This window comes from Pseudomonas pharyngis, assembly GCF_021602345.1.
Classification (GTDB): domain Bacteria; phylum Pseudomonadota; class Gammaproteobacteria; order Pseudomonadales; family Pseudomonadaceae; genus Aquipseudomonas; species Aquipseudomonas pharyngis.
In genome coordinates this window covers 1-56,361 of sequence record NZ_BQID01000023.1, presented here as the reverse complement: position 1 = coordinate 56,361, position 56,361 = coordinate 1, and the positions used below count along the sequence as shown (strand labels likewise).

56 protein-coding genes (1 of these 56 only partly in view) are annotated in these 56,361 nt (G+C 60.0%); 35 read left to right on the top strand and 21 right to left on the bottom strand.

Annotated elements, in window-relative coordinates; all coding sequences use genetic code 11:
- The 3 genes from L6D74_RS28245 to pcsA form a co-directional block, all read left to right on the top strand.
- On the top strand, nt 1-281 hold the 3' end of the coding sequence (locus tag L6D74_RS28245; protein ID WP_236191392.1) for a class-II fumarase/aspartase family protein. It extends 1,075 nt beyond the left edge of the window; only the last 281 of its 1,356 coding nucleotides appear in the window; the start codon falls outside the window, past its left edge; its stop codon occupies nt 279-281.
- A 70-nt stretch (nt 282-351) separates the two neighbouring features.
- On the top strand, nt 352-1,653 hold the full coding sequence (locus L6D74_RS28240) for a cation:dicarboxylate symporter family transporter (protein WP_236191390.1): 1,302 nt from the start codon (nt 352-354) through the stop codon (nt 1,651-1,653).
- A 190-nt stretch (nt 1,654-1,843) separates the two neighbouring features.
- On the top strand, nt 1,844-2,566 hold the full coding sequence (pcsA, locus tag L6D74_RS28235) for a phosphatidylcholine synthase (protein WP_236191388.1): 723 nt from the start codon (nt 1,844-1,846) through the stop codon (nt 2,564-2,566).
- A 63-nt stretch (nt 2,567-2,629) separates the two neighbouring features.
- On the opposite strand, the gene L6D74_RS28230 is transcribed toward pcsA, so the two are convergent.
- On the bottom strand, nt 2,630-3,442 hold the full coding sequence (locus tag L6D74_RS28230; RefSeq protein WP_103387128.1) for a class I SAM-dependent methyltransferase: 813 nt from the start codon (nt 3,440-3,442) through the stop codon (nt 2,630-2,632).
- 32 nt (nt 3,443-3,474) lie between these two features.
- Nucleotides 3,475-3,747 carry a DUF4242 domain-containing protein gene (locus L6D74_RS28225; RefSeq protein ID WP_064595343.1) on the bottom strand — a complete coding sequence of 91 codons (273 nt, stop codon included), beginning with the start codon at nt 3,745-3,747 and terminating at the stop codon, nt 3,475-3,477.
- Between the two features lie 230 nt (nt 3,748-3,977).
- Here L6D74_RS28225 and L6D74_RS28220 point away from each other — a divergent pair, with 230 nt between their 5' ends.
- Nucleotides 3,978-4,439: a GNAT family N-acetyltransferase gene (locus tag L6D74_RS28220; RefSeq protein WP_236191387.1), complete on the top strand. Its 462-nt coding sequence runs from the start codon at nt 3,978-3,980 to the stop codon at nt 4,437-4,439.
- Nucleotides 4,440-4,457: 18 nt separating this feature from the next.
- On the opposite strand, the gene L6D74_RS28215 is transcribed toward L6D74_RS28220, so the two are convergent.
- From L6D74_RS28215 to L6D74_RS28205, 3 genes are all read right to left on the bottom strand, one after another.
- Nucleotides 4,458-5,672, bottom strand: coding sequence for a cytochrome c biogenesis protein DipZ (locus L6D74_RS28215; protein WP_236191385.1), 1,215 nt, complete (start codon nt 5,670-5,672; stop codon nt 4,458-4,460).
- A gap of 78 nt (nt 5,673-5,750) precedes the next feature.
- Nucleotides 5,751-6,089: a hypothetical protein gene (locus tag L6D74_RS28210; RefSeq protein WP_236191383.1), complete on the bottom strand. Its 339-nt coding sequence runs from the start codon at nt 6,087-6,089 to the stop codon at nt 5,751-5,753.
- 29 nt (nt 6,090-6,118) lie between these two features.
- A complete protein-coding gene (locus L6D74_RS28205) occupies nt 6,119-6,388 on the bottom strand; it encodes a DUF2790 domain-containing protein (protein WP_007956290.1) in 270 nt (89 codons plus the stop codon).
- A 306-nt stretch (nt 6,389-6,694) separates the two neighbouring features.
- On the opposite strand from L6D74_RS28205, the gene L6D74_RS28200 reads away from it, so the two are divergent.
- The gene (locus L6D74_RS28200) at nt 6,695-7,435 is read left to right on the top strand and encodes a response regulator (RefSeq protein ID WP_011333526.1); all 741 of its coding nucleotides are present in this window, start codon (nt 6,695-6,697) and stop codon (nt 7,433-7,435) included.
- Nucleotides 7,432-8,739: an ATP-binding protein gene (locus L6D74_RS28195; protein ID WP_236191381.1), complete on the top strand. Its 1,308-nt coding sequence runs from the start codon at nt 7,432-7,434 to the stop codon at nt 8,737-8,739. Before L6D74_RS28200 ends, L6D74_RS28195 begins: the two co-directional genes overlap by 4 nt.
- Before the next feature lie 59 nt (nt 8,740-8,798).
- Here the strand turns inward: L6D74_RS28195 and L6D74_RS28190 are convergent, their stop codons facing one another.
- From L6D74_RS28190 to L6D74_RS28180, 3 genes are all read right to left on the bottom strand, one after another.
- Nucleotides 8,799-9,548, bottom strand: a complete 750-nt coding sequence (locus L6D74_RS28190) for an HvfC family RiPP maturation protein (protein ID WP_236191380.1) — start codon at nt 9,546-9,548, stop codon at nt 8,799-8,801.
- Nucleotides 9,541-10,380, bottom strand: coding sequence for an HvfB family MNIO-type RiPP peptide maturase (locus L6D74_RS28185; RefSeq protein ID WP_236191378.1), 840 nt, complete (start codon nt 10,378-10,380; stop codon nt 9,541-9,543). Before L6D74_RS28185 ends, L6D74_RS28190 begins: the two co-directional genes overlap by 8 nt.
- A gap of 171 nt (nt 10,381-10,551) precedes the next feature.
- Nucleotides 10,552-11,868: an acetamidase/formamidase family protein gene (locus tag L6D74_RS28180; protein WP_236191377.1), complete on the bottom strand. Its 1,317-nt coding sequence runs from the start codon at nt 11,866-11,868 to the stop codon at nt 10,552-10,554.
- 308 nt (nt 11,869-12,176) lie between these two features.
- Between L6D74_RS28180 and L6D74_RS28175 the strand changes: the two genes are divergently transcribed.
- Together L6D74_RS28175 and L6D74_RS28170 are read left to right on the top strand one after the other, a co-directional pair.
- Entirely contained in the window at nt 12,177-13,223 is a 1,047-nt protein-coding gene (locus tag L6D74_RS28175; RefSeq protein WP_085648848.1) for a class I SAM-dependent methyltransferase, read from the top strand.
- Nucleotides 13,224-13,305: 82 nt separating this feature from the next.
- A complete protein-coding gene (locus L6D74_RS28170; protein ID WP_236191375.1) occupies nt 13,306-14,160 on the top strand; it encodes an NAD-dependent protein deacetylase in 855 nt (284 codons plus the stop codon).
- Between the two features lie 172 nt (nt 14,161-14,332).
- Here L6D74_RS28170 and L6D74_RS28165 read toward each other — a convergent pair whose 3' ends face one another.
- Nucleotides 14,333-15,223, bottom strand: coding sequence for a LysR family transcriptional regulator (locus L6D74_RS28165; protein WP_236191372.1), 891 nt, complete (start codon nt 15,221-15,223; stop codon nt 14,333-14,335).
- Nucleotides 15,224-15,396: 173 nt separating this feature from the next.
- On the opposite strand from L6D74_RS28165, the gene L6D74_RS28160 reads away from it, so the two are divergent.
- The 3 genes from L6D74_RS28160 to L6D74_RS28150 are packed head-to-tail and all read left to right on the top strand — an operon-like array spanning nt 15,397 to nt 17,978.
- On the top strand, nt 15,397-16,095 hold the full coding sequence (locus tag L6D74_RS28160; RefSeq protein WP_007956274.1) for a CoA transferase subunit A: 699 nt from the start codon (nt 15,397-15,399) through the stop codon (nt 16,093-16,095).
- 24 nt (nt 16,096-16,119) lie between these two features.
- A complete protein-coding gene (locus tag L6D74_RS28155; protein WP_085648845.1) occupies nt 16,120-16,785 on the top strand; it encodes a CoA transferase subunit B in 666 nt (221 codons plus the stop codon).
- An 11-nt stretch (nt 16,786-16,796) separates the two neighbouring features.
- The gene (locus L6D74_RS28150) at nt 16,797-17,978 is read left to right on the top strand and encodes an acetyl-CoA C-acetyltransferase (RefSeq protein ID WP_039767824.1); all 1,182 of its coding nucleotides are present in this window, start codon (nt 16,797-16,799) and stop codon (nt 17,976-17,978) included.
- A gap of 105 nt (nt 17,979-18,083) precedes the next feature.
- On the opposite strand, the gene L6D74_RS28145 is transcribed toward L6D74_RS28150, so the two are convergent.
- Entirely contained in the window at nt 18,084-18,686 is a 603-nt protein-coding gene (locus L6D74_RS28145; protein WP_236191371.1) for an NADPH-dependent F420 reductase, read from the bottom strand.
- A 115-nt stretch (nt 18,687-18,801) separates the two neighbouring features.
- On the opposite strand from L6D74_RS28145, the gene L6D74_RS28140 reads away from it, so the two are divergent.
- Nucleotides 18,802-19,695, top strand: a complete 894-nt coding sequence (locus L6D74_RS28140) for a LysR family transcriptional regulator (protein WP_064595319.1) — start codon at nt 18,802-18,804, stop codon at nt 19,693-19,695.
- Here L6D74_RS28140 and L6D74_RS28135 read toward each other — a convergent pair.
- Together L6D74_RS28135 and L6D74_RS28130 are read right to left on the bottom strand one after the other, a co-directional pair.
- Nucleotides 19,692-21,011, bottom strand: coding sequence for an Nramp family divalent metal transporter (locus tag L6D74_RS28135; protein ID WP_064595317.1), 1,320 nt, complete (start codon nt 21,009-21,011; stop codon nt 19,692-19,694). The genes L6D74_RS28140 and L6D74_RS28135 overlap by 4 nt on opposite strands.
- A 76-nt stretch (nt 21,012-21,087) precedes the next feature.
- A complete protein-coding gene (locus L6D74_RS28130; RefSeq protein ID WP_064595315.1) occupies nt 21,088-21,627 on the bottom strand; it encodes a chalcone isomerase family protein in 540 nt (179 codons plus the stop codon).
- Between the two features lie 147 nt (nt 21,628-21,774).
- On the opposite strand from L6D74_RS28130, the gene L6D74_RS28125 reads away from it, so the two are divergent.
- On the top strand, nt 21,775-22,548 hold the full coding sequence (locus L6D74_RS28125) for a hypothetical protein (protein ID WP_236191370.1): 774 nt from the start codon (nt 21,775-21,777) through the stop codon (nt 22,546-22,548).
- A gap of 87 nt (nt 22,549-22,635) precedes the next feature.
- A complete protein-coding gene (locus tag L6D74_RS28120; RefSeq protein WP_221399352.1) occupies nt 22,636-23,202 on the top strand; it encodes a DcrB/PsbP domain-containing protein in 567 nt (188 codons plus the stop codon).
- 3 nt (nt 23,203-23,205) lie between these two features.
- Here the strand turns inward: L6D74_RS28120 and L6D74_RS28115 are convergent, their stop codons facing one another.
- From L6D74_RS28115 to L6D74_RS28100, 4 genes are all read right to left on the bottom strand, one after another.
- Nucleotides 23,206-23,922 carry an alpha/beta hydrolase gene (locus L6D74_RS28115; RefSeq protein ID WP_236191369.1) on the bottom strand — a complete coding sequence of 239 codons (717 nt, stop codon included), beginning with the start codon at nt 23,920-23,922 and terminating at the stop codon, nt 23,206-23,208.
- Between the two features lie 66 nt (nt 23,923-23,988).
- Nucleotides 23,989-25,101: a succinylglutamate desuccinylase/aspartoacylase family protein gene (locus tag L6D74_RS28110; RefSeq protein ID WP_236191368.1), complete on the bottom strand. Its 1,113-nt coding sequence runs from the start codon at nt 25,099-25,101 to the stop codon at nt 23,989-23,991.
- A 129-nt stretch (nt 25,102-25,230) separates the two neighbouring features.
- Nucleotides 25,231-26,010, bottom strand: coding sequence for an ABC transporter substrate-binding protein (locus L6D74_RS28105; protein WP_085613532.1), 780 nt, complete (start codon nt 26,008-26,010; stop codon nt 25,231-25,233).
- Between the two features lie 254 nt (nt 26,011-26,264).
- Nucleotides 26,265-26,699 (bottom strand): rhodanese-like domain-containing protein, encoded by a 435-nt coding sequence (locus tag L6D74_RS28100; protein WP_236191367.1) that lies wholly within the window; start codon nt 26,697-26,699, stop codon nt 26,265-26,267.
- Between the two features lie 100 nt (nt 26,700-26,799).
- Here L6D74_RS28100 and ftrA point away from each other — a divergent pair, with 100 nt between their 5' ends.
- Complete coding sequence (ftrA, locus tag L6D74_RS28095; protein WP_236191366.1) at nt 26,800-27,789, top strand: transcriptional regulator FtrA; 990 nt, start codon at nt 26,800-26,802, stop codon at nt 27,787-27,789.
- On the opposite strand, the gene cobF is transcribed toward ftrA, so the two are convergent.
- The gene (gene cobF / locus L6D74_RS28090) at nt 27,758-28,513 is read right to left on the bottom strand and encodes a precorrin-6A synthase (deacetylating) (RefSeq protein ID WP_236191365.1); all 756 of its coding nucleotides are present in this window, start codon (nt 28,511-28,513) and stop codon (nt 27,758-27,760) included. The genes ftrA and cobF overlap by 32 nt on opposite strands.
- Entirely contained in the window at nt 28,510-29,082 is a 573-nt protein-coding gene (locus tag L6D74_RS28085) for a histidine phosphatase family protein (RefSeq protein WP_236191363.1), read from the bottom strand. The genes cobF and L6D74_RS28085 overlap by 4 nt, the downstream gene beginning before the upstream one ends.
- Before the next feature lie 320 nt (nt 29,083-29,402).
- Between L6D74_RS28085 and L6D74_RS28080 the strand changes: the two genes are divergently transcribed.
- From L6D74_RS28080 to L6D74_RS28045, 8 genes are all read left to right on the top strand, one after another.
- Entirely contained in the window at nt 29,403-30,257 is an 855-nt protein-coding gene (locus L6D74_RS28080; protein WP_007956246.1) for a MurR/RpiR family transcriptional regulator, read from the top strand.
- A 2-nt stretch (nt 30,258-30,259) separates the two neighbouring features.
- Nucleotides 30,260-30,904, top strand: a complete 645-nt coding sequence (locus L6D74_RS28075) for a cysteine hydrolase family protein (RefSeq protein ID WP_064595287.1) — start codon at nt 30,260-30,262, stop codon at nt 30,902-30,904.
- Nucleotides 30,901-32,232, top strand: a complete 1,332-nt coding sequence (locus L6D74_RS28070; RefSeq protein ID WP_236191362.1) for a type I glutamate--ammonia ligase — start codon at nt 30,901-30,903, stop codon at nt 32,230-32,232. Before L6D74_RS28075 ends, L6D74_RS28070 begins: the two co-directional genes overlap by 4 nt.
- Nucleotides 32,216-32,968, top strand: a complete 753-nt coding sequence (locus L6D74_RS28065) for an N-formylglutamate amidohydrolase (RefSeq protein WP_064595283.1) — start codon at nt 32,216-32,218, stop codon at nt 32,966-32,968. The genes L6D74_RS28070 and L6D74_RS28065 overlap by 17 nt, the downstream gene beginning before the upstream one ends.
- 87 nt (nt 32,969-33,055) lie before the next feature.
- Complete coding sequence (locus L6D74_RS28060) at nt 33,056-34,405, top strand: APC family permease (protein ID WP_085686274.1); 1,350 nt, start codon at nt 33,056-33,058, stop codon at nt 34,403-34,405.
- Between the two features lie 118 nt (nt 34,406-34,523).
- A complete protein-coding gene (locus tag L6D74_RS28055) occupies nt 34,524-35,540 on the top strand; it encodes an arginine N-succinyltransferase (protein ID WP_236191360.1) in 1,017 nt (338 codons plus the stop codon).
- A gap of 55 nt (nt 35,541-35,595) precedes the next feature.
- Nucleotides 35,596-36,630 (top strand): arginine N-succinyltransferase, encoded by a 1,035-nt coding sequence (astA, locus tag L6D74_RS28050; RefSeq protein WP_236191358.1) that lies wholly within the window; start codon nt 35,596-35,598, stop codon nt 36,628-36,630.
- Between the two features lie 160 nt (nt 36,631-36,790).
- Nucleotides 36,791-37,660 (top strand): isocitrate lyase/PEP mutase family protein, encoded by an 870-nt coding sequence (locus L6D74_RS28045; protein WP_007956238.1) that lies wholly within the window; start codon nt 36,791-36,793, stop codon nt 37,658-37,660.
- A 78-nt stretch (nt 37,661-37,738) separates the two neighbouring features.
- On the opposite strand, the gene L6D74_RS28040 is transcribed toward L6D74_RS28045, so the two are convergent.
- From L6D74_RS28040 to L6D74_RS28030, 3 genes are all read right to left on the bottom strand, one after another.
- Entirely contained in the window at nt 37,739-38,041 is a 303-nt protein-coding gene (locus L6D74_RS28040; RefSeq protein ID WP_236191356.1) for a hypothetical protein, read from the bottom strand.
- 437 nt (nt 38,042-38,478) lie between these two features.
- Entirely contained in the window at nt 38,479-39,708 is a 1,230-nt protein-coding gene (locus tag L6D74_RS28035) for a M20/M25/M40 family metallo-hydrolase (protein ID WP_064595273.1), read from the bottom strand.
- An 84-nt stretch (nt 39,709-39,792) separates the two neighbouring features.
- Complete coding sequence (locus L6D74_RS28030; RefSeq protein ID WP_064595271.1) at nt 39,793-40,866, bottom strand: diguanylate cyclase; 1,074 nt, start codon at nt 40,864-40,866, stop codon at nt 39,793-39,795.
- A 190-nt stretch (nt 40,867-41,056) separates the two neighbouring features.
- Between L6D74_RS28030 and L6D74_RS28025 the strand changes: the two genes are divergently transcribed.
- From L6D74_RS28025 to L6D74_RS27955, 12 genes are all read left to right on the top strand, one after another.
- Entirely contained in the window at nt 41,057-42,511 is a 1,455-nt protein-coding gene (locus L6D74_RS28025) for a flavin-containing monooxygenase (protein WP_236191355.1), read from the top strand.
- 16 nt (nt 42,512-42,527) lie between these two features.
- Entirely contained in the window at nt 42,528-43,466 is a 939-nt protein-coding gene (locus tag L6D74_RS28020) for an alpha/beta fold hydrolase (RefSeq protein ID WP_039767801.1), read from the top strand.
- Nucleotides 43,467-43,577: 111 nt separating this feature from the next.
- Nucleotides 43,578-44,963, top strand: a complete 1,386-nt coding sequence (hglS, locus tag L6D74_RS28015) for a 2-oxoadipate dioxygenase/decarboxylase HglS (protein ID WP_236191354.1) — start codon at nt 43,578-43,580, stop codon at nt 44,961-44,963.
- Between the two features lie 314 nt (nt 44,964-45,277).
- Complete coding sequence (locus L6D74_RS28010) at nt 45,278-45,793, top strand: Hcp family type VI secretion system effector (RefSeq protein WP_039767797.1); 516 nt, start codon at nt 45,278-45,280, stop codon at nt 45,791-45,793.
- Between the two features lie 126 nt (nt 45,794-45,919).
- Nucleotides 45,920-47,962 (top strand): type VI secretion system Vgr family protein, encoded by a 2,043-nt coding sequence (locus tag L6D74_RS28005; RefSeq protein WP_236191353.1) that lies wholly within the window; start codon nt 45,920-45,922, stop codon nt 47,960-47,962.
- A complete protein-coding gene (locus L6D74_RS28000) occupies nt 47,952-48,695 on the top strand; it encodes a DUF4123 domain-containing protein (RefSeq protein ID WP_236191352.1) in 744 nt (247 codons plus the stop codon). The genes L6D74_RS28005 and L6D74_RS28000 overlap by 11 nt, the downstream gene beginning before the upstream one ends.
- Complete coding sequence (locus L6D74_RS30265; protein WP_373874500.1) at nt 48,692-53,503, top strand: RHS repeat-associated core domain-containing protein; 4,812 nt, start codon at nt 48,692-48,694, stop codon at nt 53,501-53,503. Before L6D74_RS28000 ends, L6D74_RS30265 begins: the two co-directional genes overlap by 4 nt.
- The gene (locus L6D74_RS27975) at nt 53,500-53,886 is read left to right on the top strand and encodes a hypothetical protein (RefSeq protein ID WP_236191351.1); all 387 of its coding nucleotides are present in this window, start codon (nt 53,500-53,502) and stop codon (nt 53,884-53,886) included. Before L6D74_RS30265 ends, L6D74_RS27975 begins: the two co-directional genes overlap by 4 nt.
- 597 nt (nt 53,887-54,483) lie before the next feature.
- Complete coding sequence (locus L6D74_RS27970; protein ID WP_236191350.1) at nt 54,484-54,828, top strand: hypothetical protein; 345 nt, start codon at nt 54,484-54,486, stop codon at nt 54,826-54,828.
- 245 nt (nt 54,829-55,073) lie between these two features.
- Nucleotides 55,074-55,364 (top strand): hypothetical protein, encoded by a 291-nt coding sequence (locus tag L6D74_RS27965; protein ID WP_236191349.1) that lies wholly within the window; start codon nt 55,074-55,076, stop codon nt 55,362-55,364.
- A 115-nt stretch (nt 55,365-55,479) separates the two neighbouring features.
- Complete coding sequence (locus L6D74_RS27960) at nt 55,480-55,872, top strand: hypothetical protein (protein ID WP_236191348.1); 393 nt, start codon at nt 55,480-55,482, stop codon at nt 55,870-55,872.
- Between the two features lie 45 nt (nt 55,873-55,917).
- On the top strand, nt 55,918-56,223 hold the full coding sequence (locus tag L6D74_RS27955) for a hypothetical protein (protein WP_236191346.1): 306 nt from the start codon (nt 55,918-55,920) through the stop codon (nt 56,221-56,223).
- The last annotated feature ends 138 nt before the right edge of the window (nt 56,224-56,361 follow it).

Genomic DNA, 56,361 nt, shown 5'->3' with positions numbered 1-56,361 from the left:
ACCTCGACATGACCCAGGGCCTGATCGTCGCCGAAGCCGTAATGATGGGGCTGGCGCCGGCACTCGGTCGTCAGGTTGCGCATGACGTGGTCTACGCCGCCTGCCGCATGGCCAACGATCAGGGCACCAGCCTGCTCGACGCGCTGCTGGCCCAGGGTGAGGCCACCGCGCAACTGGATGTCGAGGAACTCAAGCGCCTGACCGATCCGGCCAACTACATCGGCCTTGCACCGCAGATGGTCGACATCGCCCTGGCGCGTGAGGGTTCGGTCAAACGCTGATCCTCACCGGGCTCGCCGCGCGCGAGCCCTCTGCCCATCGCTCGCCAATAACAACAACGAGACCGCAGACATGACCACCCCCGACAAGAAACCGCTGTACAAAGACCTGACCTTTCAGGTGATCGCCGCCATGCTGCTGGGGATTGCCTTCGGCTTCCTCGCACCGGAACTGGCGGCCAGCTTCAAGATTCTCGGCGACATCTTCCTCAAGCTGATCAAGACCGCTGTCGCCCCGCTGGTGTTTTTCACCGTGGTCCACGGCATCGCCTCGGCCGGCGACATCAAACGCGTGGGCAAAGTCGGCCTGCGTGCGTTGATCTACTTTGAAGTGGTATCGACCATCGCTCTGGCCATCGGCCTGCTCTGGGGCAACCTGCTGAATATCGGCTCCGGCATGCACGACGCTCACCCGAGCAGCGCCACTGCCGCAGCCGCCAGTGCCGCCGTCGCCAAGGGCAATGCCCCGGCGTCGACCATGGACTTCATCTACGGGATTTTCCCGGACAACTTCGTCGGCGCCTTTGCCGGCGGCCAATTGCTGCAAGTGCTGGTGATTTCGGTGCTGTTCGGCTTCGCCCTGTTGGCGCTGAAACCGGAACGCCGCAGCGTGATCGAGGATGGTCTGAGCCGGGTCTCGGAGTGCTTCTTCGAGTTCATCAACCTGATCATGAAGTTCGCCCCGCTCGGTGCGTTCGGTTCGGTGGCGTACGCGGTTGGCAGCAACGGCTCGGCGGTGCTGATGTCACTGGCCAATCTGGTGCTGATGTTTTACGTCGGCGTGGCGTTTTTCATCTTTGTCGTACTGGGTGCGGTCTGCCGTATTTCCGGGTTCAGCCTGTGGCGGTTCCTCAAGTACATCAAGGATGAGATTTTCATCGTACTCGGCACCGCTTCATCGGAAAGCGCCCTGCCGCGTCTGCTGCAAAAACTCGAGAAGTTCGGCTGCTCGAAACAGAGCGTCGGCCTGGTACTGCCCACCGGTTATGCCTTCAACCTCGACGGCACGTCCATTTACATGTCGTTGTGCGTACTGTTCATCGCCAATGCCTACGGTGTGCCGATGAGCTGGGAGCAACAACTGGGAACCATCGCGATCATGCTGGTGACCTCCAAAGGCGCGGCGGCGGTATCCGGTGGCAGCTTCGTGGTGTTTGCCGCGACCGTCACAGCGATTGGCGTCCTGCCGGTGGAAGGTCTGGCGCTGTTGTTCGGCGTCTACCGCTTCATGTCGATGGCCATCGCCACCTGCAACACCATCGGCAACAGCGTGGCCACAGTGGTGGTGTCGAAGTGGTCAGGCGAGTTCACCGAGCAGACCGCCAAGGCTGAATACAACCGGGTGTTCGGCCGCAACCCGGAAGCCGCGCTCTGACGGTTACCGATGTCACATAAAAATGCCCCGGCCCTGTCGGGGTATTTTTTTCAGGGCCAGCTAATCTTCAAGAATGGGTGAACCTTGACCCGGCCCGACCGGTCGATAGCTGCAACCCCGACCCGGTTGGTCGCCACCCTTGCTGCCCAAGGGTTTACGCGGCTTGCTGCACTTTCTGGAGAACGCCTTCGTGATATCGACCGTCCACATCGCCAGGCTCAAGGCCTGGGGCGCCCATGGTTTCACCGCGACCGGCGTGGTCACCGCTTTTCTGGCCACCCTTGCCCTGTTGGAAAACCAGCCGATCCACTGCCTGATGTGGCTGGGCGTGGCGCTGATCGTCGACGGCCTCGACGGAGCGCTGGCGCGCAAGGTCAACGTGCAGTCGGTGCTGCCGAGTTTCGACGGATCGATCCTCGATCTGGTGATCGATTACCTGACCTACGTGTTCATCCCGGCGCTGTTCATCTATCGCTACATTCCCCTGCCCGACTACACCCTGCTGCTGACCGTGTCGCTGATTCTGGTGTCGTCGCTGTTCTGCTTCTGCAACGTCAACATGAAGAGCAAGGACAACTATTTCGTCGGCTTCCCTGCTGCCTGGAACGTGGTTGCCTTGTGTCTGTACATCATCGATCCGGGGCCGTGGATCACCTTCCTGACAGTGATTGGCCTGGCGCTGCTGACGGTGACCCGGATGAAGTTTTTGCACCCTTTCCGGGTACGCCGGTTCATGCCGATCAACATTGCGGTGACGGCGATCTGGTTGCTGTGCAGCCTGTCGCTGGTGCTGAACCACCCGGTGATCAACCCGCTGGTGATGGGCTTGTGGTTGCTGGCGTCGGCATACTTCCTCGGCATCTGCATCTGGCGCACCGCGCTGGAGTGGTTTGACAGTGCGCATCTGAAATAGAAGCCCTGTCGCAATCCCTGCGGGAGCGAGCAGGCTCGCTCCCGCAGTTGTTTTGCATGACGCTCAGCGTTTAGTGATGACCACCTCCAGATACTCGCTCGGCACCACCATCGATTCCGCCCCCGCCCGGTTCAGCCCGTCGATCAGTAGCGTCAGATCCGTCTCCAGCGCCTGCCCGCTCTCCGGCGGCAACGCCGCGAACGCCTTGTGTACCGGGCCGTACCAGTGGCGAAACACATCAATGAAATGCGCCGCCGAGCGATAGCGGAAGTTGAAGTGGCGCCGAGTCACCTGCAACTGAAACTGGCGATCGTCGAAATGCGAATGCAGCCAGGCTTCCGCGCCCCAGTTCGAGGGCGGTTGCGCAACGGGTGGCGGTGGCAGGTAGCGACCGAGGGTCTTGAACATCTGGCCGACGAAGCCTTCCGGCGTCCAGTTGGCCAGGCCGATCCGTCCGCCCCGGCGACAGACCCGCGCCAGCTCCTTGGCCGCTTTCGCCTGATCCGGGGCGAACATCACGCCGAACGTCGACAGCACTGCGTCAAAACTGGAATCGGCAAACGGCAGCGCTTCGGCATCGGCGACCTGAAAGGTCACCTCCAGATGCTCGGCGCGCGCCCGGTCCTGGCCGCGCTCCAGCAATGCCGCGACATAGTCGGTGGACGTCACCAGACAACCACGGCGTGCCGCCGCGAGCGTGGCATTGCCGTTGCCGGCGGCGACATCCAGCACTTCTTCATCGCAGCGCAGGTCGCAGGCTTCGGCGAGGGTTTCGCCGACGATTTGCAGCGTGGTGCCGATCACGGCGTAGTCGCCACTGGCCCAGGCGACTTTCTGGCGTTCCTTCAGGGCAGTGAGATCAATGGGGGTACTCATGAATGGGTGCTCCACGGCAGAAGGGTCAAGCGTCACTCGGCGGTCGTCGGGTCGATGATGCTCGTCACCCGGGACACGCTGTTGGCCGGAAATCCCCCTTGCCTTGCGTGTTCGCGCACCAGTTCCTCGTTGGGTGCGATGTACACGCAATAGATCTTGTCGGCAGTCACATAACTCTGCAGCCACTGCACCTCTGGCCCGAGTTCACGCAGCACGTTGCAGGACGTTTGCGATACGGCCTTGAGTTCTTGCTCCGATAGCTTTCCGGCTCCTGGAATCTCGCGTTCAATCACGAACTTCGGCATGGCAACCTCGCATTCTTTTTATGGATGTCAGAGCCGTTGGCGGCCCTGCTCGCCCACTATCGCGCGGGCGCTGGCCGGCGTCCCTGCCAATCGTCCGGAGAGCCCGTAAAACCGGGCATTGGCCGATGAATGGCGGGATTTTGTAAAGGCCCCGAAACACTGTCGGGGGGTTGCCAACGCTCCGGCTGATCGGCTCTCATGCAGGCCCTCACCGGAACGGAATTCAAATCATGTCCTTGCGCTTCGAATGGCTCGCCGATCACCTGCAGCACAGCGACACTTACGCGGCGTGGATCCACCGCCAGTTTCACTACGAATATGCCGAGCAACCTTTGGCCGAATGGCAGCGCGAATTTGCCGAGGGCCAGACCAATGGCGACTGGCGTTGCCTGATTGCGCTGGACGGGGATCGACTGCTGGGCGGTGCGGCACTGGCCCGGGCGGATCTGGCCCTTCGACCGGATCTGGGGCCGTGGCTGGCCTGTGTGCTGGTCAGCCCCGAATCACGCGGTCAGGGTCTGGCAGCAAGGCTGATCGAGGGGATTGCTGAGGAGGCGAAAAAACGGGGCCTGCCGCGTTTCTATCTGCACACCCAGAGCAAACAGGACTATTACGCCAAACGCGGCTGGACGGTGCTGGAGCGTTTTCACGCCTGGGGTAATGAACAATGGCTCATGGTGCGCGACCTGTGAGCCATTGAGTTTCGCGGTTTACGCAGCAGGTGCCTTGGCCTCTTTGAGCAGTTGCTGAATCATCTGCTCCTGCGCCTGGTAACTGCCTTCACCAAAGTGGGTGTAACGCACCTGCCCCTTGGCGTCGACCAGATAATGCGCCGGCCAGTACTGGTTATCGAAGTTGCGCCAGATCGCGTAGTTGTTGTCGATGGCTACCGGGTAGGTGATGCCAAGCTTCTTCACCTGATCCTTGACGTTGTCGATGATCCGCTCATAGCCGTATTCCGGGGTGTGCACACCGATCACCACCAGGCCGTCCTTGCCGTACTTCTTCTCCCACTCTTTGACGTACGGCAGGGTGTGCTGGCAGTTGATGCAGTCATACGTCCAGAAGTCCACCAGCACCACTTTGCCGCGCAGGGACTCGGCTGTCAGTTCCGGCGAGTTCAGCCATTGCACCGCACCGGACAGCGACGGCATCGCGCCTTTGCCCGCCTCGTCTTCAGTCGAGTCTGCACGGACTTTGCTGACGAAGTAGTCCACCACTTTCGGCACGTTCTCCAGCACGCTTTTCTCGACCGATGCCACGCCTTGGGACGAGGTATTGGCCAGCAGCACGTTGTCAGCACCGGTGGCGATCACCGCCGCCGTCGCCAGCACCGCAACACCCGCGCCGCGGCGGAACCAGCCAGTGAAAGGAATCGACGGTTTCAGTCGGTTGACCAGACCGCGACCGGCGAAGATCAGCGTTCCCAGCGACAGCGCGCTGCCCGCGCCGTAAGCCAGCAGCAACAGGCTGGTTTGGGCGTTGGCGCCTTGCAGCATGGCACCGGTGAGGATCACGCCGAGGATCGGACCGGCGCACGGCGCCCACAGCAGACCGGTGGCGACACCGATCATGATCGACGCCATGGGCCCGGTCTTTTTCCGGGCGTCGGGGTCGAGGCGATTGCCCAGCAGCACAAAGGGCCGCGCCAGCCAGTCACCGATGCGCGCGGAAATCAGCGACAGCGCAAACAGCACCATTACCGCCAGCGCAATGTGGCGACCGGTGTTGCTGGCCTCGATCACCCACTCGCTGCTGACCACCGCCAGGCTGGAGATCAGGGCAAAGGTCAGGGCCATGCCGCCGAGGGTCAGCAGGATCGAAGAACGGGTGCGGTCGGCACCGGCGAACAGAAACGGCACCACCGGCAGGATGCACGGGCTGAGGACAGTCAACAGACCGCCCAGGAAAGCGATGAGAAACATGAGGTTCACCTTTTGAATGAGGGGTGGTCTGTCGACTGGATCGGGGGCTGATCGTTACGGGCAGCCCCCCTTCAATCCTCAAGCCGTCTGGTTATCCAGCCATTGGCTTTGCGGCGTACGGCTGGCACCGTTCTCGGCCAGCGTCTGGCCTTGCGGCGTACGGCTGGAGCCGTCGGCGGCCAGTGTCTGGCCCTGTGGCGTACGGCTGGAGCCGTCGGCAGCCAGTGTTTGGCCTTGTGGTGTGCGGCTGGCGCCGTCGGCGGCGATCAAACCTTCGCTGCCCGGCTTGGCCACCGGAGCCAGTTGGAAGCAGGTGCTGTTGCCACAGCTGTTCTGTTCGACGGCAGCGTTGGCGTGGGCCGCGACACCGGCGAGGGAGAAGGCAACAGCGGTCAGATAGCGCGATACGTTGTTCATGGCGATGTTCCTTTTATAGAGGTGGGTAATCAGTTGTCTTCGTTGCAGCCGTCGGCGAATTTGCGGTAGTCGAGTACCTGGGTCTTGCCGGCCGAGTCGAGGTAGGTCAGGCGGGCGTCGACGATGCCGCAGGTCATCGAGTTGTCCTGTTTCAGCGACACCACTTTCTGGATGTCCAGGTGGCTGCCGTAGGAGTAGGTTTGCGGAGTGACATCGGCTTCGGCGCGGGCCGACAGGGTGCAGATGTTCAGAGCGGCAAACAGGCAAGCGGCAGCGATCGATTTGGTCTTGGTGTTCATGGCGTTTTCCTCGGGGCTTCAATGGTTGAATCGTTGAGTGGGCCGAGGCGTTCTGTGTGTGCCTCGATGGAGCTCATTTAAAGCTCGCGAGGTATCGCGCATGTGTCGGCAAATGCCGTGTATAAATCGCTACGTATCCGCGCGCGCCCGGGATACACAGCGATACAAAACCCTGTAAAAATCCGCTTTTTGCGTCGGCGTGTATCCGTCACAGCGCTGGATACACTGCAATACAAAGGCAGGCAGGCGGCCTCGCGCAGGCTCGATAGACTGCCCGGCAATCCCCTTTGATTGAGGTTTGGCCCCATGGAACATGTCGATCACATCCTGATCGTCGACGACGACCGCGAGATTCGCGAACTGGTCGGCAATTACCTGAAGAAAAACGGCCTGCGCACCACGGTGGTTGCCGATGGCCGGCAGATGCGCAGTTTTCTGGAAGCCAACACCGTCGACCTGATCGTGCTCGACATCATGATGCCCGGCGACGATGGCCTGCTGCTGTGCCGCGAATTGCGCTCGGGCAAACACAAGGCCACGCCGATCCTGATGCTCACCGCGCGCAATGATGAAACCGACCGCATCCTCGGTCTGGAAATGGGCGCCGACGACTACCTGACCAAACCATTCGCCGCCCGCGAGCTGCTGGCGCGGATCAATGCCGTGCTGCGGCGCACCCGGATGCTGCCGCCGAACCTGGTGGTGACCGAAAGCGGCCGGCTGCTGGCGTTCGGTCGCTGGCAGCTCGACACCTCCGCCCGGCATCTGCTGGACAAGGACGGCACTATGGTCGCGCTCAGTGGCGCGGAGTACCGTTTGTTGCGGGTTTTCCTCGACCATCCGCAACGGGTGCTGAGCCGTGACCAATTGCTCAACCTGACCCAGGGTCGCGACGCCGATCTGTTCGACCGATCCATCGATCTGCTGGTCAGCCGTCTGCGCCAGCGCCTGCTGGATGACGCCCGTGAACCGGCCTACATCAAGACCGTGCGCAGCGAAGGCTATGTGTTCTCGCTGCCGGTCGAAGTCCTCGGAGCCCCCGCATGAATGTCGCCCTGCGCTGGCCGCGCACCCTTGCCTCCCGTTTGTCGCTGATTTTCCTGATCGGGTTGATCCTCGCTCAGGCGCTGTCGTTCGGCGCGCAATATTACGAGCGCTACGAAAGCGCGAAGAACACCATGCTCGGCAACCTCGAAACCGACGTCTCGACCTCGATTGCCATCCTCGACCGCCTGCCCGCCGAAGAGCGCCCGATGTGGCTCAAGCGCCTGGCCCGCAAGAATTACGGCTATCTGCTGAGCGAGGGCGAACCGGGCACACCGCTGGACCCACAGGACGTACCGATTGCCGTCACCTCGATTACCGATGCAATTGGCGAGGCCTATCCGCTGACGTTCACCGACATTCCCGGCCCGAAAAAACACTTTCAGGGCCACCTGCGCCTGAGCGACGGCAGCCCGGTGACCATCGATGTGCGCCCGTCGATGGTGCCGCTGTCGCCATGGCTGCCGGTGGTATTGCTCGGGCAACTGGCGCTGATGCTCGCCTGCACCTGGCTGGCGGTGCGCATCGCCATCCGCCCCCTCACCCGCCTCGCCAACGCCGTGGAAACCCTCGACCCCAACGCCCACCCGATCAACCTCGACGAAAAAGGCCCGAACGAAGTGGCCTACGCCGCCCGCGCCTTCAACTCGATGCAGGCGCGCATCGCCGCGTACCTGAAAGAGCGCATGCAACTGCTCGCGGCAATCTCCCACGACCTGCAAACCCCGATCACCCGCATGAAACTGCGGGCGGAGTTCATGGACGATTCGGCCGAGAAAGACAAACTGTGGAACGACCTCGGCGAGATGGAACATCTGGTGCGCGAAGGTGTGGCCTATGCCCGCAGCATCCACGGCTCGACCGAGGAAAGCCGACGCACCAATCTGGATTCGTTCCTCGACAGCCTGGTGTTCGACTATCAGGACATGGGCAAGGAAGTGCAATTGAGCGGCAAGAGTGAGGCGGTCATCGACACCCGCCCCCACGCCTTGCGCCGGGTGCTGGTCAACCTGACCGACAACGCGCTGAAGTTCGCCGGCGCTGCCGAGCTGCTGATTCAACGCGACAAGAGCAGCCTCTCGATCAAGGTCATGGATCGCGGCCCGGGCATCGCTGAAGAAGAACTGGCCCAGGTGATGGAGCCCTTCTACCGCGTGGAAAACTCGCGCAACCGCAGCACCGGTGGCACCGGGCTGGGGCTGGCGATTGCCCAGCAACTGGCGCTGGCGCTGGGCGGTTCGCTGACGCTGAGCAATCGTGACGGTGGCGGGTTGTGTGCGGAGCTGAAATTGCCGCTACAGGCCTGAACCAACAAAAAGCCCTGTGGGAGCCAATGCTCTCACAGGGCTTTTTGTTGTCGGTGAGATCAGTTGATGCCGATCACCCCGTCCTCATGCAGTTGCTGCAACAACGCCAGACCGCTGTCCATGAATGACACTGTTTCCGGCAACCCCGCCTCCAAAGCCAACCCTTGTAGTTGCTCACGACCATTGAGCAACGGGAACTCCTCGATCCGCTGCAACAACCGCCACGCCAGCGGACTCAGCTCGGAAAACTTCACGTTCCAGTCCGTCGTGCGCCGTACCAACAAAAGCGTCGGCTGGGCTGGTGGCGTCGCCGGTTGATGATCCGGCCCGAGCATCTGCACCGGCCAGGTGTACGCCAACGGCCAGGCCAGTGCCGAAACCTGCAACGGCCGCTCCAGCAACTGCGCCGGATCGCTCGCAGGCAAAGGTTCGGCGTCGGACAGCTGCAACACCATTTCGACCCATTCGTAATGCGCCAGCTCCACCAGGAACGCCGGCCAGTCACCCTCGCTCAACACGGCCGGTTCCGAGGCGAGGTAACCGACAAACTCCTCGGCGATCTCGCCGAATTTCGGCGTCTGCGCGCGATAGTCCCGCAGGAAGCCACGAATCAATGTGCGCCAGCGTTCCTGGCCGATGATCCGGATCAGTACCGGAAACGTGCTGCCCAGCAGTTGCGAGACGTTGTTGAACACCAGGTCGCGATAGACATTGACCCGCGCCGCGTTCATGTCGGCCGGTGGCGCTTCATGTTCTGGATCGCGCAGGTAGCGGGTCAACGCCTGTTGTTGCAGCAGAAGATTATCCACGCGGGCCTCCTTCGGTTTGCAGGCGGCGGATGGTTTGCAGTTCGGCCACCAGTTCAGAAAACGCCGGGAAATTGAAATCCCGCTCCAGCAACGTCGGCTGCGCGCCGAATCGGGCATAAGCGTCGGCCAGCAACGACCAGACCACCGGTTTGACCGAGGCGCCATGGGTGTCGATCTTCAGCGTGTCGGACTCGTCAAAGTGCCCAGCCACGTGCATCCCGACTACCCGGCCCGGCTCGATGGCGGCCAGGAAAGTCTGCGGGTCGAAACCGTGGTTGATCGAGTTGACGTAGACGTTGTTGACGTCCAGCAACAGGTCGCAATCGGCCTCGCGCAGCACGGCGTTGGTGAAGGTCACTTCATCCATGTCCTGCCGGGGCGCGGCGTAGTAGGAAACGTTTTCCACCGCCAGTCGCCGGCCGAGAATGTCCTGGGCCTGGCGGATCCGTGCGGCGACGTGGTGCACCGCTTCTTCGGTGAACGGCAACGGCAGCAGGTCATAGAGATGACCGTCGTCGCTGCAATAGCTCAGGTGTTCGCTATACAGCGGCACTTTGTGATGATCGAGAAAGGTTCGCACTTCCCGGAGAAAGCCCACGTCCAGCGGCGTCGAGCCACCGAGCGACAACGACAATCCGTGGCAGGACAACGGATATCGCTCGGCCAGCTCGCGCAACGCGGCGCCATGGGCACCGCCGACGCCGATCCAGTTTTCCGGCGCCACTTCGAGAAAGTCGAAATCGCCGGTGCGCGCGGCTTGCAGGTCTTTCATCAGGCCGCGACGCAAGCCGAGCCCGACGCTGGCCTGCAAGGTGGGGTGGGGAATCTGCATGGGCAAGATCTCTGCTGAGGAGTCGCCGGGCGTGGCGACTGACAGGCTCAGTTAAACCGCAGGGTGTATCGCGGCTGTGTGGGCAATGCGCGGGAAGTGGCGGGTTTTGTATCGGCGGCGGGTCTGTACACAGTGGGATACAGACCCGCTGCCGTCTTGGTGAGCGGCGAGTTACGCGAGGTCGTACTTCTCGCGGACCAGGTCGCCAATGCCGAGGCGATCGAGCACGTCCATCGGGCACAGGAACGTTACCCGCACCGTGCCAGGCAAACGGCTGATGTCGATCGAACCGTTGATGGTCGCGCGGTTGAGCACTTCATCGTATGGCAGGCCGGTGACGGCGGCGGCCCGTTGCAGGCCGTTCTCCACCGCGACGTTGAGGTTTTCGCCGCTGCCGATGAAGGTGATCGGCCCGGTGGCCTGAATGTCGTGCTGACCCCAACGGGCGCCGAGCTCGCGGACATGGCGCAGTTGCTCGGCGTTCATCGGCCGGGCCATCGGCGGCAGATCATCGAGGTTCTGCAACAGGATCGGCCCTTCCAGGCTCAGGCCCTTGACCACGTGCACCTGCACTTCGGTTTCCCCCGAGCAATCGGTGGCGTGGCCGGCGATTTCGCCGTTGCCCTGCTGCGCGTGCATGTCGCCCATGTACACCCCGGCGCCCGGCACCTTGACCGGACAGATCAGCACGCAACCCTCGCGGATCGAGTTGGTGTCCATGTGGCCGTCGGTCTTGGCCGCGTGCAGTTCTTCGCGGGTCATGCCGAAGCGGTGCGGGGCGCCAATCAGGTACTGGCCGAAATCGGCGCAGTTATGCGAGTCCGGCAGATCCCGCGACGGAGTGGTGCCGATGTTGCCGAGAAACGGCCGCATGTGCGCCGCCACGCCGGGCATGTCGGCGCGGGCCAGGGACAGTATCGAGTGCTGCGCCGCCATTTCCGGCAATGCGGACATTTGCGACGCCTTGCCGGCAAGTCGATCCGCCACCTCCTGATTGACCGTCAGGCTGACCTGGTGCTCGGCGTCGAACACGATCACGTAACCGTGGCTGAAGCGAAACGCACTGACTTCGGCGCCGCAATGGTTGCAGCGAATCGCCTCCTCGCCGATCCCCTCCACATGGCTCGCCGGGTGTTCGGTGCCGCACTGGCTGCAGTATTTGGCGACGAACGGATCGCCGTGATATCGCCCTTCAACAAAACTCATCACTCCTGACGACGTGGCGTGGGACGTGACCTGCATGCGTTTGATCTTGATCGCTACCGCATCGCCGACCTCGGCGCCTTCGATGTACACCGGTTGCGTCACTTCATGGCCGCCCTCGAATGACGGCGTGATCATCGGCCCCCAGCACCCCGGCGGCGTCCCCGTGACCAGCGTGCCGCCGTCGGCCAGCGGGCCGCGCATCGTCTGGCCTGGGCCGATCAGGCCGTTGGTGTACTGGTTGACGTGCAGCCGTTCGACGGACAGCTGAATGGGAGCGCTCATGGAAATCACCTCGTTGGCAGGCTGGGCGGCTCAGTTCAACGCAGGTTTGTATCGGCGCTGTGTCCGGCCAACGCTGCAATGGTCGGTCTGTGTATCCACGCACCGTCGCGATACACAACGATACAAGCCTCGAAATCCACGCAGCCCGCTCCCACCGGTGCCAACAGCGGCTAGACTCAATCAGTACCCAGTCGAGGGGGACGCAGGACAGCAGTGTCGCCCTGCCCGTTTCCACGACCACCGCCCGGTGGTGAATGCCTCGACCCCCAACGCCACCGGACTGTGATCCTGTCAATGGAGCACATGAAATGGACGAGGCCAGACTCAACGAATTCATGGGCAAACTGGTCAACGACATGGGCGGCGCGGCGATGCTGGCCAATGTCATTGTCGGCGAAGAACTCGGCCTCTATCGGGCAATGGCCGACAGTCAGCCGATCAGCCCTGAATCCCTCGCTGCAAAAACCACCTGCAACCCGCGACTGGTGCGCGAATGGCTGAGCGCCCATGCGGCGTCCGGGTACATGGAACACCTCGACGGCAAATTTCGTCTGCCGGAAGAACAGGCGCTGGCCTTGGCCAAGGAAGACTCGCCGGTGTACGTGGCCGGCGGGCTTGGCGTGGTGGCGTCGTTTTTCCATGACAAGGACAAACTGGTCAAAGCCATGCGCGGCAACGGCGCCCTGCCCTGGGGCGATCACCATCCGTGCATGTTCACCGGCACCGAGCGCTTCTTCCGCCCCGGCTACAAGGGGCATTTGATCGCCGAGTGGCTGCCGGCGCTGGACGGCGTGGTGGCCAAACTCGAAGCAGGCGCCAAAGTCGCCGACATCGGCTGCGGTCACGGTGCATCCACGGTAATCATGGCCCAGGCCTATCCCAACTCGCGATTCGTCGGCTACGACTATCACGCGCCTTCGATCACCGTCGCCACCCAACGGGCCGAAGAAGGCGGCGTCAGCAGTCGCGCGCGGTTCTTCCAGGGCACGGCGAAAAGCTACCCCGGCGATGACTATGACCTGATCTGCTATTTCGACTGCCTGCACGACATGGGCGATCCGGTCGGCGCTGCCAAACACGCCTTTGAATCCCTGAAAGACGACGGCACGGTGCTGCTGGTCGAGCCATTTGCCAACGACACCCTGGACGAAAACATCACACCGGTCGGGCGCTTGTTTTATGCAGCGTCAACGTTCATCTGCACACCAAATTCGCTGTCCCAGGAAGTGGGCCTCGGCCTCGGTGCGCAGGCCGGCGAGTTGCGCCTGCGCAAGGTATTTACCGAAGCGGGCTTCAAACACTTCCGACGGGCGACGCAGACGCCGTTCAACCTGATCCTGGAGGCACGCAAGTAACCGCCAGGCAGCGGACGCCTCTGAAAAGAGGCGTCTGTCGGTGCTGACCTGCAAGGCACTTACAGCCTGCGGAGCGCTGATCATGCTCGACCGTCCCCTCCCCGACCCGCTCGACTCTCTGCAACAAATCATGGCCGATGGCGACTTTATTGTGCTGACCGGCGCCGGCATCAGTACGCCGTCGGGCATTCCGGATTACCGCGACAGCGACGGTGTGCGCCGTGGCCGGCAGCCAATGATGTACCAGGAATTCCTCGCCGCCCCGGAGTCGCGTCGGCGCTATTGGGCCCGGGCCATGCTCGGCTGGCCGCGTGTACGTCAGGCGCAGCCGAACGCCGCCCATGAGGCGCTGGCCAGTCTGCAAAGCCACGGCCGGATCGGCGGTTTGATTACCCAAAATGTCGACACCCTGCATGATCAGGCCGGCAGTCACGACGTCATCGAACTGCACGGCAGCCTGCACCGGGTGCTGTGCCTGGATTGCGGTCAGCGCAGCGAGCGGGATTCGATTCAGCAACTTATGGAAACGCAGAACCCGTATTTGGCGGGCGTCGATGCTGTGCAGGCACCGGACAGAGACACCCTGCTCGACCCGGCTTTCGAGGCGCGCTTTCAGGTGCCGCATTGCCCGCATTGCGCAGGCGAGCGGATGAAACCGGACGTGGTGTTTTTTGGGGAGAACGTGGCACAGCCGACGGCGGCGCGGGCCATGGCGCTGGCGGAAAATGCCGCCGGGATGCTGGTGGTCGGTTCGTCGCTGATGGCGTATTCGGCGTTTCGCCTGTGCCGGGTGATTGCGGATCGGGGCAAGCCGCTGATTGCGATCAATCTGGGGAAAACGCGGGCGGATGAGTTGCTGGATTTGAAGATTGAGGGCTCTTGTGAGGCGTTGTTGCCGCTGTTGGCGGCAGGCTTGAGATCCTCGCCCTCACCCTAGCCCTCTCCCGGAGGGAGAGGGAACTGACCGAGTTGAATATTCGAGTTACACCGACCTGAAATATCGAGTCGAACTCAGGTTTCGGAAAGCATGAAGATCGGCTCCCTTTCCCCCTCGCCCCCTTGGGGGCGGTCCGACGTTTCGGGAGCGCTGGGGTGAGGGGGTAGCGGACTCACTGACACTCAAAGTCCTCAGCCCTGAGAATGTCAAAAAGCGCCTGCGCCGCCGCCGACAATTCATTCCCCGGATCCGTCAGCACGCCAATCGCCCGCTCCACCACCGGCTCTTGCAAGGTCAGGCAATGCGCGCCCAGTTCGCGCATCTGCCCGGCACACAAGGCCGGCACCGCACTGACGCCCAGCCCGCTCGCCACCATCCGCCCGACCGTCGCCAGTTGATGGCTTTCAAATTCCACCGGCAGTTTCATCCCTCGAGCCTGCAAGTGTTCTTCCAGCATCACACGCACCGTGGACGGTCGTTGCAGGGTGATGAACGGCTCCTGCAGCAAGGTCTGCCAATCAATGTCACTGCGATCAGCCAGCGGCGAATCCTGCGGCACCACGGCGACGAAACGATCACGGTAAAGCGGCGTGAACGTCAGCGAGGTGTTCTGCATCGGCTCGAAGGCCACGCCGAGTTCGACCTGACGATCACGGACCATTTCCAGCACTTGCTCGTTGATCACGTCGTTGACCGTGACGTTGACGTTCGGATAACGCGCGCGGAAGGTCTTGAGGATCGGCGGCAGCAGGTTGCCGGCAAACGACGGCATCGCCGCCAGCGTCACCCGCCCACGCTGCAGGCTGAAGCGCTGGCGCATTTCGTCTTCGGCGTTGTCCCAATCGGCGATCAGGCGCCGGGCCAGCGGCAGCAGCGATTCGCCTTCCGGGGTCAGCGCCACGTTGCGCGTGTTGCGACTGAACAGGCGCCCGCCCAGGCCTTCTTCCAGCGCCTTGATGGTCAGGCTCAGTGCCGACTGCGACAGGTGCAGACGCTCGCAGGCCACGGCGAAGCTCAGGCTCTGGGCCACGGCGAGAAAGGCGCGGATCTGCTTGATGGTCATGGTTGTGTTACTCGACGGACTAAGCTGAACATCCGTCCGCCGACCGAGGCGGACATTTAATGAGCTTTATCAATCAATCAACCTTAAAAATCAACTTAACAAATATATCCTCCAGCGCGACACTCCAGTCACTCGGCTAGCCAGCCGCCCGACAAACAATAAAAGAGGTGCATATGGCAGGTTTCGACAAGCGCGTGTATTCCTACGAGGAAGCCATGGCAGGTCTTGAAGACGGCATGACCGTGATCGCCGGCGGCTTCGGCCTGTGCGGCATTCCGGAAAACCTGATCGCCGAGATCAAGCGCAAGGGCACCCGCGACCTCACCGTCGTCTCCAACAACTGCGGCGTCGATGGCTTCGGCCTCGGCGTGCTGCTGACCGACCGCCAGATCAGCAAGGTGGTCGCCTCCTACGTCGGCGAAAACAAACTGTTCGAAGAGCAACTGCTCAAAGGCGACATCGAAGTCGTCCTGACCCCGCAAGGCACCCTCGCCGAGAAAATGCGCGCAGGCGGTGCAGGCATTCCGGCCTTCTTCACCGCCACTGGCGTCGGCACCCCGGTCGCCGAAGGCAAGGAAGTGCGTGAATTCCACGGTCGCAAGTACCTGATGGAAGAATCCATCACCGGCGACTTCGCCATCGTCAAAGGCTGGAAGGCTGACCACTTCGGCAACGTCATCTACCGCCACACCGCGCAGAACTTCAACCCGCTGGCCGCCACCGCCGGCAAGATCACCGTGGTCGAAGTCGAAGAAATCGTCGAACCCGGCGAGCTGGATCCGGCACACATCCACACGCCCGGCATCTACGTCGACCGGGTCATTTGCGGCACGTTCGAAAAACGCATCGAACAACGCACCATCCGCAAATAATCCAGGCTGACGGAGAACAAGAACATGGCACTTTCCCGCGAACAAATGGCTCAACGCGTCGCCCGCGAAATGCAGGACGGCTACTACGTGAACCTCGGCATCGGCATTCCGACCCTGGTCGCCAACTACATCCCCGAAGGCATGGAAGTCATGCTGCAATCGGAAAACGGCCTGCTCGGCATGGGCCCTTTCCCGACTGAAGACACCATCGACGCCGACATGATCAACGCCGGCAAACAAACCGTGACCGCACGGATCGGCGCTTCGATCTTTTCCTCGGCCGAATCCTTCGCGATGATCCGCGGCGGCCACGTCGACCTGACCGTGCTGGGCGCCTTCGAAGTGGACGTGCAAGGCAACATCGCCTCGTGGATGATCCCCGGCAAACTGGTCAAGGGCATGGGCGGCGCGATGGACCTGGTGGCCGGCGCCGACAACATCATCGTTATCATGACCCACGCGTCCAAGGACGGTGAGTCCAAGTTACTGAGCCAGTGCAGCCTGCCGCTGACCGGCGCCGGTTGCATCAAGCGCGTGCTGACCGACCTCGCCTACCTGGAAATCGAAAATGGCGCTTTTGTCCTCAAGGAACGCGCACCTGGCGTCAGCGTCGAGGAAATCGTCGCCAAAACCGCTGGTAAGCTGATCGTCCCGGATCACGTACCAGAAATGCAGTTCGCTGCCGAGTGAGGAATTCGAAAATGCAAGACGTCGTCATTGTTGCCGCCACGCGCACCGCGATCGGCAGTTTCCAGGGTTCGCTGGCCAGCGTCTCCGCCGTGGATCTGGGCGCAGCGGTCATCCGCCAGTTGCTTGAGCAGACCGGCCTGGACGGTGCTCAGGTCGATGAAGTGATCATGGGCCAGGTGCTGACCGCCGGTGCCGGCCAGAACCCGGCGCGCCAGTCGGCGATCAAGGCCGGCCTGCCCCACGCCGTACCGGCCATGACCCTGAACAAGGTCTGCGGCTCGGGCCTCAAGGCCCTGCACCTCGGCGCCCAGGCGATCCGTTGCGGCGACGCGGACGTGATCATCGCCGGTGGCCAGGAAAACATGAGCCTGGCCAACTATGTAATGCCGGGCGCGCGCACCGGTCTGCGCATGGGTCACGCACAAATCGTCGACACCATGATCAGCGATGGCCTGTGGGATGCGTTCAACGATTACCACATGGGCATCACCGCCGAGAATCTGGTCGAGAAATACGAGATCAGCCGCGAACAGCAAGACGCCTTCGCCGCTGCGTCGCAACAGAAAGCCGCCGCAGCCATCGAGGCCGGTCGTTTTGTCGATGAAATCACCCCGATCCTGATCCCGCAGCGCAAAGGCGATCCGGTGGCGTTCAAGGTCGACGAGCAACCACGCGGCGACACCACCGCCGAATCCCTGGCCAAACTGCGTCCGGCCTTCAAGAAGGACGGCAGCGTCACCGCCGGCAACGCTTCGTCGCTGAACGACGGCGCAGCTGCGGTCATTTTGATGAGCGCCGAAAAAGCCAAGGCCCTGGGCCTGCCGGTCCTGGCGAAAATCGCCGCCTACGCCAACGCCGGCGTCGACCCGGCGATCATGGGCATCGGCCCGGTTTCCGCCACTCGCCGCTGCCTGGACAAGGCTGGCTGGAGCATCGGCCAACTCGACCTGATCGAAGCCAACGAAGCCTTCGCCGCGCAATCGCTGGCGGTGGCCAAGGATCTGCAATGGGATCTGGACAAGGTCAACGTCAACGGCGGCGCCATCGCCCTCGGTCACCCGATCGGTGCGTCGGGCTGCCGTGTGCTGGTGACGTTGCTGCACGAAATGATCAAGCGTGATGCGAAAAAGGGTCTCGCGACCCTGTGCATCGGCGGCGGCCAAGGCGTGGCCCTGGCGCTGGAACGCGCGTAAGCGCAAAGAGGTTCAACAGCGGGCAGTGGATCCACGACATCCATGGCCCGTTGGCAACAAACCCGGTACGACTCACGTCGCACCGGGTATTTTTTTGCCCGGCCGTCAGCCAAATTTCACCAGATTCAGCACCGGCAACGGCCCGCCCGGGAACTGCGCCAGTCGTGCACCCACGCTCAACTCACCCAGATCGATACCGAAGAAGCCGAGCTGATCGATCAGCGCACCCACTTCCGCCTTGGCCTGTGCATCATCCCCGGACAGGAACAACACGCGCTTGCCACCCTCCGACGCCGGATCCGCTTCCAGCAAACGCGCCAGCAAGTGGTTGAACGCCTTGACCACCCGCGCACCCGGTACCCATTCGGCGAACACTTCGCTGGACGGCCGCCCCTGCAAATCCACCGGTTTGAACGACGGTGCTTCAATCGAGTTGTTGGCGTCGATGACGATCCGCCCGCCGAAGTCCGGCAGCCCGGCCAGTGCCGTCGGCAGTTTCGACCAGTTCACCGCGACCAGCACGATGTCTTGGGCCGCCGCTTCTTCACGGGTAACGGCACGGGCAGTCGGGCCGAGTTCTGCGACCAGTTCAGCCAGGGTCTCCGGCCCGCGACTGTTGGCGATGACCAACGGGATGCCCTGACGCGACAAGGCTTTGGCAAACGCTGAACCGATGGCGCCAGCGCCGATGATTCCGATAGTGCTCATGGGGTTCTCCTCAAAGTGGGGTAAGACTCGAAACGAATCTTGCGCTTGCCATTCCCACTTGATTAGCCGGTAATGCCTTGAATGATCTTCAAGTATCACTATCAGGTCGAAATCCATGGAAACCCTCGCCAATCTCGAATCCTTCGTTCGCAGCGCCGAGACCGGCAGCTTCTCCGCCGCCGCTCGGTTACTGGCGCTGACTCCGGCGGCGGTCAGTCGCAACGTGGCGATCCTTGAGCGCAACCTCGGCGTGCGGCTGTTTCAGCGCTCGACCCGCAAGCTGTCGCTGACTGAGGCCGGTGAAGGTTTTCTGGCGAGCATCGGCGGCAACCTCGACGCCTTGCAGGCAGCGATTGCGACGGTGGCGACCGAGCGCGGCGAGCCGGCGGGCGTGCTCAAGATCAGCCTGCCGCCGACGTTCGGCATCGATCACATGCTGCCGCTGCTGCCGGAGTTTCTGGCGCGCTATCCACTGATCCGCCCGGAATGGCATTTCGAGAACCGCCAAGTGGACTTGATCGCCGAGGGCTACGACGTGGCGATTGGTGGCGGCTTCGAACTGACGCCCGGCGTGGTCGCCCGGCCATTGTCGTCCGCCGAAGTGCTGGCGGTGGCGTCGCCGGCGTATCTGGCGGGCCGCACACTGCCGCGGCATCCGGCCGATCTCGCCGATCACCACGGCATCGTCATGCGCGGCCTGCGCACCGGGCGCCTGCGCCAATGGCAGATGCACAACGAGGCCGGCGAACAGGCCAGCGCCCTGCTCAACCCGAACATCGTGCTGAATGATCCGATGGCCATGCGCAAGGCTGCGCTGCTGGGCTTGGGCGTGACGATGCTGGTGCTGCCGGATGTCAGCGCGCAGATCGAACGCGGTGAACTGGTGCGGCTGTTGCCCGACTGGCAATGCGATGCCGGCGCGATTTCGCTGTACTACCCGAGCCGTACCTTGCTGCCGGCCAAGACCCGGGTGTTCATTGATTTTGTAGTCGAAGCGTTTGGCCGCTAGGCCGCTAGCTGCAGAATCAGCCACGCATTCGCGCCGCTGATCACCACAAACAATCCCCACGCGAGAACCTTGGTTGGCAACCGATTCACAAACGGCCCCATCAGCCGTTTGTCGTTGGTCATGCGAATCAGCGGATACAGCGCAAACGGCAATTGCAGGCTCAGCACCACCTGGCTCAACACCAGCAGCTTGCCCACCGCGCCGTCGCCCATCAGCCACACGCCGATGAACGCCGGGATCAGCGCCAGCCCACGAGTGATCAGACGTCGCTGCCAGCAAGGGATCCGCAGGTTCAGATAGCCTTCCATGATCACTTGCCCGGCGATGGTGCCGGTGAAGGTCGAACTCTGCCCCGAAGCCAGCAGCGCCACGCCGAACAGCACACTGGCCAGCGCGCCGCCCACCAGCGGATCGAGCAAGTGATAGGCGTCCTGGATGTCGACCACGTCGGTGTGTCCGGACTGATGAAAGGCGGCCGCCGCGAGAATCAGGATCGCCGCGTTGACCAACAACGCCAGCGCCAGCGAACCGATGGTGTCGATACGCGCCAGTTTTACCGCGTCCTGCTTGCTGGCCAGATCCTTGCCGATCAGCCGTGTCTGCACGATCGAGGTGTGCAGGTACAGGTTGTGCGGCATCACCGTGGCGCCAAGGATGCCGATGGCCAAGTACAACGGCGCGGCATCGCTGATCGCCGACAGTGAGGGTTTGAAGCCTTGGGCGACGTCCGGCCAGTACGGTTTGATCAACAGCAATTCAACGAAGAAACACGCGCCGATAGTGCCCACCAGCACCAGCATGATCGCTTCCAGCCGGCGGAAACCGCGGTTTTGCAGGGCCAACACCAGCAACGTATCGAATGCGGTCAGGGCGATGCCGAACGTCAGCGAACAGCCGAGCAACAGGTGAAATGCCAGCGCACAGCCGAGTACTTCCGCAAGGTCAGTGGCGATGATCGAGATTTCCGCCAGCACCCATTGCAGCCGCGCCGTCGGAGTGCTGTAGCGTTCGCGGGAAAGCTGCGCCAGATCGCGCCCGGTGGCGATGCCCAGCCGCGAGCACAGGCATTGCACAACCATGCCCGCCAGACTCGCCAGCAACACCACGAACAGCAAGCTGTAACCGAAACGCGAACCGGCCTCGATGGCGGTGGCCCAGTTGCCCGGATCCATGTAGCCGATCGACACCAGCAAACCGGGGCCGGCAAAGCGCAGCACGCGCTTGAAGAACGAGGCGTTGGGATCGACCGGGACACTTCCGGCCACTTCCGGCGGGCAGAACGGCGCCGTGGCGATTTTGGGCAAGCTGAACTTCACAAACACATCCAGAAACAAGTCGAAAGGCGCAGCTTAGACGTTTCAGTCGGCAGGCCCAAGCGCCGATGTGCTGCGTTCAGGGTTGGGCAGTACCCAGCAATTGCCGGCGCAGTTCGGGATTGCGTGTGCGTGGATCCAGCCAGATGTTGAAAAAAGCCTGGGCGAACAACGGGTCGTTGATTTCGTGCTGCAACTGTTGGCCAACAAAGAACCGCGCGCCCTGCCCCGGCAGATACACCCCGGTGATCCGCGTGCCGGCCTGCACGTCGACGAACGATTGCTGCATCTGGGCCTGCCACACCGCCAGTTGCGCAGAACTGATGGAGGAGCCTGCCAGGCGTTTGATCTCGTCGACGCTGGCTTTGACCAAATCTTCGCGGGACACGCTGCGCCGGTAGATCAGCTCCAGGGCGAAGGGCTGACCATCGGCCAATGGACGCGCGGCGCTCCACAACCGGGCGTTGTAAACGTCGAAACCGAAAATGCTGAAATCGCCGGTGCCAATGATTTGCGCACCGGGCACCACGTCTTGCCAACTGGCCCAGGTGGGGGTCAGCAACAACGCCCACAAGCCTATCCCGCAGCATCCACGCAACACCTTCGGTGTACTGCTCATCGCGGCATCGACTCCGGTAAACCCTGATACTCAGAGCATAGTCGGCAATCACACCCATGATTTTGTATACATTTATTGCATGCATATGCAGCAATCCGCTAATGACAATGCTAACGTGGCCCTCATTGACCCGACGGAGACACCTGCGTGCTGATCCTCAAACTGCTGCTGATTCCCGGTTTCCTGCTGCTGATTTCCCTCGCGGGCAAGCGTTGGGGCCCCAGCGTCGCCGGGTGGCTGTCGGGGTTGCCGGTGGTGGTCGGGCCGATTCTGTTTTTCCTCGCCATCGAGCAAGGGCCGGCGTTTGCCGCGCAATCGGCGGTCGCGGCGCTGTCGGCCATGTTTGCGATGATCGCGTTTTGTGTCACTTATGCGCAGGTGGCGCAGCGGGCGAACTGGCCGCTGGCATTGATAGTTTCTTTATCGGTCTGGGCCGTGCTGGCGCTGATTCTGTCGCTGACTCCGGCGTCGTTACCCTTCTCGGTCGCCGCTGCTGCGACCGCCCTACTTTCCGCGCCGTACCTGTTTCCCAAGGTGCAACCGGTGGCCAGGGGTCCGGCGCCGAAATCGGACAAACTGGTCTGGCGGATGATCGCCGGCGCGGCGCTGACGCTGGTGGTGACCATGCTGGCCAGCACCGTCGGCGAACGCTGGAGCGGTTTGCTCGCCGTGTTTCCGGTGCTCGGCAGCGTGATGGCGGTGTTTTCCCAACAGACCCGTGGCCCAGCGTTTACCGCTGCGTTGTTGCGGGCGACGGCGACGGGGATGTATTCGTTTTCGGCGTTTTGTCTGGTGTTGGCGCTGACCGTTCCGAACCTGGGCTTCGGCGGTTTCGTGGTGGCGGTGGCCGTTTCGGTGGCGATGCTCGGCGTCACTCGGCAGCTGTTGGCCAAACCGGCGCCGGCGCCATCGCCGAACTGAACCCGACCGGACAAACCGCGCTGGAGTGCCAGGCACCCTCCATGGGATGATCGCCGCCCAAGCGCGACCCATCCCTCGGAGATTCGAATGTCATTGCTTTGCAAGAAAGCCGCCGTCCTGTTGTTGGCGGCGGTGGCCGGTTTCGGCGCCATCAATGCTCAAGCGGCCAAGGCCAAAGAGAAGGCTGTCACCGAGAAGGTCTCGATGCTCGACGGCAAATTCAGTTTTGTCCTTCCCAAGGGCTTTGTCGCCGACCCTCTGCCCGCCGGCCCGACCGGTGCCAAGGGCACGATGTACACCAACCAAACGACAAAGACCGTGGTCATCACCGCCGAAAACCAGATTCCCGAAGGCAACAACGTCAAGGACAACGACAGTGCGTTCCTCGACGGCACGGTGTCCGACTTCATCGACGCCCAGCGCAAAGCCCTGCCGGACTTCAACAAGCTCAGCGAAAAGAGCCTGACCCAGAAAGGCAACGGCCTCGGTCTGCGCCAAGTCGACAGCACCGCCACCCAGGGCGGCGGCCAGACCCTCAACACCACGTTGCTGGCCGGTTCCGGCACGCGCATGGCGCTGGTCCAGGTGATTTCCCGGGCCAGCGACAAGAGCGGTCACGAGGCGCTGGTGAAAACCATCCTCAAGGAAAAGTGATGCTCAGGGATTGAGTCGCTGCAACCAGTCGTTCAAATCCCGAAGCTCGGCCGCACTGATGCTGTGGCCGACGCCGGGATAGGCATGAAATTGCGGTTTGTACGACAGCTTCTGCAACAACGCATCGGCCTCGGTGGCACCGCTGTAAGGCACACGGTCATCCGCCGTGCCGTGGCCGATGAAGATGTCCAGCGGCGGATGCTGTTGCTCTGACTTCAGCTCGCTCTTGAGCACCGGCAACAACCGCCCGCTCAACGCCGCAATACCACCCACCGCCGCTGGCTGCCGCAGCCCGACCTCGTAGGTCATCATCGCGCCCTGGCTGAAACCGATCAGGTACACCTGCTCCGGTTGGGCGTGATATTTCTGCGCCGCAGCGGCGATAAAGGCCCGCAGTTTCTGGCTGCTGGCCTTCAGATCATCGGTCTCGCCGTTGTAGGCACCTTCGCCTTTCTTGCGAAACCACTGGAAACGCCCTTCTCCCAACGCCATCGGTGCCTGCACCGACAGGTAGTTGTACTGCTGGGGCAGTTGAAATTTCATACCGATCAAGTCTGCTTCGTTGCTGCCATAGCCATGCAGGAAAATCACCAGCGGACGCGGTTCGGCGTCCGGGTGCACCTGGGCCAGGTAGTTGAGCGGCAGATCGTTTTGCAGCGAGGTCTGAGCCTGGACGGCGGTGGACGCCAGCAGCGTCAACAGCGCAAACACCTTCAACATAAGCCTTCCTTCACACAGTGCAGGGTTCGGGGCAGAGCCTAACACTGTGATCGGGAGGACGGGATATCAGTCGTTGCTCAGCTTGCCCACCCGAATCGGCTCGCGCCCCGCCACTTTCGCCTGCCAGATTCCCGGCTGGGTGTAGCGCCCGCGATCGATGGCGAACAACAAGCCGCTGGTGCCGGCGCGCACGGTGGTCACGCGGTCGTTCAGCGGATCGACCACTTCAAACAGCGCATCGCCGCGCTCGACCCATTCCCCGGCATTGCGCAGGAAACTCACCACGCCATGGTGCGGGGCGAACAGATACTCGGTGCCTTCGAACGGCATGCCTTCGCAGCATTCGTCCGGCGCTTTCGGCCATTCGCCGCTGATGAAGCCCTGCTCGGCCAAGAAGCCGAGGATCGCCTCGCAATTGGCCTGAGCCTGATCGACGCGGGTGTCGCCCATACTGCCCAGTTCCAGGGTGGTGGCGAGGTTGGCCGGTGGAATCGCCGCGCCCGGGAACATCCGTGCCAGGCGCAGCCACGGTGTGGAGCAGGACTCATCGAACGAGTTGCCACCGGAATCTTCACACAACAGCGCAACGCCAGCTTTCAGTCGAGCGGCCAGGGATTGCCACTGCGGCCAGTGTTGCGGCAAGGCGTAAATATGAATCGCCGCGTCGAAATCGCAATGCAGATCGAGAGTGATGTCGGCCTCACAGGCGTGGCGCAGCAACAGTCGGTGCAGCGCTTCCAGTTGCGATGCCGGGGCCGGCAGTTCGTCGAGTACCTGACCCATGGTCTGGCGGATCAGCGTGATGTTGGCTTCGGCATCGCTGCTCAACTGATCGCCGATCCGCTCGGCCACCGGCGCACTGAGTTCAACGAAGGAGCGGTTGAAGTTCTTGCCGCTGCCCAGCTCGAAACGCCCCATGTGGCTGCCTTGCAGGTGCTGATCGAGACCGATCGGGTTGGCCACCGGCACCAGTTCGATCACGCCTTGCAACTGACCGTTGCTTTCCAGCTCGGCCAGGCGTTTTTTCAGTTCCCATGCGGTGCGCATGCCCGGTAGTTCATCGGCGTGCAGGCTGGCCTGGATGTAAACCTTGCGCGGGCCGGCGCCGTAACGGAACACGCTCAGGGAACGTTCGCTGCCCAGGTGGCTCCAGGGCAGAAGATGATCGATGCGTTGCATGGGAAACTCCGGAAATTCTGTGGTCGCTGCCGGGGCAATGACCGCAATGAAAATGTGCTGACAGGATAAATCACGGGCGAAAAAAAAGTGGCCACCGCGCAAACGGGGCCACTTTCTTCTTACTGCGTATTAATGGCCGTATACGTCAAAGTCGAAGTACTTGTCCTGCACTTGCTTGTACTTGCCGTTGGCGCGGATTTCGTTGATGGCGGCGTTGAATTTCTCCGCCAGCGCGGTATCGCCTTTACGCACTGCGATACCGGCGCCGCCGCCGAAGTACTTGGCGTCTTCGTAGGTCGGGCCGACGAATTCGAAGCCTTTGCCGGCGTCGGTTTTCAGGAAGCCGTCGCTCAGGTTGACCGAGTCGGCCAGCATTGCGTCGATACGACCGGAGACCATGTCCAGGTTGGCTTCCTGCTGCGAGCCGTAACGCACCAGCTCGATACCGGCCGGCACCAGCACTTCGGTGGCGTAGCGGTCGTGGGTACTGGCACGCAACACGCCGACTTTCTTGCCTTTGAGCTCGACCAGCGGGTCTTTCACGCCGGAACCGGCCTTCATCACGAAGCGCGCCGGGGTGTGGTAGTACTTGATGGTGAAATCGACGTTTTTCTTGCGGTCGTCAGTGATGGTCATCGAGGACAGGATCGCGTCGATCTTCTTCACTTTCAGCGCCGGGATCAGGCCGTCGAACTCTTGCTCGACCCAGGTGCATTTGACTTTCATCTGCTCACACAGCGCGTCGCCGATGTCCACGTCGAAACCGGCCAGTTTGCCGTCAGGGGTTTTCATCGAGAATGGCGGGTAACCGGCTTCGATACCGATACGGATCGGCTTGGCGTCTTCGGCCACGGCGGTCAGGGACAACATCGACAGTGCCAGGGCACCGAACATAACCAGCTTTTTCATTTATTACTCCCGTGTGCGGAGGCTTTTATTGGCAGCTTTCGATTGTCAGGTTCGGCCTTGGGCTGTGCAGCACAAAGAAACCGACGTGGCCGGCAGTCTATGGCGGCGCGCACGGGGCAAATTGGTTTTAAGCGACAAATACTTACAGAAAATCGGCGAGTGCCATCACGTGGGAAAAGTGTGCGCCGGAGCGGTGCAAGGGTTGTAGGACAAAGCCGACAAAAGCTGCCGCCGAAGCGGCAACCCTCTGGCTATCAGCAGTCGCAAGCGATCGGTGCGGCGGTGACGCGCGGTGTCGCGACACTCAACTGAAAGCCTTCATCCAGCCACCCGGTCACTCCACCGATCATCTCCTTGACCGAATAGCCCAACGCCGCCAGCTTCACCGCGGCCTTGTTGGCGCCATTGCAGTGAGGGCCGGCGCAATAAACCACGAACAGTGTGTTCTTCGAGTAGTCCGCCAGCCCTTCCGCTGTAAGCAAACGCCCCGGAATATTGATCGCTCCCGGCACATGCCCACGCTCAAAGGCCAGCGGCCCGCGCACGTCCACCAGCACAAAGTCGACTTCGCCGGCTTCCTGGCTGCTGAAGACGTCGGAACAATCGGTTTCGAAGGTCAGACGGTTGCTGAAATGCATCAGGGCAATGGCCGAAGGCGCTGCAGGAATTTCGCGAACCAGGCTGGGCATGTTGAATCACTCCTTTGTCTGTGGGGATGAACGGACTTTATCGAGCCGCCGCTGGCCGCTACAGTGGCGCACAAGACACTCACCGGGAATTTTCCGCCAAATGCCTGATTCACCTGGATTGGTCGCGATCCTGGCCTACGACGGCCTCTGCACCTTCGAATTCGGCATCGCCGTGGAGATCTTCGGCCTGGCCCGGCCGGAGTTCGATTTCCCGTGGTACGCGCACTGCATTGCGGCGGTCGATCAAGGGCCGATGCGCGCGATGGGCGGGATTCAGGTGCTGGCGGACGGAGGTCTGGAATTGTTGGCGGATGCGCGGACCATCATCATTCCCGGCTGGCGCGACCGAAATGCGCCGGTGCCGGAAGCCTTGCTCGAAGCATTGCGTGATGCCCATTTACGCGGCGCCCGGTTGCTGTCGATCTGCTCCGGAGTGTTTGTTCTGGCGGCCAGCGGCCTGCTCGACGGGCACGGCGCCACCACCCACTGGCGCTACACATCGGAGCTGGCCGAGCGCTTTCCGGCCATCGATGTCGACCCGGACGTGCTTTACGTCGATTCCGGCCAATTGATTACCTCGGCCGGCAGTGCAGCGGGGATCGACGCCTGCCTGCATCTGGTGGCGCGCGACTTCGGCACCCAGATCGCCAACTCGGTGGCGCGACGGCTGGTGATGTCGCCGCAACGTACCGGCGGTCAGGCGCAATTCATTCCGACGCCGGTCAGCCCGACCCCGCGCAGCGATCTGTCGCGTGTGATGCAGTGGGCCCGCGAGCGCCTGCACGAACCGCTGGAGGTGCGCGATCTGGCCAGCGAAGCGGCGATGAGCGAACGCACCTTCCTGCGCAAATTCAGCGAAGCCAGCGGCCAGTCACCCAAGGCCTGGTTGCAACACGAACGTCTGGCCCGAGCCCGGGAATTACTGGAAAGCACGCCGCAGAACACCGAGCAGATCGCCCTGCGCTGTGGCTATCGCTCGGTGGAAAGCTTCCGTGTGGCATTTCGCAGCGTGGTCGGGGTGCCGCCGTCGGTGTATCGCGAGCGCTTTGGTCGTGAGATCAAGGCTTGCGCAACAGATAGGTGTCCATGATCCAGCCATGCTCGACCCGCGCAGCTTTGCGCACCCGCTCGATCTCATCGGCAACGTCGTTGAGCTTGCCATGGATGAGGATTTCGTCCGGCGTGCCGAGGTAGGCGCCCCAGTAAATCTCTGTCTCCTGATCTGCCACTTGGTGGTAGGAATCTTCAGCATCAAGCATCACCACCAGGCTGTCGGTGTCACTCACCTGCCCCGCTGCCAGGCGTCGACCGGTGGTGATCTCAATCGAGCGGCCGATGGTGTTCAACGGCACCTTGTGTTGCGCCGCCAAGGCCTGAACGCTGGTGATGCCGGGAATCACCTCGAATTCAAACGCACATCGCCCCGAGGCCAGAATCGCCTGCAGGATCCGAATCGTGCTGTCGTACAACGCAGGATCGCCCCACACCAGAAAACCGCCGCACTGCCCGTCAGACAATTCGTCATTGATCAGCCGCTCGAAGGTTTGTTGCTTGGCGCGGTTCAGATCATCGACGCTGACGTTGTAGTCCACATCGCCGCGCTCGCGTTCCGGGCTGTGGGCTTCGGCGAAACGGTACGTACGATCGGTGATGTAGCGTTCGCAGATTTCTCGCCGCAGGTCGATCAGCTTGTCCTTGCTCTGGCCCTTGTCCATCAGGAAAAACACGTCCACCCGATTCAGCGCCTTCACCGCCTGCATCGTGATGTAGTCCGGGTTGCCGGCACCGATGCCGATCACCAGCAATCGCTTCATTGCTCTGCTCCTTCCAGATTCATGCCGGACAAGCGTAGCCGCCAGCGCCCGGTAAACCGCAGATCAACCGCCGCCAGCGGCTCGACATCAAGGCTGTGAAACGCCTCGCCCTGCACGACCTGCATCAATGCAGCACGAATCACGAACGGATGGGTAACCGCCACCACGTGCCCTGGGGTGGCTTGCAGTGAAACCAGCCACGCGGCCACTCGCTCGCGCAGTTGCGCCACCGACTCGCCACCATGGGGGGCGGCGTGCGGATCGTCAAGCAAGGCTTGCAAGGCCTCGGGTTCGTTCCGTTGCAAATCCTTGATCGACTGACCTTGCCAGCGTCCCCAATCGCAATCACGCAGGGCCTGATGAATGTGCGCTTCACGGCCAAACCACGACGCCGTCTGGCGAGTGCGCAGTTCCGGGCCGCAAATCAGGCGCGAAGCTGAGTCGAAGCGCGAAGCCAGCGAGCAGGACGCCAGCGCCGTTTCTTCAACAGGTTCGTTCGTAGGAAAACACGCCAATTTTTGTGCGACGGTTCTGGCATGGCAGATCAATGTCAAACGGGTGGTCTGCACGGGGAATCACTCGGCTGGAAGACAGGACGGTCATCGGCGCAATCGCGGATAGAGCGGCAATTGTGCCGTAAACCGGGAGGCCTCGGGCAAGTCGATTGGGCGACTCGAGCGTATGAAAGCGGCAATGTCTGACACCACCATGGGCAATGGACTACAAGACTGATCGACATCCATGTAACCCTTACGTTACGGGCTTCCCGCCCCATTTTGGGGCTTGGTTTAAACGGCGAAAAATTCGCTAGACATGTAGCGTCAGTTACATAAATACTGTTTTAACGGATTGTGAAGCGAATTCAACACCCCATCCAGCAGGAGCCCGGATGCCCCCTCTCAGAGACCTGATCACCGACCCCGGCCTTGACCTGACGCCGTCGGAGCGCAAAGTCGTTCGCGCCTTGCTCGATCAGTATCCACGCAACGGGCTTGGCCCGATGGCGCGCCTGGCCGAACATGCCGGCGTCAGCGATCCGACCATCGTGCGGCTGGTGAAAAAACTCGGCTTCGGTGGTTACGCCGAATTCCAGGACGCCCTGCTCAGCGACATGGACCATCGCCTGCGCTCGCCGCGTACCCTGTTGCAGCCGCGCTCGCATCAGAACAAGGACGACGCCTGGAGTCACTATCTGGCTCACAGCCACAATTTACTGGCCGAAACCCAGGCCCTGACCCAACCGGAAGATGTGCGCATTCTCGCCGACTGGCTGCTCGACACCCGGCACCAGGTGTACTGCTTCGGCGGACGCTTCAGCAGTCTGATGGCGACTTACCTGCTCAATCATTTGCGCTTGCTGCGCCCCGGTTGCTTTGCACTGGAAGACAACGCGCAACTGCCGGACCGCCTGTTCGACCTGCAACGTCAGGACGTGGTGCTGGTGTTCGACTATCGCCGTTACCAGACCCAGGCCTTGCGCGTGGCCAGCGCCGCGAAAAACAACAATGCTCGCGTCGTGCTGTTCACCGACATCTATGCCTCGCCGCTGCGCGAACTGGCCGACATGATCATCAGCGCCCCGGTAGAGTCGGCCTCGCCGTTCGACACCATGGTCCCGGCGCTGGCTCAGGTTGAAGCACTGATCGCTTGCCTGACCTTGCGCTGCCCGGACCTGGCCGATCGCCTGGAAGGCATCGATGCCCTGCGCAACGACTTCGACACCCACTTGCTGGAGGATAAATAAGGATGTTCAGCCTTCCCCATCGCTCGCCACGGGACCTGCCGTTTGTCACCGACCACACCGCCCTGTTGCTGGTCGACATGCAGCGTGCCTGGCTCGAGCCGCAGTTCGACCCGCACCTCGAAGGCCCGGACGCCGCGTACTTCCTCAACCGCACGCGCTCGCAAGTGGTGCCCAATCAAGTCCGCCTGCTCAAGGCCTTCCGCGACGCTCGACAGAACGTGCTGCACACCCTGATCGAAAGCCTGACCGCCGACGGCCGCGACCGCTCGCTGGATCACAAGCTGTCGGACATGCACCTGCCCAAGGGCAGCCCGCAGGCACAGGTCATCGCTGAACTGACCCCGGCAGAAAACGAAATCGTGCTGCCGAAGACTTCGTCCGGGGTCTTTAACTCGACCAACATCGACTACGTGCTGCGCAATCTGGAAACCCGTCACCTGATCATCGCCGGCATCGTCACCGACCAGTGCGTGGACATGGCCGTGCGCGATGCCGCCGACCGTGGCTACCTCGTCACACTGGTGGCGGACGCCTGCGCAACCTGGACCGAAGCACGCCACGACGCCTGCCTGAACGCGATCAAGGGCTACTGCTGGATCACCGACACCGACACCGTGCTTGGCCGGTTGCAGGAGATGCAGCCATGAGCGAACGCCTGTCGCCGTTGCCGATGACCACCATCGTCACCACCGACCTGATCGGCGTCACCCGTGGCCGCTCGTTTCCCACCGATGAGCTGGAGCACTATCAGGCCGCCGGTTGTGGCTGGGTGCCGGCCAACAGCGCGTTGACGCCGCAGGACATCATTGCCTCGACCAGTCCGTGGGGCGCCTACGGCGATCTGCGGCTGATTCCCGATCTGGCCAGCCGCGTCACCGTCGGCAACGGCCCGGACGCCGCAGCGCCGGCGCTGGATTTCATTCATGGCGACATCCGCGAGACCGATGGCCGGCCATGGGCGGCCTGCCCGCGCACCCTGATGCGCAACGAGGTCGAGCGCTACCGCGATGAGCTCGGCTTGCAGGTCAACGCCGCGTTCGAACACGAATTCAACCTGCACGCCGGGTTTGCCGAACATCTGGCGTTCTCGCTCGAAGCCCAGCGCCAGGGCGCCGAATTCGGCGGCTGGCTGCTCAGCGCGTTGCGCGCCGGTGGCGTCGAGCCGGAAATGTTCCTGCCCGAATACGGCAAGCACCAATACGAAATCACCTGCCGCCCGACCCTCGGCGTGGCGGCAGCCGATCGCGCGGTCAACGTGCGCGAGATCACCCGCGAAATCGCCCGGCAGATGGGCCTGGATCTGAGCTTTGCGCCGAAGACCGCTGCCGACGCGGTGTGCAATGGCGTGCACCTGCACGTCAGCCTGCTCGATCTGGCCGGTCAGCCGATGTTCTACGACGCCGGCACCAGCAATGGCCTGTCGACCCTCGGCCAGCACTGGGCGGCGGGCGTGCTGCATTACTTGCCGGCACTGTGCGCGTTCACTGCACCGACGCCGGTGTCCTATGAACGCTTGCAGCCGCACCACTGGAGCGCGTCCTACGCCTGCCTCGGCCAGCAGAATCGCGAAGCGGCGCTGCGCATCTGCCCGACCGTGAGCCTGGGCGACAAACCTGTGGCGAAGCAATACAACCTGGAATTCCGCGCCATGGACGCCACCGCCTCACCGCATCTGGCAATGGCTGCGCTGCTGATCGCCGGACGCCTGGGCATCGAGCAGCGTCTGGCGCTGAACGCGATCACCGATGAAATCCCCGATTCACTCAACGACGAACAACGCAAGGCCCGGGGCATCGTTGCCCTGCCCGCCTCCCTGGCCCAGGCACTGGATTGCCTGCGTCGCAGTGAAGCGCTGGTCGAAGCGCTGCCAAGCGCGTTGCTCGATACTTTTTTCGCCCTTAAAACCGAGGAACTGGCGCTGACGGAACAGCTCTCGCCCGCTGATCTTTGTGAGCACTATGCACGCCTGTACTGAATCCGTTGAGCTTGGGTTGTACACCCGACCGGTCTACAACCTGAGCCGTGAAGATTCGACGCACCCGCTGATTCTGGTGTGCGAACACGCCAGCCGCTACATCCCCGAGGCCCTGAACAATCTGGGCCTGGCTGATACGGCGGCGCGCGAACACATTGCCTGGGACATCGGCGCCCTGGCGCTGGCCGAGCAACTGTCGGAGCAATTGGGGGCCACGCTGTTGAGCGCCAACTATTCGCGCCTGCTGATCGACCTCAATCGCCCCCGGCATGCGCCCGACAGCATCCCGGCGCAGAGCGAGATCTACCAGGTGCCGGGCAACCGCGAGCTCGACGAGGCCACCCGCGAATACCGTCGCCAGTGCCTGTTCAAGCCGTTTCACACGCGCCTGCAACAACTGATTGATGCACGTCTGGCCGAAGGTCGACCGGTGCGGGTGGTAGGGATTCACAGTTTCACCCCGGTGTATTACGGCCAGCCGCGGGAGCTGGAAGTCGGCGTGCTGTTCGGTCAGGCCAGGGCCTATGCCCAACGGATGCTCGACGGTCTGGAGCGACATCCGCTGAAAGTCGCCGGCAACCAGCCGTACAGGATCGACCCGCTGGGCGACATGACCGTGCCGGTGCATGGCGATGCCCGGGGCCTCGATTCGGTGTTGATCGAAGTGCGCAACGACCTTCTGCGCAGCCCGGAAGCGGTTTCTCGCTGGGCGAATTATCTGGCACCACTGCTGTAAAAAATGTTGTAACCACTGCTGATGCTGTAAACGACGGACCGATATAACAACTAAAACGACCGATTGGCTGACAAGGAGTTGCGCTTCATGGAAATAGAAGAGTTCGGCTACAAACAGGAGTTGAAACGTAGCCTGACACTGACCGATCTGGTGGTGTACGGGATGATCTTCATGATCCCCATCGCCCCGTTCGGCGTGTATGGCTACGTCAACGCCGAGGCACCGGGGATGGTGCCTCTGGCGTACATCATCGGCATGGTGGCGATGGTCTTCACCGCGCTCAGCTACGGCAGCATGGCCCGAGCCTTTCCGATTGCCGGATCGGTGTATTCCTACGCGCAACGGGGCCTGAATCAACACGTCGGTTTCATCGCCGGCTGGCTGATGCTGCTCGATTACCTGCTGATTCCGCCGCTGCTTTACGTCTACGCGGCGATGGCGCTCAACCACCTCTACCCGGACATCCCGAAAGTCGGTTTCATTCTGGCGTTCCTGGTCAGCGCAACCTTCGTCAACCTGCGTGGCATCACCTTCACCGCTCGCATGAACATCCTGTTCCTGCTGGCGCAACTGGTGGTGCTGGGGATTTTCCTGTTCTACGCCTGGAACGCCCTGCACAACGGTGGCGGCAACGGCCAGTTGACCCTCGCGCCGCTGTATCACCCGGAAACCTTCAACTTCGCCCTGCTGATGCAAGCGGTGTCGATTGCGGTGCTGTCGTTCCTCGGCTTCGATGCGATCTCCACCCTCGCCGAAGAGATCAAGGGCGATCCGGGCCGCAGCGTCGGCAAAGCGGCGCTGATCACCCTGGTGGTGATGGGTGTGATTTTCGTTGCGCAAACCTGGATCGCTACCGATCTGGCAGCCGGCATGGGCTTCAAGTCCGCCGACACTGCGTTCTATGAAATCGCCGAAATCGCCGCTGGCAGCTGGCTCGCAACCTTGACCGGCGTGGCCACGGCCCTGGCCTGGGGCGTGGCGGTGGCGATCACCTCACAAGCAGCAGTCTCGCGCCTGCTGTTCGGCATGGCCCGCGACGGCAAGTTGCCGAAAGTGCTGGCCAAGGTGCACCCGAAACACAACACGCCGTACCTGAGCATTTATCTGGTGGCCGTGCTGTCGCTGGTGATCTGCTACCTGTTCATCAATTCGGTGGACACCCTGACTTCGCTGGTCAACTTCGGCGCACTGAGCGGCTTCATGCTGCTGCACCTGACGGTGATCAACTACTACTGGCGCCGGCAGAAATCCGGCCAGGTGATCCGTCACCTGATCTGCCCGGTGATCGGCTTCATCATCGTCGCGGCCATCATGTACAACATGGGCGTCGATGCCCAGAAACTCGGCCTGATCTGGATCGCACTGGGTCTGGTGTACCTGTTCTTCCTGAACAAGCTCGGCGCCAGTACCGCGCTGCCTGACCCGAGCAATGGCTGACAAGAAAAAGAGCGGCGTCTGACAACAAATCAGGCGACCGCCGCTTTAACGCGTGGAAACCGACAGTGATAGTCAGGTTCGGCGAATGGGCCGAACCTTTTGATACAGGAGTGCATCCATGCTGGTCTTACGTCCAGTCGAGCCAAACGACCTGCCTCAATTGCAACAATTGGCGCGCGACAGCCTGGTAGGCGTCACATCCCTGCCGGACGACAGCGAACGCCTGGGCGAAAAAATCGCCGCGTCCTGCGCCTCGTTCGACAGCGATGCGGCCGCTCAGGGCCCGGAGAACTACTTCTTCGTGCTGGAAGACATCGACAGCCATCGACTGGTCGGCTGTTCGGAAATTCTCGCCACCGCAGGTTTCAACGAGCCGTTCTACAGCCTGCGCAACCGCCACTTCACCAGTGCCTCGCGGGAGCTGAATATCGAGCACGGCGTGCCGGCATTGTCGTTGTGCCACGACCTGAGCGGGCATACGCTGTTGCGCGGTTTTCACATCGATGAAGCGCTGGTGCGCACGCCGTTTTCCGAATTGCTGTCGCGGGCACGGCTGCTGTTCATCGCCGCCCACGCGCCACGTTTTGCCGAAGCGGTGATCACCGAAATCGTCGGTTACAGCGACGAGCAAGGGCATTCACCGTTCTGGGATGCGCTGGGCAAACATTTCTTCGACCTGCCCTACGTCGAGGCCGAACGCCTGTGCGGCTTGCAGAGCCGTACGTTTCTCGCCGAGCTGATGCCGCAATACCCGATCTACGTGCCAATGCTGCCGCAAGCGGCGCAGGACTGCATCGGCCGCATTCACCCGGACGGCCAGGAAGCCTTCGACATCCTCGAGCGCGAAGGTTTTGAAACCAACAGCTACATCGACCTGTTCGATGCCGGCCCGACCTTGTATGCACGCACCGCCAACATCCGTTCGATCGCGCAGAGCCAGACCACCACGGTTCAGGAGCAATCCCTGATTGATGCCCGCGGTCGCTATCTGGTGAGCAATGAGGCGCTGCATGGCTTTCGGGCAGTGGTCGCCGAGCTGGACTACCAGCCCGGTCAGCCCCTGGCGCTTGACCCGGCCCTGTGCGCGGCGCTCAACGTCCGCACTGGCGGTACGATCCGGGTAATCGCCCTATGAATCGCGCCCCTACCCAACGACAGTGCCCGAGCAGGCGCGCAAAAGGAGTTGCAGCATGATTGTCCGTCCGGTTCAAGTCAGCGACCTGCCAGCGTTGATGACGCTGGTGCAACAGGCCGGGCCGGGGTTCACCACCCTGCCCGCCAACGAAGATCGCCTGGCCCACCGGGTACGCTGGGCACAGCGCGCCTTCGCCGAACAGGTCGAGCGGGCCGATGCCGATTACCTGTTCGTGCTTGAAGACGACGAACAGCGCGTGGTCGGCGTCAGTGCCCTGGCCGGGGCCGTCGGCCTGCGTGAGCCCTGGTACAACTATCGGGTCGGGCTGACCGTCAGCTCGGCGCCGGACCTGGGTATTCAGCGGCAGATTCCGACGCTGTTCCTCAACAATGAACTGACCGGCCAATCGGAATTGTGCTCGCTGTTCCTACGCCACGACCAGCGCCACGGCAGCAATGGACGTCTGCTGTCGCTGGGGCGTTTGCTGTTTGTTGCCGAATTCCCGCACCTGTTCGGCGAGAAGATGATCGCCGAACTGCGCGGCAGTGCCGACGAGCAAGGCTGTTCGCCGTTCTGGGACAGTCTGGGCCGGCACTTCTTCCAGATGGATTTCAGCCATGCCGACCACCTGTCCGGGCTCGGCAATAAAGCCTTCATCGCCGAACTGATGCCGCGTCAGCCGCTGTACACCTGCCTGCTCACCGAACAGGCCCAGGCCGTGATCGGCCAGGCCCACCCCAACACCGAGCCGGCGCTGAAAATCCTCCAGGCCGAGGGTTTTGCCCATAAAGGCTATATCGACATATTTGACGGCGGCCCGGTCATCGAGGCGCCGATCCGCAATATCCGCACGGTGCGCGACAGCCTGGAACTGACCCTGAGCATCGGCACACCGGACGATAAGGCGCCGCTCTGGCTGATCCACAACCGCCGCCTGGAAAACTGCCGCATCACCGTCGCGCCGGGCCGCCGGGTCGGCAGCAGTCTGGTGATCGACCGCCTGACCGCCAAACGCCTGCAATTGCAGCCGGGCAACTCGGTGCGGGCAGTGCCGTTGCCCAATCGACAGCAGCAGGCGGTGGCGGCCTGAGCTCAGATTCCTGGAGAGAAAGCGCCTGAACAGGTTTTTCCTGGTTAACTTCCTCGTTAATTCGTCATGATCCTTGACCCATTGGCGTGATAGCCTTTTCACCTTCGGCGTTGACACCTTTGCTCAAGCCTTTCCATTCCTTTGTATTGGTGGAACTCGTATGACCAGGCTTTCTCATCAAGATTTGCGCCGTAACTTCCGTCAGCTGCTGGCTTCCGACACCTGCTATCACACCGCCTCGGTGTTCGATCCGATGTCTGCCCGCATCGCCGCTGACCTGGGTTTTGAAGTAGGGATTCTCGGCGGCTCGGTCGCCTCGTTGCAGGTGCTGGGCGCTCCGGACTTTGCCCTGATCACCCTCAGCGAATTCGCTGAACAGGCCACCCGCATCGGCCGCGTCGCCCAATTACCGGTGATCGCCGACGCCGACCACGGCTACGGCAACGCCCTCAACGTGATGCGCACCATCGTTGAACTGGAACGCGCCGGCGTCGCCGCGCTGACCATCGAAGACACCCTGCTGCCAGCACAATTCGGCCGCAAATCCACCGACCTGATCACCGTCGCCGAAGGCGTCGGCAAGATCCGCGCCGCACTGGAAGCCCGGGTCGATTCGGAAATGGCAATCATCGCCCGGACCAACGCCGGCATCCTGCCGAACCAGGAAATCATCAGCCGCACCAAGCAGTACCAGGCTGCCGGTGCCGACGGTATCTGCATGGTGGGTATTCAGGACTTCGATCAGCTCGAGCAGATCGCCGAACACCTGACCGTCCCGCTGATGCTGGTGACCTACGGCAACCCGGCGCTGCGCGACGACAAACGCCTGGCCGAACTGGGTGTGCGCGTGACCATCGACGGCCACGGTGCCTACTTCGCAGCGATCAAGGCGACCTACGACAGCCTGCGCGAACAACGCCAGATCTTCACCCAGGCTTCCGACCTGAGCGCCACCGAACTGACCCACACCTACACCCAGCCTGAGGAATACATCCTCTGGGCCAAGGAATACATGAGCGTCAAAGAGTAACCTCGCACCACGCTACAAAGAGGCAGAGCGGCCCGACGCCATCACGAGTCCACTCGCATGGCGCCCGCCGCGAAACCGCTAGACCGCTGTCTTGAAGCCTTCTTCCCGCTGTAATGCCCGCGTCTGAATCACGTTCAGAATGGCGCAGCCCTCCCGCATCAGAAGATGCACTGCGCTGGTAATGCGCGTCAGATCACAATCCGAGATGCCCTTGAGGTCGAGACTGGAAAAGGTGTCCGCCAGATCGCGCACGACCACGAAACGGTGCATCGCACACGCGGCCATGTCGCTCAGTTCTTTTTGGGTATTGATGAAGAGCACCGGGGATTCGGCGTCGTAGGTGTCGATGGGGAGGTAGCGGGAGATTACTTGATCGGTCATAGCAGTTGCTCTTGATTAGGGAATATTCCTGTCTGCTCGACCGGCCAAGATCGTCGCGTTTTTGTCGCGAGCCGAGACTATAAAGTCAGTACTGGATGCCGGCAACGAGAACGACTATCAGAAATTTCCGCAAATTTTGTACGTTTCTTGCCCCCCGATCTCGAGCGGCTTTGATCGCGGTGTTCGGCTTGATATCTGGCCCTCACCCTAGCCCTCTCCCAGAGGTAGAGGGGACCGATTGGGGGATATTGGTGAGATACACCGACGTGAAAGATTTGCGCTGAATCCATAATCGACTCGGTGTTTCAGGTCGATGTATAGCGCAAGACACCTCGGTCAGCTCCCTCTCCCTCCGGGCGGTCCGACGTTTCGGGAGGGCTGGGGTGAGGGAGAAATCTGCCTGACACCCCGCCAACTCCGCTACTCCACCGACCGGCTCACCGCCCCTTCGCCAACTCCATAATCATCCGCGACAACAGATAAATCCGCGGCGCCACACTCTCCACCTCCGCGTATTCCTCCGGCGTATGAATGTTGCCGCCGACAATCCCGAACCCGTCCAGCGTCGGTGTCCCCACCCCGGCCGACAGGCTCGCATCCGCCGCCCCGCCGCTGCCTTCTTCGGTCAACTTACGGCCGATTTCACCGTAAATCCCTTGCGCCATCGCCATCAAACGATCCGACTCCGCCGTCTGCGGCATCGGTGGCAAGCCGCGTTGCAATGAAGTCTTCACTTCGGTGTCAGGAATCAGTTTGTCCTGGGACACCCGCGCCAGATCCTTCTCGATCCGGTCGAACTCTTCCGGCACCGCCGCCCGCACGTCAGCCTTGGCCGTGGCCTGATCCGGGATTACGTTGGTGCGGTCGCCGGCCTTGAGCACGGTGAAGTTGATGGTGGTTTTCCTGGCTTCGTCGCCCAGCTTGCCCAGTTGCAGGATCTGATGCGCCGCCTCCATCGCCGCGTTGCGCCCCAGTTCCGGCGCGACGCCGGCGTGGGCGGCCTTGCCCTTGACCTCGACCAGCGCGGTGGCGCTGCCCTTGCGCCACACCACCAGTCCATCCGCCGGACGGCCCGGTTCGAGGTTGAGGGTGACGTCGTGAAGTTTGGCGGTTTTCTTGATCAGGTCGGTGGCGACGTCCGAGCCGGTTTCTTCGCTGGCATCGAGCAGGAAGGTGATTTGCGCGTAGTCCTTGAAGTCGAGATTCTTCAGAATTTTCAGCGCGTAGATGCCGGCGACGATCCCGCCCTTGTCGTCCATCACGCCCGGCCCGTAGGCGCGGCCGTCCTTGATGTGGAATGGTCGCTCGGCGGCGGAGCCTTCCTTGAACACCGTGTCCATATGCGCCATCAGCAGGATTTTCGCCTTGCCGGTGCCTTTGAGCGTGGCGAGCACGTGGTTGGTTTTTTCCGGCGTATTGGGCACCAGCTCGATGGTGGCGCCGAGCTTTTTCAGCTCGTCGATGGCGATGTCGCTGACTTGCTTGAGCCCCGGCTCATACCCTGAACCGGAGTCGATATTGACCAGGCGCTCGAGCAACTTCAGGGCTTCGGGCTTGTATTGCTCGGCATCGGCCAGCACTTGTTTGTGCGGTTCGGCAAAGACACCGGAGGCTGCAAAAGTGAGGGACAGACCGGCCAGCAGAGAACGACGGAATTTGAACGTCATGAATCAATCCTTGTTTCGTGTCGGGTACTGAACCGTACCTGACATCGCCCCGAGGCTCCATCCCGGATGCGACACCCGATCCGTTCAAACCGAATCGAATACCTCGCGCCGCGGCTTGTCGTCGCTGCAGCAAATCACCCGGTTACGCCCGCCAGCCTTGGCTTCGTACAGCGCCTGGTCGGCGTCATCGAGCCAGCGTGTCGCGTCGCCTTGGGCCGGATCGAGTGCCGCCAGACCGATGCTCAGGCTGACTTTCAGCGCCGGGTTCTGTTCGTACACCAGAAAGGAAAAACGCTCACGCAAGGCTTCCATCGCCTGCACCGCATTGAACAGCGGCAAGTCCGGCAGGATCACGCAAAATTCGTCACCGCCGTAGCGCCCCGCCACATCGGCCATGCGCAGGTTCTGCTTGAGCATCTTGCTCAGCTGGCGCAGGACGATATCGCCGGCCACATGGCCGTAGGTGTCGTTGATCGCCTTGAAATGGTCGATGTCGATCAGCGCAATCGCCGCACCGCTCTGCTGGCGTTTGCAGCGTTGAAACTCGACTTCCAGTTGATCCTTCCAGGCGCCGTGATTGAGCAGACCGGTGAGGCTGTCGGTGCGGCTCAGCGCCAGCAATTCGCGTTTATGCAAGCCGAGAGTGTAGGCCTGGCGAAAGCAGATCCAGCCCAGCGCCAGCGGATACAGCATCAACAGCGGCAGACAGGCATAGAGCTGTGCCGACGTGGTCATCGGGACGAACGCGGGGGCAAATACCACCAGCCCGACGCCGACGCCAAGCAACTGCGCCGCCGCGCCGGCCAGCAGAAAACGCAGGCCGCCGATGGCGACGTTGTTCATCGCCATCATCGAAATGGTCGTGGCACTGGGCAAGGGATTGAAGTGCATGGCGGCGACCCAGAAGCCACCGAGAAAGGCGTCGATCAACAAATTACGGTGTTCGGCGTGGTACGGAACCTTCGCCCGGCGCGCCCATTGATACGCGAGGTGCGGCCAGACCAGGCCGTTGAACAGCATCACCGCCCAGACCCAGGCCGGCGGATCGAGTGGATACATCGCGACGCTCACGCACAAAAGCCCCAGAACCAGCCCGAGGATTCGCGATGTATAGAGCCTCCTGGCCAGTGAAAGTCCCTTTCCTCCCGTTCTTCCCATAGGGGCCTCGACCACTCGACGGCACTGCGCAGACCGCAGACCCGATGTATTGGGAGTCTATCAGGGCAACGTCAAATAGCCATCACCGGCCAGCGGGCCGAATACCCCGTCATCAGCACCACACGGCGAGCAAATGATTGGCTATACATGAAAGGAAGAAAATGGAAAAAAGACTCTAAGAAGGAGGCCCATGCAGACCTATCAAGTGTTGATCATCGGCAGCGGTTTTGGCGGCCAGTGCGCGGCGGTCAACCTGCTCAAGGCCGGTATCGACGACTTTCGCTTGCTGGAGCGCCGCGACTTCTTCGGCGGCACCTGGTGCCAGAACACCTACCCCGGCGCGGCGGTGGATGTGCCGTCGCCGCTGTATTCCCTATCGTTTGCGCCCTATCGCTGGACGCAGATGTTCGCCGAACAGGCGGAACTGCACCGCTACACGGACCATGTGGTCGAGCGGTTTGGCCTGCGCGACCGAGTGGAACTGCAGGCCAACGTCGAGCGCGTCGAATGGGACGACGCAGAAAAACGCTGGGCCGTACACACCGGCACCAAAGGCACTTTTTATGCGCAGTTCCTGATCAATGCCACCGGGCCGCTGAGCCAACCGGTTATCCCACACTTTCCCGGCCAGGATCGCTTTCAGGGCAAGACCTTTCATACAAACAATTGGGATCACAGCTACGACTATCACGGTAAACGCGTGGCGATTGTCGGCAGCGGTGCCAGTGCGGCTCAGGTGATTCCGGCCATTGCACCGAAGGTCGCCCAATTGCATGTGTTTCAGCGCACAGCGCATTGGGTGCTGCCCCGGGCCGATCGTACGTTCGGGCGATTCCAGCGCTGGCTGCTGGGTCTGAAACCGGCCTACAAGCTGCTGCGCTGGATGATCTACTGGCAGTTCGAAACCCGGGTTATCGCCTTCAAATATTCGAAACCGGCGATTCACATGGTGCAGAGCCAGGCCCTGAAGTTTCTCAAACGCCAAGTGACTGACCCCGAGTTGCGGAAAAAACTGACACCGGACTTCACCATCGGCTGCAAACGGGTGCTGCTCTCCAGCACCTACTACCCGGCACTGACCCGGCCCAACGTCATGTTGCACAGCCGCGAGCAAGGCATCGCCAGCCTAGACGAAACCGGCATCGTCACCACGGACGGCCAGCACATCGACGTCGATCTGATCGTCTGGTCGACCGGTTACGACGCCACCGACGGCGTGATTTCCTACCCGGTCAGCGGAAAAAACGCTGTGCAACTGCGCGATGTCTGGGCGCAGTACCCGCGCGCCTACCTCGGCACCAGCCTGCCGGACTTTCCCAACCTGTTTATCGTCACCGGGCCGAACACCGGCATCGGCCACACCTCGGCGCTGTTCATCATCGAATCGCAGATGAACTACATCCTCGACTGCATCCGCACCTTGCAGGCCAAAGGTCTGCGCAGCATCGAGGTTCGCCCCGAAGCAGAACGTACCTACACTCAGATGATTCACCGGGAGATGGAGCGCACGGTCTGGAAAACCGGCGGCTGCCACAGTTGGTATCAAAGCAAAAGCGGTCATGTGATCGCGATGTTCCCCGGCTTCAGTTTCAGCTACCACCGGTTGACCCGGGCGCTGAAACCGGCCGACCACATTCTGTCTTGAACAAGGAAGACCCACGATGCTTTTGCTGTTTGTCGCCCTCGCGGTTTTCGTGGCCTGGAGCTGGTTGAGTTACCCGGCGGTCGGCCACTGGCTCTACGATCTGAGCGCGGCCCTGGAGGCCAGGCTGTACCGGTTGCACAAGATTGAAGTGCCGATTGCCGAAATGACCGTGTCGACCTGGCAAGGCGGGCCTTATGAAGCGTCGAGCAGCATTTTGATGCTGCACGGCTACAGCGCTGAAAAAAACCTGTGGCTGCGCTTCGCCCGGCATTTTGTCGGGCAGTACCGGGTAATCATCCCGGACCTGGCCGGCCACGGCGAAACCGGCTTCAAGGCCGGCGGTGGCTACGATATTCCGGTGCAGGCCAAGCGCATGATCCAGTTGCTCGACGTTTGCGGCGTCGAGAAAGTCCATGTGATCGGCAACTCCATGGGCGGCTACATCGCCGCGTGGCTGGCAGCGACCTACCCGGATCGCATTGCTTCGGTGGCGCTGATCGACCCGGCGGGTGTCACAGCGCCCGAGCCCAGCGACATGGAGCGCCACCTCGCCCGTGGGCACAATCCGTTTCTGATCAATTCCCGGGAAGAATTCCGACGTTTCTATGCCATGACCATGGCCTCGCCACCGTGGGTGCCCGGTCTGGTGCTCGACGCGATCGCCCAGCGCTACGAACAATGCCGCGACGAACTGGAAGAGATCTTCCGGGATTTTCGCGCCAGCCCGCCGATGGAACCGAAACTGCCGGACATCAAATGCCCGGCGCTGTTGCTCTGGGGCCGCAAGGACCGGTTGATCGACGTCAGCAGCGTACCGGTGTGGAGCAAAGGCATCAGCAATCTGCGGGTCGATGTCTGGGACGGCGTCGGCCATATGCCGATGGTCGAACAGCCGTCGAACACGGCACGTCTGTATCGGGAGTTTCTGGGGGAAAACTCGCGCCAGGACAGGTAAATGGTCAGTCGTTGGCAGAATGAAGTTCGTAGGATTCTTCGTTTGCCCGCGTCGGCGAAGGCTGCGATCTTTTCCGACATCCTTTACGTGACCGTGCCAGGAATTTTTTTCATGACCGTGCAGCCTTTCGTCAGCCCCGACCTGATCCGCCAACGCTTCTCCAAAGCGATGTCCGACATGTACCGCGAAGAAGTGCCACTGTACGGCGCGTTGATGGAACTGGTGGAACAGACCAACCGCGACGTGCTGGCACGCGAGCCGCAAGTCGCCAGACAACTGCACAGCACCGGCGAAATCGAACGGCTGGACATGGAGCGCCACGGCGCCATCCGCGTCGGCACCGCCACCGAACTCGCCACCCTCGCCCGTTTGTTCGCAGTGATGGGCATGCAACCGGTGGGCTATTACGACCTGACCCCTGCCGGGGTGCCGGTGCATTCCACGGCGTTCCGGGCGGTGCATGAAGATGCGCTGCAGGTCAGCCCGTTCCGGGTGTTCACTTCGTTGTTGCGACTGGAGTTGATTGAAGATCCTGAGCTGCGGGCCTTTGCTGAATCGGTGCTGGATAAGCGTTCGATCTTTACGCCTTCGGCGTTAAGGCTGATCGAACAGGCTGAATCTGCTGGCGGCCTGAATGATTCCGAGGCCGGGGAATTTGTCCTGCAAGCGCTGGAGACTTTTCGCTGGCACCATAGCGCCACCGTCACTGCCGCTCAGTACCAGACCCTCAGCACCCAGCATCGCCTGATCGCCGATGTCGTCGCGTTCAAGGGCCCGCACATCAACCACCTGACCCCGCGCACGCTGGACATTGACATCGTCCAGGCGCAGATGCCACTGCACGGCATCACGCCCAAAGCGGTGATCGAAGGCCCTCCGCGCCGGCAGCACCCGATCCTGTTGCGTCAGACCAGTTTCAAGGCGCTGGACGAGCCGATCGCCTTCACCGACCAGACGCAAACCCGCGGCAGCCACAGCGCCCGCTTCGGCGAAATCGAACAGCGTGGCGCGGCGCTGACCCCCAAGGGCCGTGCGTTGTACGACCGGCTGCTGAACGCGGCACGCGATGAACTGGGCGATTTCCCCAACGAAGCCAACGCCTCACGCTACAACGCGCTGATGGCCCGGCACTTCAGCGAATTCCCTGACAGTCTCGAGGGCATGCGTGAGCAGGAATTGGCGTATTTCCGGTATTTCCTGACAGACAAAGGGCTGGCGGCGAGTCGTCCCGCTGATGCTTCGCTGCAAGGGTTATTACGCGACGGCTATGTGAAAGCCGAACCGCTGGTGTACGAAGATTTCCTGCCAGTCAGTGCGGCAGGGATTTTTCAGTCGAACCTGGGGGACGCGGCGCAGACACACTATGGCGAGCATTCCAATCGACAGGCGTTCGAGTTGGCCCTGGGGCGTTCGACCATTGATGAGTTGGGCCTGTATGCCGAAACCCAGCAACGTTCGATTGAGGAATGCCTCACTGCAATTGCCCGATCCGCGTGAAAAGCGGCGATTGGCCATACTGCGCAAGAAGTTGCGCACTCGTTTCGTAAAAATGCTCACCGATTCCGCTGGAGGCCATGTGTTTCAAGGCCTCCAGCCAAGTGCGCAAGAAGTTGCGCAGTACTGCGCAACTTCTTGCGCACTTTGAGCTACCTGGCTGATCAAAAAACGCTCAAACCCGCGATGCAGAGCGGTGAAGTCCCCGGCTCCCGGGGACGTGGCAAAAGCTGGCACGCTCCTTGATAACAGTCAGGCACCCACCGGGCGATTTCGCCTCCCGGGCACCCTAACTTTATCCGCAAGGAGAGCATCCCATGGCAACACCAGCGTACATGTCGGTTACCGGCGAAAAACAAGGCCTGATCACTGCCGGCGCCTTCACCGCCGACTCCGTTGGCAACACCTACCAAGAAGGCCACGAAGACCAGGTTATGGTTCAGGCTTTCAGCCACGACGTGATCATCCCGCGTGACCCACAATCCGGTCAGCCAACCGGTCAGCGCGTTCACAAGCCAGTGATCATCACCAAGGTCTACGACAAGGCTTCGCCACTGCTGCAAGCCGCTCTGACCTCCGGCGAGCGCATGAGCGAAATCGTTATCCAGTGGTACCGCACTTCGGCTCAAGGCACCCAAGAGCACTACTACACCACCAAACTGGAAGACGCGATCATCGTCGCCATCAACAACAAGATGCACAACTGCCAGGATCCATCGAACGCCCACTTCACCCACCTGGAAGAAGTGCAGTTCACCTACCGCAAAATCACCTGGACCCACGAAGTATCCGGTACTTCGGGTTCCGATGACTGGCGTGCTCCAGTCGTTTAATTACGGCTGATCGTTACAAGCATCGGCCAGCTCTGCTGGTCGATGTTGTTTACGCCCCTCCAGAATTTCGCGTGCGTCGATCGTTAACGGTCGACGAACGCCGCTGTACAGCACGAGGAACAAGGGATGTTCGCGCCGGCCAATGAAACCCACTTTGCCCTGACCATCGAAGGTCTTTCCGCCGATTTCCAGGTGTTTACCCTGACCGGTCGGGAAGCCATCAGCCAGCCTTTTGTATTCGAGGTGGAGCTGGTCAGTGAGCAGCCGTCGCTGGACCTCGAAACCCTGCTGCACAAACCGGCCTTCCTGCAGCTGTCGCCCGACGGCAGCGGTATCCACGGCCTGATCTACCGCGCCGCGCAAGGCGATTCCGGCAAGCGCCTGACGCGCTACTCCGTGACCCTGCGCCCGCAACTGGCGTATCTCGCGCACCGAATCAACCAGCGGATCTTCCAGAACCTCAGCGTGCCGAAAATCATCGGCAAGGTCCTCGAAGAACACGGCATCCAGGGCAACGCCTACGCGTTCCAGACCGGTTCGATCTACCCCGACCGCATTTACTGCGTGCAATACGACGAATCGGACCTGCATTTCATCCAGCGCCTGTGCGAAGAAGAAGGCATTCACTACCACTTCCAGCACAGCGCCACGGGCCACAAACTGGTGTTCGGCGATGACCAGACGGTGTTCAAGAAACTGGCGCCGGTGGCCTATCAGCAGGACTCCGGCATGGTCGCCAGCAACCCGGTGATCAAGCGCTTCGACCTGCGCCTGGAAACCCGCACCAGCCGCACCACCCGCCGCGACTACGACTTCGAAAAACCGCGCCTGACGCTGGAAAGCGAAAACCGCGGCGACGCCCTGCCCGACCTCGAGGACTACGACTATCCGGGCCGTTTCATCGACCGCGAACGCGGCAAGCACCTGGCCAAACGCGCCCTCGAACGCCACCGCAGCGACTTCCAGCTCGCCGAAGGCAAGAGCGACCAGCCGTTGCTGGTCAGCGGCCATTTCCTCGCACTCAAAGAACACCCGAAGGCCAAGTGGAATGACCTGTGGCTGCTCACCGAAGTCCTGCACGAAGGCAAGCAGCCGCAAGTGCTGGAAGAGTCGGTCACCAGCGACACCACCGCGCTCAAAGACGATTTCCATCAGGGCTACCGCAACCGCTTTCAGGCCACCCCGTGGGACGTGCCGAACCGCCCGCCCCTACGCCACCCGAAACCGCGCATCCTCGGCAGCCAGAGCGCCGTGGTTACCGGCCCAAAAGGCGAAGAAATCCACTGCGACGAATACGGCCGCGTCAAAGTCCAGTTCCACTGGGACCGCGACGGCCAGGCCGACGACAAGACCAGCTGCTGGCTGCGCGTGTCTTCCGCCTGGGCCGGTGCCCAGTACGGCGGCATCGCCATCCCGCGCATCGGCATGGAAGTGCTGGTGACGTTCCTCGAGGGCGACCCCGACCAGCCGCTGATCAGCGGCTGCCTGTACCACAAGGAAAACACCGTCCCCTACGCCCTGCCGGCGAACAAGACCCGCACCACCTTCAAGACCCTGAGCTCGATGGGTGGCGGCGGCTTCAACGAACTGCGCATCGAAGACAAGAAAGGCCAGGAACAGATCTTCCTCCATGCCCAGCGCGACTGGGACGAAAACATCGAACACGACCAGAAAATCCGCGTCGGCAACGAACGCCACGACGTCGTGGAAAAGAACAGCTACACGGAATTCAAGGCCGAAGAACACCACACGGTTTACGAAGACCGCAAAGTCGAAGCACGGGCCAACGACCACCTGACCGTGGGCGTGAACCAGCACATCAAGATCGGCACCGGGCAATTCATCGACGCCGGCCAGGAAATTCACCTCAGCAGCGGCATGAAGGTGGTGCTGGAAGCCGGGGCCGAACTGACGCTGGTCGGCGGTGGCAGCTTCATCAAGATCGATGGCGGCGGCGTGACCATGAGCGGGCCGGCGATCAACATCAACTCCGGTGGTGGACCGGGCAGCGGCACCGGTGCCGCCCCACTGCTGCCGGGCGTGTTGAAGCAGGCGGATGCCGACAAGGCTGGTGCCGTACTGACCCCGGCGCAAATCAACACCCTCAAACGTAATGCGCCGTTCTGCGAAGAGTGCGAAAAATGCAAGGCAGGTGCCTGTGCCATCTAATCGACTGACACCCAAAGACTGGCTGGCGCAACAGCCGCTGCAAAAAGACGAACGTCTGTATCTGATCGTCAGCGCCGCCAGTGATGCCGAAGCGCTCAAGGCCTTGTATCAGAGCGAACCGTCCGTGCAGGCCATTCCCGTCTGGGGTGGAACACCCTACTCCACCTGGCAACCGGTGATGCCATACGTCGCCGAACTCAAGGCCAACTCGGCCTTCCTGCCCTGGATCACCGAAACCGACGCCCTCGACTGGGGCTGGCTGGCGGTCTCCCGCTCGGAACCCAACGAAGTTTTCGAACATCTGCGCAGTTTGACCCAGGTGAAAATGCCGGACGGGACCGAAGTGTTTTTCCGGTTCTGGGATGGGCGGCATATTTATCCGATTCTTGAAGGGCTGGGTGAGGCGGCTGGGGAAGTGTTGCCGGTGTTTGAGCGGTATCTGATTAATGGGCGGAGTCTGGAAGTCGGGCCGAGGGTGGTGCCGAAGGCGAAGGATTGGCCGTGGTGGGAGGTGCCGAAAGACCTGCTGGACAGCTTGATGGCCGAAAATCCGTCGACCGTAATCGGCAACATGATGCAGTGGCTGCTGGACGAACATGCCGACCTGTACTTCTCGTTCCCGGAATCGAACCTGCAAAAGAAAGTGGCGCGTTTCGTAAAACGCACGCCACTCACGGAAGAAAATTTTACCGGCCTACTGAAGGCCCATCTGGAAAGTGAGGTAGATGTATGAGCCTGGGCGAAACTTTTATTTATCTCACCGAGAAACAACCAGACCCCAAAAAAATAATTGCCGAGTTCAAAAGCTGCCTTTCAGATTATCGTTCCAAGGCCAGATACTTACCTGGTCTTGACCTGGAGCAACAGTTTCAGGTCGGTGACGAGGTATTAAAACCTGCACCTAAAGACAGTAAAGAAAGGGCCGTAAACTATGCAACCTGTCCTGAAAATGGAAAGCTAACGCTCATTCATAGCTTCGAGTCCGCAAGGTTTGTTCCGATTGGAAACACACCAGTCGAGCTAGTACCCGTCGATAAAGAAAACAAACCGATGGGGGCCGCCCTAAAGAAGAAAATCGGCCCTAGCGGAATTGAGGTTATTTCCGACCTCACGCCACACCAACGGTATCGGGTCTCCTTCTTTCCGAATCCGACTCCTGCTGACCTCGAACGCCTGTTCAAATCCTATGATGGCGTCATGGGTGATTTGACCAAATGGCTTGAAAGTGAGTGGAGCACAACATGCCTGCCACTCTGGAAAGAGCACAGCAACGCATCCTTGTCAGAAAAACTCTGGCAGAAAATGCAAGCAGACTGGGATGGTTTCTGGAGCTTCATAATGAGCATTTGGGGCGACATCAAGTCGCTCTACGAGTTGGTTACCAACCCTCGAAAAAATTATGAAAAGCTCAAGAAGTACTTCACCGAAGAGGCAATCAAAAAGATATATAACTCATCGAAGGAGTCACTACGAACCGCATTCTTGATTGCATGTGATGAGCCACTTCTATGGGTTTATATCTCTGCGGTATGGGCCTGGGTCACTATGCTGCCACCGCAAACGCGGGCACAAGTTGTCGCCAGACTCAAAACTGAAATTGTTTATATTATTCTCGGGATTATCTTCACTGCCGGCCTTGGTGTTGCATTACGTGCTGGCGCCAAAACTGTCACATCAACGTTGCAGGCTGAAAAAGCTCTCAAACTGGTAGAGAAGCTCACAGCCAAGCTGATTGAAATCAGCCGCATTCGCTCAAAAGCACACGCGGAGGCAGCCGCACCGTTGAGGCTTTCCGGCGTTGGAGTGACCAACTCAAGCAAAAAAGTCGCGGCAGAGATCTCACCTCACACGGCAGCCCAATCGGCCGTTCAGCCCAAACATCCCACACCGGCTGCGGGTGCCAAGGTTGAACCGGACTCTCAGATCCACACGCGACGCAAGACTCAGAACGAAACGCGTCTGGAACAAAAAGAGTCTATTCAAAACGCTCCGGAACAATCAAAGAACCCGGCGGACAAGCCCAGCGAATGTGCAGCCAATACCTGCAAGAACGGTGATCCGGTATCCATGGTGACCGGTGAAGAGTTGCTGACACTCACCGATGGCAAATTGGCTGGCCTGCTGCCCTTCGAATGGACGCGCCTGTACCGTAGCAGTGCAGTCGAAATAGACAGTCGTCTGGGTCATGGCTGGAGTCATTCGCTCTCCCACAGCTTGCAACTCGATGATGAGGGCGTGCTGTGGACTGACAATGAAAACCGCCAGACACGCTTCCCGATACCAACCGAACAACGTCCGGCCATTACTAACAGCCTGGCTCAGGCGGCAATCTTCCTGGGTGATGCACCCGGCGAGTTGATCCTGACTCAAGCCGGATCGAGCTCACGCTTCTATCACTTCCGTGCTGGACGCTTGATAACGATCAGCGATGCCTACGACAACCAGTTACACATCAGCTATGACTTGGTGGACCGCGTCCAGCGTATCGATAACGGCGCGGGTCGCTCCTTGCTGCTACGTTACGACAACCGACACATCGTCGCAGTGGACTACCAACAACAGCGCCCTGAGTACAACGAGCGGGGCGAACGCCAGGATCCATGGTTGACCATTCAGACGCTGGTCAGCTATCGCTACAACACGCAGAACCAACTGGTATCCGCGACCAATGCCGCCGGCGAAACCGAGCATTACCGCTACAACGACCAGCACGTCATCCTTGAGCGGCAATTGGCGGGTGGCGCCAGCTTCTTTTGGGAATGGGAGCACGAGGGCAAGCATTCTCGTTGTGTCCGCCATTGGGCGAACTACTCGTCACTCGAAACACGTTACGAGTGGGACGATAAAGGTTCAGTCACCGTCTATAACGCCGATGGCAGCGAGCAAATCTATGTGCATGACGACAATGCACGTCTGGTCAGCGAAACTGCACCCGATGGCGGTGAAACGCAGAAGGCCTATGACGATGAAGGGCGACTAGTTGCGATTAAGGACCCACTGGGTGCGGTCATTGAGTACCAATACAGTGAAGCCGGCCGTCTGATAGCGGTAATTCCTCCAGAAGGCGAACCCACTCGGTACAACTACTTCAATGGCCAACTCATCGACGTCCAACGAGGTAAGGCACGTTGGCAATACAGCCGTAACCGTCAAGGTGACATCACCCAGCAAATCGACCCGCAGGGCAACGAAACCCGCTACAACTACGACGGCCAGGGCCGGCTGCTGGAAATTCATCACCCTGATGGCAGTCGCCATCAACTGGGCTGGAACAATCTCGGTCAATTGCTGGAGGAACGTCTTCCGGACGGTGGTCAGCGCAAGTATCGCTACGATGCACTTGGACGGCAGATCACCCGCCAGGACGAATTCGGCGCCATCACCCATTACCAATGGGACGCCGTCGACCGCCTGACTCAGGTCACCCTCCCCGGCGGCGCCAGCCGTACCTTCACCTACAACCCGTACGGACGCGTCACCGCCGAGCGCGATGAGCTCGGCCGCATCACCCGATACGAATACGCCGACAACCTGCATCTGGTCAGCCGCCGCATCAATCCCGACGGCAGCCAGTTGCGCTACCGCTACGACAACGCCGGCCTGCTACTCACTGAAATCGAAAACGAGCGCGGCGAGCATTACAAGCTCGACTACTACGCCAACGGTCTGATCCAGCAGGAAACCGGTTTCGACGGCCGCCGCACCGCGTACGAATACGACCTCAACGGCCAGTTGCTGAAGAAGACCGAATTCGGCGATGACGGCAGCGAACTGGTCACCGAGTATCAGCGCGATGCTGCCGGTCGACTGCTGGTGAAAACCCTCGCCGATGGCGAAGAAATACACTACAGCTACGATGCCCTGGGCCGTTTGGTGAATGTCGACGACGGACACTGGCCGCTTGCCTACGAATACGACGTGCAGGATCGCCTGATCACCGAGCATCAGGGCTGGGGCACCACGCGCTACGAATACGACAGCGTCGGACAACTGAGTCACTGCCGCCTCCCCGATGGCAGCACACTCGACTACCGTCATCTCTCAGGCGGACGTCTTAGCAGTATTGACCTCAATGGCTCACGCCTGACCAGCCACCAATTCAGCGCCGGTCGCGAACAGCAACGCCAACAAGGACTGCTGCTCAGCCAATACCAGTACGACGAACAAGGCCGCCTGCAAGCGCACAGCGTGAGCCAGCGTGAAAAAAATCTGTTCCAGCGTCGCTATAACTACGACGCCAACGGCAACCTCGCCGGCATCGACGACAGCCGCAAAGGCAACCGCAGCTACCACTACGACCCGCTGGACCGCTTGACCAGCGTACGTGGCGCGACACCGGAAACCTTCGCCCACGACCCGGCCGGTAACCTGCTCGGCCAGAACAACGAAGGCACAGCCAACCTCGCCAACGTCAAAGGCAACCGCTTGCTGATGCAGGGCGACCGCCACTACGACTACGACGCCTATGGCAACCTGATCCGCGAACGCCGTGGCACCGGACAGAAACTTGTCACCGAATACCGCTACGACTGCCAGCATCGACTGATCGGTGTCAGCCTGCCGGGCGGCAGCAATGCATCCTATAAGTACGACGCCTTCGGTCGCCGCATCGAGAAAACTGTCGATGGCCATACCACCGAATTCTTGTGGCAAGGCGAACGCCTGATCGCCGAAAGCGGCGACAACCGCTATCGCACCTACATCTACGAACCCGACAGCTTCCGCCCGCTGGCGATGCTCGACGGCGAAGGCCCGCGTAAGGCAACGCCGTTCTACTACCAGCTCGATCACCTGGGCACACCGCAGGAACTCACCGACTACAGTGGCGAGATCATGTGGTCGGCGAAGTACCGTGCGTACGGCAACCTCGCGGCGCTGGATGTCAGCGAAATCGATAACCCGTTGCGCTTCCAGGGTCAGTATTTCGACGTAGAGACAGGGTTACATTACAACCGGCACCGCTACTACAATCCGGGGACTGGCCGTTTTCTGACACCGGATCCGATCAAGCTTGCGGGTGGGTTGAATAGCTACCAGTACGTGCCGAACCCCACGGGGTGGGTGGATCCGCTGGGTTTGAATGGATGCCCACCAGATGGAGATGGTCAAGGAAACGCAACAACACCGGCAAAAAATGCCAAAGTCGATACTAAAGAACCATCAGCACCAGATGTAGAGTGGTCAAGTCCTACCGTTAAAAGGGCGTCAGCTCAGCTTGATCAAGGTGCAAAGGACGTAACTGTAAGCAGCCGAGCGGAAGCAGAAGAAATATTTAGAGGGAAATATGTAGGTCAAGGCTATAGAAACGCAGAGGAATTCAACTCAGTGACAGCTAAGGATTATTTTCAAACGCCTCAGGGCAAAGAATCTTACTACCACTGGGACGACACGCCTGTCTCCAATATTGAAACGCGAAAAGTTTATATGGCGAACCACAGCCCAACAGACCCACATGCTGCTATGCCTCATTTGCAGCTACATCCAAAAGATGGAAAAGTCATCCGAATTTATTGGCCGAATCCGTTCGAGGGACAAAAATGACAGCGCAAAAATATATCCCACGAAGTGTTTGGTATGGGCTTGACGGGACAGGCTACGACAACATTGCGCAAGAGCTAGAATCCGATGAACCATCATTAAGAAAATGGATTTCAGTTTATGCCATTTACAAGTACTCCTTCACCAACGACCCAAACCAATACTACGATTTCATCCACCATTCAAAAAGCTTCCGATACGCGATTGTAATATTTACAATTCCTACCGAAACACTTGAAACAAGCGACGGCATAGATGACCGCGATATTACTATCGAAAAAATAGAAACCATGAACTCCGAGGATGAGATCAACGCTCTACTTGAAAAACTCGATATCAATCCAGAGCTTTTCACTACACCATGGCGCTGTGAATATCCGCTATAACCACCAAATCGAAAAAAGAAAAAGCAAAAAATCCAAAGCGAAATCCAAAGTGACAGATATATTATTTGAAGAAAATAAATCTGCCCCTTTTCAATCATACCTTCGCACCTAAGAGTTGGACTGGCGCAAAAATACTGAAAGTTAATGATGAAGTAGCAGCAGAACCTAGAAAGATTTTAGGAAATGAACCTGGAGCTCTCGTCACAATCCAAAGGGGACAGATTTATTATTTTTCGCTGAGAAAAATACATCTGCCCTCTTTTCAATCCTAGCAATTAAAGGGGGCAGATTTATTATTCATTAAAGAAAATAAACCTGTCCCCTTTTCGCTCTGAAAGCCTTGACAAAAAAGTAAAAGATAATATCAGCACCCTATTTCGACGACTAAGAAAAGAATACGACAAAAAAAAAACGAAAACCCATCGAAGCACTCCTTTGAGCAAGAGCTTCAAGAAGTAAAAAACAATGGCCGCGCTATAGACATTGAAAAAACTTAACAAAACCATGAGCCCAATAAAATTCAAAAGGATAGATTCACTTTCGCTAACAAAAATTAATCCTTCCTCTTTTTAATATTTATTCAGCAAGGAGCCTTAATTGAAAATAATATCAGTTCCCCTTAACGCACTTGCAATGCAACGCCTTGACATGGACGAAGCTCAACCAGGTGATTTAGCTGAACTAATATTGACGAATGATCAATACGCCGACCTCTCCAATTCTGGAGTGGTTGAAAAAATCAATAAAGCTTTGGGAACGCTAATTGACGAATACGAAGATGAATCCATCAAGGGGCAGAAAAATCTAGGAACCACGCTTGCATTCTTTAGCGAGGCGTTTAACAGTAGCCATCTTGAAGTATTTAATGACATAGTAAAGCTAAACAAAATAGCAATTGAAAAAGAGACTGGAATATTTTTTATTTTTAACCAACGTACCTAATAAAAATCAAACGATGAAGATTCATTTTCAGCTTAATAAAACACCCCCCCTTTCTAGAACATTAAAACTAGAGGGCACAGATTTATTTTTTCGTTAAAGAAAATAAATCTGTGCCCTTTTCAGTCAGAAAGCCAAAGTAAACGACCAAAATTTACAGATTTATTCTTCATCGAAGAATATAAATCTACCCTTTTTCACCAGTCAATTTTTAATGACAAAAAATCGTCTCACTTACGGAAAAATCAATGTTAGAAAACAATAAAACAATAGAAATCAATGGAGAGGACGCCCTTGAGGTTCTAGCGGAAATTGAATTTATCTTGATTTCGCTGCACAAGATGGGAAGCTACTATTGCGACAAGCCTGTCAACGATTATCAAAAAGCGACTACCGATTTTATTGACAACGAGAAGGTGACTCAAAGACTTGCGAAGGTGAGAAAAATCATCTCTACAAAATTTTATTCAACCCTCGGAGAGGATGACATGGACGATATTGAGCGTCATATGGAAGGAATCCAATTTTGGAAGCCTTAGACAACCTTTCTCTGCTATTCCAATAATTCGGGATTAACTCTAAAAGCCATTGGGCATTTTTTAGATTTTTCAATCAAAGAAAAACCTCATCAAAAACCCTCCCACTAATAAACTCATGAAAATCACAATATCTCGCATCGTTAAAATCCACACAGAAAAGACCCTTGTTGAATTCTCCACCCCTTACGGAAAAGGTCTTTCAAGCTTATTCACTCTAGAGGCAATAGAACACCGTTCCTATGACGTCGAAATAAATATTGATGATGATTTTTATTGGGGTAAAAACATCTCCACATCAATGAGCAACACACCATCAATTCGCCACGAATCAGAAACAACCTATATAACAGCAGAGCTGATTTCTATTAGCAAAGATGGATGCGGCTCGCTAAAACTCGGCAACTCCATCATCCTCATCTCACTAAAAAACGAAAATAGAGATCTTATTTTTCCGAGCTTTATAGAGATTTCAGCCATTCAAATCACCCTATACCCAACCAACACCTGAGCAGTGCTCAAAAAGCCCCCTCAAATACCCCTTGGATATCATTAAATGAACACAAGCAAAATCATCACTCTCGGAGCCAAAATAACTCTCGATGACATTTCCCAGCTTGATCAAACAATCGACACTTCTCTCGAAATAGAAAACTTAAAGGAAGACCTTTTTCAAGCGACTTTCCCATGCGGCCAAATACTCGATATCGGATGGTATCCAGAATTCAGCACATACGGTTCCTTTGTAATCTCTCTAATCCGCAATCAAGACTGGCAAAATCCTACTCATTGTGAAAAAGCCAAAAACTGGGAAGAGTTCAAAATCGCGCTAGAGAACATATTGAAAAATCTGGAAAGCTAGTATCGATAAACGCTTCGGACATATGGAGTAAACCAACTGACCAAAAACTACATCACCGCTATCCGCCCTCAATCATCCCCTCCAACACCTCATACTTAACCACCACCCGATTCCCATACAACCGCTCCCTCTCCACCA

What these genes read in the sequence shown, in the direction of transcription:
- L6D74_RS28240 (WP_236191390.1), top strand. Translation starts at nt 352, where the DNA reads ATGACCACCCCCGACAAGAAACCGCTGTACAAAGACCTGACCTTTCAG.
- L6D74_RS28230 (WP_103387128.1), bottom strand. Translation starts at nt 3,442, where the DNA reads ATGAGTACCCCCATTGATCTCACTGCCCTGAAGGAACGCCAGAAAGTC.
- L6D74_RS28225 (WP_064595343.1), bottom strand. Translation starts at nt 3,747, where the DNA reads ATGCCGAAGTTCGTGATTGAACGCGAGATTCCAGGAGCCGGAAAGCTA.
- L6D74_RS28220 (WP_236191387.1), top strand. Translation starts at nt 3,978, where the DNA reads ATGTCCTTGCGCTTCGAATGGCTCGCCGATCACCTGCAGCACAGCGAC.
- L6D74_RS28215 (WP_236191385.1), bottom strand. Translation starts at nt 5,672, where the DNA reads ATGTTTCTCATCGCTTTCCTGGGCGGTCTGTTGACTGTCCTCAGCCCG.
- L6D74_RS28210 (WP_236191383.1), bottom strand. Translation starts at nt 6,089, where the DNA reads ATGAACAACGTATCGCGCTATCTGACCGCTGTTGCCTTCTCCCTCGCC.
- L6D74_RS28205 (WP_007956290.1), bottom strand. Translation starts at nt 6,388, where the DNA reads ATGAACACCAAGACCAAATCGATCGCTGCCGCTTGCCTGTTTGCCGCT.
- L6D74_RS28200 (WP_011333526.1), top strand. Translation starts at nt 6,695, where the DNA reads ATGGAACATGTCGATCACATCCTGATCGTCGACGACGACCGCGAGATT.
- L6D74_RS28195 (WP_236191381.1), top strand. Translation starts at nt 7,432, where the DNA reads ATGAATGTCGCCCTGCGCTGGCCGCGCACCCTTGCCTCCCGTTTGTCG.
- L6D74_RS28185 (WP_236191378.1), bottom strand. Translation starts at nt 10,380, where the DNA reads ATGCAGATTCCCCACCCCACCTTGCAGGCCAGCGTCGGGCTCGGCTTG.
- L6D74_RS28180 (WP_236191377.1), bottom strand. Translation starts at nt 11,868, where the DNA reads ATGAGCGCTCCCATTCAGCTGTCCGTCGAACGGCTGCACGTCAACCAG.
- L6D74_RS28175 (WP_085648848.1), top strand. Translation starts at nt 12,177, where the DNA reads ATGGACGAGGCCAGACTCAACGAATTCATGGGCAAACTGGTCAACGAC.
- L6D74_RS28170 (WP_236191375.1), top strand. Translation starts at nt 13,306, where the DNA reads ATGCTCGACCGTCCCCTCCCCGACCCGCTCGACTCTCTGCAACAAATC.
- L6D74_RS28165 (WP_236191372.1), bottom strand. Translation starts at nt 15,223, where the DNA reads ATGACCATCAAGCAGATCCGCGCCTTTCTCGCCGTGGCCCAGAGCCTG.
- L6D74_RS28160 (WP_007956274.1), top strand. Translation starts at nt 15,397, where the DNA reads ATGGCAGGTTTCGACAAGCGCGTGTATTCCTACGAGGAAGCCATGGCA.
- L6D74_RS28155 (WP_085648845.1), top strand. Translation starts at nt 16,120, where the DNA reads ATGGCACTTTCCCGCGAACAAATGGCTCAACGCGTCGCCCGCGAAATG.
- L6D74_RS28150 (WP_039767824.1), top strand. Translation starts at nt 16,797, where the DNA reads ATGCAAGACGTCGTCATTGTTGCCGCCACGCGCACCGCGATCGGCAGT.
- L6D74_RS28145 (WP_236191371.1), bottom strand. Translation starts at nt 18,686, where the DNA reads ATGAGCACTATCGGAATCATCGGCGCTGGCGCCATCGGTTCAGCGTTT.
- L6D74_RS28140 (WP_064595319.1), top strand. Translation starts at nt 18,802, where the DNA reads ATGGAAACCCTCGCCAATCTCGAATCCTTCGTTCGCAGCGCCGAGACC.
- L6D74_RS28130 (WP_064595315.1), bottom strand. Translation starts at nt 21,627, where the DNA reads ATGAGCAGTACACCGAAGGTGTTGCGTGGATGCTGCGGGATAGGCTTG.
- L6D74_RS28120 (WP_221399352.1), top strand. Translation starts at nt 22,636, where the DNA reads ATGTCATTGCTTTGCAAGAAAGCCGCCGTCCTGTTGTTGGCGGCGGTG.
- L6D74_RS28115 (WP_236191369.1), bottom strand. Translation starts at nt 23,922, where the DNA reads ATGTTGAAGGTGTTTGCGCTGTTGACGCTGCTGGCGTCCACCGCCGTC.
- L6D74_RS28110 (WP_236191368.1), bottom strand. Translation starts at nt 25,101, where the DNA reads ATGCAACGCATCGATCATCTTCTGCCCTGGAGCCACCTGGGCAGCGAA.
- L6D74_RS28105 (WP_085613532.1), bottom strand. Translation starts at nt 26,010, where the DNA reads ATGAAAAAGCTGGTTATGTTCGGTGCCCTGGCACTGTCGATGTTGTCC.
- L6D74_RS28100 (WP_236191367.1), bottom strand. Translation starts at nt 26,699, where the DNA reads ATGCCCAGCCTGGTTCGCGAAATTCCTGCAGCGCCTTCGGCCATTGCC.
- ftrA (WP_236191366.1), top strand. Translation starts at nt 26,800, where the DNA reads ATGCCTGATTCACCTGGATTGGTCGCGATCCTGGCCTACGACGGCCTC.
- cobF (WP_236191365.1), bottom strand. Translation starts at nt 28,513, where the DNA reads ATGAAGCGATTGCTGGTGATCGGCATCGGTGCCGGCAACCCGGACTAC.
- L6D74_RS28080 (WP_007956246.1), top strand. Translation starts at nt 29,403, where the DNA reads ATGCCCCCTCTCAGAGACCTGATCACCGACCCCGGCCTTGACCTGACG.
- L6D74_RS28075 (WP_064595287.1), top strand. Translation starts at nt 30,260, where the DNA reads ATGTTCAGCCTTCCCCATCGCTCGCCACGGGACCTGCCGTTTGTCACC.
- L6D74_RS28070 (WP_236191362.1), top strand. Translation starts at nt 30,901, where the DNA reads ATGAGCGAACGCCTGTCGCCGTTGCCGATGACCACCATCGTCACCACC.
- L6D74_RS28065 (WP_064595283.1), top strand. Translation starts at nt 32,216, where the DNA reads ATGCACGCCTGTACTGAATCCGTTGAGCTTGGGTTGTACACCCGACCG.
- L6D74_RS28060 (WP_085686274.1), top strand. Translation starts at nt 33,056, where the DNA reads ATGGAAATAGAAGAGTTCGGCTACAAACAGGAGTTGAAACGTAGCCTG.
- L6D74_RS28055 (WP_236191360.1), top strand. Translation starts at nt 34,524, where the DNA reads ATGCTGGTCTTACGTCCAGTCGAGCCAAACGACCTGCCTCAATTGCAA.
- astA (WP_236191358.1), top strand. Translation starts at nt 35,596, where the DNA reads ATGATTGTCCGTCCGGTTCAAGTCAGCGACCTGCCAGCGTTGATGACG.
- L6D74_RS28045 (WP_007956238.1), top strand. Translation starts at nt 36,791, where the DNA reads ATGACCAGGCTTTCTCATCAAGATTTGCGCCGTAACTTCCGTCAGCTG.
- L6D74_RS28040 (WP_236191356.1), bottom strand. Translation starts at nt 38,041, where the DNA reads ATGACCGATCAAGTAATCTCCCGCTACCTCCCCATCGACACCTACGAC.
- L6D74_RS28035 (WP_064595273.1), bottom strand. Translation starts at nt 39,708, where the DNA reads ATGACGTTCAAATTCCGTCGTTCTCTGCTGGCCGGTCTGTCCCTCACT.
- L6D74_RS28030 (WP_064595271.1), bottom strand. Translation starts at nt 40,866, where the DNA reads ATGGGAAGAACGGGAGGAAAGGGACTTTCACTGGCCAGGAGGCTCTAT.
- L6D74_RS28025 (WP_236191355.1), top strand. Translation starts at nt 41,057, where the DNA reads ATGCAGACCTATCAAGTGTTGATCATCGGCAGCGGTTTTGGCGGCCAG.
- L6D74_RS28020 (WP_039767801.1), top strand. Translation starts at nt 42,528, where the DNA reads ATGCTTTTGCTGTTTGTCGCCCTCGCGGTTTTCGTGGCCTGGAGCTGG.
- hglS (WP_236191354.1), top strand. Translation starts at nt 43,578, where the DNA reads ATGACCGTGCAGCCTTTCGTCAGCCCCGACCTGATCCGCCAACGCTTC.
- L6D74_RS28010 (WP_039767797.1), top strand. Translation starts at nt 45,278, where the DNA reads ATGGCAACACCAGCGTACATGTCGGTTACCGGCGAAAAACAAGGCCTG.
- L6D74_RS28005 (WP_236191353.1), top strand. Translation starts at nt 45,920, where the DNA reads ATGTTCGCGCCGGCCAATGAAACCCACTTTGCCCTGACCATCGAAGGT.
- L6D74_RS30265 (WP_373874500.1), top strand. Translation starts at nt 48,692, where the DNA reads ATGAGCCTGGGCGAAACTTTTATTTATCTCACCGAGAAACAACCAGAC.
- L6D74_RS27975 (WP_236191351.1), top strand. Translation starts at nt 53,500, where the DNA reads ATGACAGCGCAAAAATATATCCCACGAAGTGTTTGGTATGGGCTTGAC.
- L6D74_RS27965 (WP_236191349.1), top strand. Translation starts at nt 55,074, where the DNA reads ATGTTAGAAAACAATAAAACAATAGAAATCAATGGAGAGGACGCCCTT.
- L6D74_RS27960 (WP_236191348.1), top strand. Translation starts at nt 55,480, where the DNA reads ATGAAAATCACAATATCTCGCATCGTTAAAATCCACACAGAAAAGACC.
- L6D74_RS27955 (WP_236191346.1), top strand. Translation starts at nt 55,918, where the DNA reads ATGAACACAAGCAAAATCATCACTCTCGGAGCCAAAATAACTCTCGAT.